This is a genomic window from Streptococcus sp. SR1 (assembly GCF_000526075.1).
Taxonomy (GTDB): Bacteria; Bacillota; Bacilli; order Lactobacillales; family Streptococcaceae; genus Streptococcus; species Streptococcus halitosis.
Window position 1 is genome coordinate 1 of record NZ_JATR01000014.1, and the last position, 56,158, is coordinate 56,158.

Consider the following 56,158-nt stretch of genomic DNA (forward strand, 5'->3'; position numbering starts at 1 on the left):
TTTTTAAACTTGGGCGCGTAGCTCAGGTGGTTAGAGCGCACGCCTGATAAGCGTGAGGTCGGTGGTTCGAGTCCACTCGTGCCCATTAATAGGAGAATTACTCAAGAGGCTGAAGAGGACGGTTTGCTAAATCGTTAGGTCGGGTAACCGGCGCGGGGGTTCGAATCCCCCATTCTCCGTACGTTAAGAGCTGCTAGGCTCTTTTTTTTGCTCTTTGTTAACTGTAGTGGGTTGAAGTCAGCTAAGATCTAGAAAGGACAAATTTCGTCCTTTCTTTTTTGATATTTAGGGCGATAAAAATTCGTTTTTTGAAGTTTTCAAAGTTCCGAAAACTAAAGGCGTTGCGCTTGATAAGTTTAATGAGATTATTGGTTGCTTCTAATTTGGCGTTGGAATAAGGTAACTAAAGAGCGTTGACAATTTTTTCTTTGTCCCTGAGGAAGGTTTTAAAGACCGTCTGAAAAAGAGGATGAATCTGCTTTAGTTTCTCCTCTATAAGTCCAAAAATTTCTCAGGCTCCTTGTTCTGAAAGTGAAAAAGCAAGAGCTGATAGAGCTTTATAGTGGTGTCTCAAGTCTTCTGAATAGCTCAAAAGCTTGTCTAGAATCTCTTTGTTGGTTAGATGAATACGAAAAGTAGGGCGATAAAATCGCTTATCGCTCAGTTTACGACTATCCTGCTGTATAAGCTTCCAGTAGCGTTTGATGGCCTTGTATTCATGGGATTTTCGATCGAATTGGTTCATGATTTGAACACGGACACGACTCATAGCACGGCTGAGATGTTGGACAATATAAAAACGATCTAGAACTATTTTAGCGTTTGGGAGTGAAACAATCTGGGAGACTGTTTCAGCCTGAGCCTAGAAATTCGAAAGCGAAGCTGTTTAGACAAGTCCATAGTAGGGACTAGACATATCCATCGTAATGATTTTCACCTGACAACGAACAGCTCGCTCGTAGCGCAGAAAGTAATTTCGGATGATAGTTTGTGTCCTGCCTTCAAGGACAGTGATGATATTGAGCTTTTCAAAATCCTGAGCAATAAAGCTCATCTTTCCCTTAGTGAAGGCATACTCATCCCAAGACATAATCTCGGGAAGACGAGAAAAATCATGTTTAAAACGGAAGTCATTGAGCTTTCGAATGACGGTTGAAGTTGAAATGGCAAGCTGGCGGGCAATGTCGGTCATAGAAGTCTTTTCAATCAACTTTTGAGCAATTTTCGGGTTGATGATACGAGGGATTTGATGATTTTTCTTGACGAGAGAAGTCTCAGAGACCATCATTTTCGAGCACTGATAGCACTTGAAACGGCGTTTTCTAAGGAGAATTCTGGTAGGCATACCAGTTGTTTCGAGGTAAGGAATTTTAGATGATTTTTGAAAGTCATATTTCTTCATTTGATTTCCGCAATCAGGACAAGATGGAGCGTCGTAGTCGAGTTTAGCGATGATTTCCTTGTGGGTATCTTTATTAACAACATCCATAATTTGGATATTAGGGTCTTTGATATCGAGTAGTTTTGTGATAAAATGTAATTGTTCCATATGAATCTTTCTAATGAGTTGTTTAGTCGCTTTTCATTATAGGTCATTGGGACTTTTTTTCTAGGCTACATAATCTCCATAGTGGATTTACCTACTACAAATATTATTGAGCTCTATTATCTAATGCTGTTTCAGTAACTTTCATATTAGAAAAAATCATAAATAGACTAGATTTAGTGGTATACTAAGGTTAGGGACTTTAAGTGGCTGGGGGATAATCGAGATGGAAAATGGAGTAAAATTTCATAGTATTTTTTATAGATTTATACTATTTATCTTTGTAGTATTTCTAACTGTGATTTCAATGATCTTAGATGCAAAAAAAGCGCAAATTCGCTTTTTTAACCTATCCTTGATTATCGGGCAAGGGGAGTTGAAGATTGTTACAGTTGCGGTTTTACTCCTTACTTTTCTTCTATCTTTCTTGTTTAAATGGAAATGTTCGATTTATAAAAAAGGGATTTATCTAAGAAAAATTGATTTATTTGTAGCTTGGGATGAGATTAGAGGTCTTAGCCATGTCTGGATCAATGAATATCATCGTGGACCTCATGGTTTCCTGTTCTATAATCGTAAGACGCTGGTTATTTATAGAGAAAATTATCAACCGATTTGCCTTTATAATATTTCATTATTGGCCTTATATGTGGCTAAATATTATCATCCAAAATTGAAAACCAATATAGTCTTAGCAACGTTGGCAAGTCTCTTCAATATGGCTTTAAATGCATGCTTCTTGTACGAGATGTTTAGTAAAAATTTGGTGAATATAAAAGCTGAAATCTTTATGTTTTGGCTGCTTTTATATGCTGTTAAAGTTTTTGCGTTGCCATTGATTATGCTTGAATATGAGAATCACTGCTATGGAGCTTCTTTGGTACATAGCACGGCATATAAAAAGAATGCCTCAAAAGCTATCCACCTGTAAATTGTTGATAGGAAGCTAGCTATTTATATATCTGTTACTTTCTACATTCAAACAGCACTATATGCTTGCTAGATGAGATTCTAGACATCATATAGTGCTGTTTGTTAAGTCCAGCTAGTGAGTGAGATTTCACCACTATTGAGCCAGATTTCTGTCTGGTCATCAAGCTGGATAAAGAGTTGTCCTTTGTCGGAGATGTCCTTGGCGACTCCTTTTTTTTCAGTCTGATCTTGGATAAAACTGACCTCTCTTCCTAGAACAAGAGAGTGTTCTTTATAAAGATAGAGTAGTTCTTCGGGTGCTGTTTGGTAGAAACAACGCCAAATTTCTGAGATTAGTTCGTTTCGTGTGATAGGAGCTGGTGGTGTAAAGAGACTTCCAGCTTTTTCTTTTATCTCTTTGGGAAAATCGCTGATGGCAAAGTTGATTCCAACACCGATAATGACATCTGTCACTAAACCTGTTTCAACGGACGTCATAGCTTCAGTAAGGATGCCTGCTATTTTTTTATTTTTAAAGTAGATGTCATTTACCCATTTGATATCTGCTTCTATCATAGTTAGATTTTTAATGGCTTTGCAGACTGCAGCTGCCACAAGAAGAGTATAGGATGGGAGTTTATCATATGGGAGGTTTGGTTGAATATGCAGGGACATATAGATCCCACCCTGAGATGGAGAATAGTAGGGACGTTGAAAGCGTCCACGACCTGCTGTTTGACAGGTTGAAAGATAGAGTGTATTTCCTTGGTTTCCAGCTTCAATCCCTTCTTTTGCATCTGTTTGGGTTGATTTGGTCTCAGGTTTGTAGCTAATGGTTAAGTTGGTGTTCTCCTGAATCAAATCAGGCAATATCAGATCGCCTTGAATAAGCTTATAGCCTCTATTTTTGATACTGTCAATTTCTAGGCCTTCTTGTTGAAGACGTTGGATCGCTTTCCATATGGATGTACGGCTTAAATTCAGTTCTTCTCCGATTTTTTCTCCGCTAACATAATCGTTTTCTCTAGCTAATATTTGGTAGACTAGTTGGTGTGATTTCATTGATTTTCCTTTCTAGCTGAGAGGGAATGAGAGTATTCTTTTCGAGTTTGACTAGGTGTTTTATGAAAAAACTGTTTGTAGGCTTTTGAGAAATGTAGTGGGTCTGAAAAACCTACAGAATATGCAATGACTTTGATCGTTTCATTTGTGTGTTCTAGTAACTGTTGCGCACGCTTCATTCGAACGAAAAGTAAATACTCTTTTGGAGAGAGTTGGTGAAATTCTTTAAACACACTAGTTAAGTAACTTCTATGAACCGATAGCTCTTTAGCTAAATCTTGAATGGTGAGCGATCGTGGATAGTGACTATCAATTAATTGTTTGCAGTCAAGATAGAGCTGGTGAGTTGATGAAATATTCTCTTTTTTCTGATTGGGAGCAATCGTTCCTAGATGAAACATTAGTTCATGGAGTTGTCCCATGATGTGGAGTTGAGCCAATTCATTTGATTTTGTAATCTGAGCGAAACGGACAATATTTTCAACGAGTTTTGCAGTTGTTTGTGTATGACAGTTATTTGACTGGGTGAGGTAGGATTGGTCAGAAATTTGAGATAGAGCAAAGTAGTCAGGTGCCCTCCCTCCAGTGATCCCCAACCAGTAGTAAGCCCAAGGATCCTGGTTATCTGCTTGATAGAATGTTAATTCATCTGGTTTTAGTAAAAAGAAATCTCCTGCCTTTAAATCAACAATTTTCCCCTTATAATGGAATTGACCTTTTCCTTTAGTAATGTAATGGAGTACATAGGTATCTCGAATAGCTGGGCCAAAAGAGTAGTTAGGCGTACATTCTTCATAACCGTAAAAGCTAAGAGAAAGGTCAATTGTTCCAGTCTGGTATTCTGAAAAAACGAGCATGGGCCACCTCCTACCTAACATTTTACCATACTTTGTATACATTTCTCTATTTTGGAAAGCGCTTTTATGTGCTAAAATTTTATCAAGAAATGGATGAGGTACAATTTATGGGAATTCGGATAGAGAATAATCTATTTTACGTTGAGAGTAAAGGTTTAAGTTTGATTATTGAAAATAGGGATGGATTCTTATTATTAAAACATTTAGGAAAGACTATTCAGAACTATAGAGGTTCTAATAGTGTTTATGAACGCGACCATGCTTTTTCAGGTAATCCAATAGCTACTAATCGAACCTTTAGTTTGGATACGCAGCGTCAAATTTTTGGACAACATGGTTTGGGTGACTTTAGAAAACCAACTTTACAGGTTCAACATGATGCAACTGAAGTAACAGACTTTCGATTTGTAAAAGCAAAGATTTTAAAAGGTCAGAATGGTCCACAGGGCTTACCTTCTCCTCACAGCATGGATGCTACAGAGACGCTTGTCTTGATTTTAAAAGATCCTCAAGCTAAACTTAGTCTGACTTTGTATTATACAGCTTTTGATAATGATGCGACAATTGCTAGTTACAGCAAATTGGAGAATAATAGTAATCAGGAAGTTGTCATTCATAAGGACTTTTCTTTTATGGCTGATTTTCCCGCTGCAGCTTACGAAATAGTGACTTTACAGGGAGCTTATGCTCGTGAAAAGACTGTCCGACGTCAACAGGTAGAGCAAGGAATCTTTTCGATTAGTTCGAACCGTGGAGCTTCTGGGCATGCTCAAACACCAGCTCTTCTATTATGTGATCAAGGAGTTACAGAGGATGCTGGGAATGTGTTTGCTCTACAACTGATGTATAGTGGAAACTTCGAAGCTTTTGTCCAAAAGAATCAGTTGAATGAAGTTCGGGTGGCTATTGGAATTAATCCAGAAAACTTTTCTTGGAAGTTAGATCCTGAGGAAAATTTTGAAACACCGGTAGCTTTAGTGACCTATTCAGATAAGGGATTAACTGGTATCAGTCATGAAAGTCAGAATATTGTACTTAAGCACATTATGCCAAGTAAATTTTCTAAAAAAGAGCGTCCAATTCTAATCAATAACTGGGAAGTTACCTACTTTGACTTTCAGAGAGAAAAACTGTTAGAACTAGCTGATGAAGCTAAGAAAGTTGGAATAGAACTTTTTGTATTAGATGATGGGTGGTTTGGTAATCGCTTTGATGATAATCGTGCTTTAGGTGATTGGGTTGTGAATGAGAAAAAACTGGGTGGAAGTCTAGAAAGTCTGATTTCAGCGATCCATGAAAGAGGTTTGCAGTTTGGGCTTTGGTTAGAACCTGAGATGATTTCTGTTGATAGCGACTTGTATCGTAAACATCCTGACTGGGCTATTCAGGTTCCAGGTTATGAGCATACCTATTCTCGAAATCAATTAGTACTTAATCTTGCCAATCCTCGGGTAGTAGAATATTTGAAAAATGTTTTAGATGAACTCCTCTCTCATCATAAAATTGACTACATCAAATGGGATATGAACCGCAATATCACTAATCTGGGGAATGGTTCAGTTTATCTGGAAACCCAGATGCAGTCTCATCAGTATATGTTGGGACTTTATGAACTCGTTTCTTATCTGACAGAGAAACACAGTCATATTCTCTTTGAGTCCTGCTCTGGTGGTGGTGGACGTAATGATCTTGGTATGATGCGTTATTTCCCACAAGTCTGGGCTAGTGATAATACTGATGCTATTGCACGTTTACCAATCCAATATGGTTCATCCTATCTCTATCCAACCATTTCTATGGGAGCTCATGTGTCAGCAGTACCAAATCATCAGATGGGACGGATGACACCATTGGAAACTCGTGGTCATGTAGCCATGATGGGAAATCTGGGCTACGAGCTTGATTTAACAAGTTTATCAGATGAAGAGAAAGCTGAGATTGCTAATCAGGTGAACTTGTATAAAGAATTGCGACCAGTAGTCCAGTTGGGAAATCAGTATAGGTTAATCAATCCCGATGCTGAATCCAATGAAGCAGCTGTACAATTTAACTATGAAAATCAAACGATTGTGACCTACGTCCGAGTCCTGTCAGTTGTGGAAACAATGGAAACCACCTTGAAACTGAAAGACTTAGAAGTGGAAGGGCTTTATGAGCTGGAAGGGACAAACATTGTTTATTCGGGTGCAGAGCTCATGTATGCAGGTTTAACTGTTACCCTATCGCCAGGAGATTTTTTGAGTAGACAGTATAAATTCAAAAGACTATAATAAAAGCGTATAAATTTATCAAGGAGGCATTCCAATGAAATGGTATAAGAAAGCAGGTTTTCTTTTAGTAGCTGGGGCAAGTTTACTAGGCCTAGTGGCTTGTGGTCAGAACAATCAATCAACTGATGGCAAGGTAACGATTGAGTTTTTTAACCAGAAGACCGAGATGGCAGATACCTTGCAAAAGATAGTGGATGATTTTTAAAAGGAACACCCTAATATTGATGTGAAGCTGACTACAGTACCCGCAGCTGGAATTGTTCTAAAGACTCGTATTTTATCAGGAGATGTTCCAGATATTATTAATATCTATCCTCAAAATATGGATTTTCAGGAGTGGGCGAAGGCAGGCTATTTTGCAGATATGACAGGAAAACCCTATCTTGAGAACATCAAGAATGACTATGCTGAAAAGTATGCAATCAATAACAAGATTTATAGCGTGCCATTAACGGCCAATCTTTATGGAATCTATTACAATAAAACGAAGTTTAAAGAATTAGGACTTGAGGAACCGAAGACTTTTAAAGAGTTTCAAGAGATTGTTAAAAAGATAAAAGATAGTGGAAATTCTCCGTTTGCGGTTGCAGGCAATGAAGGCTGGACATTAAATGGTTACCACCAACTTTCTCTCATTACCCTTACGGGTAGTGGAGACGCGGCTAATAACTATCTTCGCTTTTCAAAACCAAACGCAATCTCTGCAGATGATGCTATTTTAAAAGCAGATGCAGAACGACTCGATTTATTAGCAGATAATGCTCAAGATGGTTGGCGTGGTGCCTCTTATAATGATGCGGTGGTAGCATTTTCGAGTGAAAAAGCCTTGATGATGCCACAAGGATCATGGGCATTAGCCGCAATTAATCAACAGGATCCAAAATTTGAGGTGGGGATGTTTGCCTTTCCTGGAGAAGAAGTAGGAAAAGAAGTCACTGTTGGTGCAGGGGACATGGCATTATCAACTTCAGCTACTTCCAAACACCCTAAGGAAACCGAAGAATTTATCAGCTATATGACTAGTCCAAAAGCTATGCAGTCATACTATGATGTAGATGGATCACCTGTTGCGGTAAAAGGCATACAGGAAAAAGAAGATTCAGCGCTTGCAGCTATTTCTAAACTGGCATTTACGGACAAACATTATGTTTGGTTGGGCCAACGCTGGAACTCTGAAGAAGACTTTTTTAATCTAAGTGCAGGTTACCTGATGGATAAAAATCTGAAAAATATGGCAAACAATCTCAATGCTTTCTTTAATCCAATGAAGGCAGATTTGGACTAGAATAGGAGTTAAGATGATATGGCTATTCGAAAATTTTTAAATAAATACTGGGGTTGGACATTTTTGCTCATCCCGCTTGCTTTACAAGCTATCTTCTTTTACTTTCCAATGGTACAAGGTGCTTTCTATAGTTTGACTAACTGGACTGGATTGACCTATAATTATAAATTTGTTGGTTTAAATAACTACAAATTGCTGATGATTGATGGGAAATTCTTCACAGCTATAGCCTTTACTTTGATTTTAACTCTGGCATTGATTATTGGAGAGATTACGATTGGGATGGTTGTGGCACGAGCCTTAAATTCTAAGATGAAGGGGCAGACCTTCTTTAGAGCTTGGTTCTTTTTCCCGGCTGTTTTGTCTGGTTTGACAGTTTCCTTGATTTTTAAACAATTCTTCAACTATGGGCTTCCAACGATTGGAAAAATTTTAGGAATTAGCTTTTTACAAGAGAGTCTATTGGGAACACCAGTCGGAGCGGTAGTGGCAACTATTTTTGTTCTTCTATGGCAAGGAGTAGCAATGCCAATCATTCTCTTTCTTGCTGGTCTTCAGAGTATTCCAAATGATATTTTAGAGGCAGCATCAATTGATGGTGCAACCAGTAAACAAACTTTTTGGAAGATTGAATTGCCCTATTTACTGCCAACGATTTCTATGGTTTTTATTCTGGCTCTTAAGTCCGGGTTGACAGCCTTTGACCAGATTTTTGCGTTGACGAGTGGTGGTCCAAATAATGCTACAACGTCTCTTGGACTTTTAGTCTACAACTATGCTTTCAAGAGTAATCAATATGGATATGCGAATGCAATTGCCTTGATTTTATTCTTAATTATTGGAATTGTTTCTCTGATCCAAATTAAACTATCAAAGAAATTTGAAATCTAATAGAGGAGTCCTACACATGAAAAAAGAAGAAAAATTGAATCAGTTTTGGAAATATGTCCTCTTGATAGTCGGTGGTATTCTTATACTTGTTCCTTTGTTGGTAACGGTTTTTAGTTCCTTCAAGACAACCAAGGATATCATGAATCATTTCTTTAGTTTGCCCAATCCTTTTACCTTAAGTAATTATGAACGATTAATTTCGGATGGGATTGGAGGCTATTTCTGGAATTCAGCAGTTATTACGGTGTTATCATTGATTGTAGTAGCTTTCTTTATACCAGCTGCAGCTTACTCCATTGCTCGAAATATGTCCAAGAAAAAAGCCTTTGCAATTATGTATTCGCTCTTGATCTTAGGGATATTTGTTCCATTTCAGGTGATTATGATTCCCATCACAGTTATGATGAGTAAACTCGGCCTAGCAAATATGTGGGGGCTAGTAATACTCTACCTAACTTATGCTATTCCACAGACCCTCTTCTTGTATGTTGGTTATATAAAAATCAGTGTACCAGATAGTTTGGATGAAGCTGCGGAAATCGATGGGGCTGATCGTTTTACAACTTATCGTCGAATCATTTTTCCAATGCTGAAGCCCATGCATGCGACAACTTTGATTATCAATGCTCTCTGGTTCTGGAATGACTTTATGTTACCATTGTTGATTTTGAATAAGGATTCCAAGATGTGGACTTTGCCTCTCTTCCAGTACAACTACCAAGGTCAGTACTTTAATGACTATGGACCAAGCTTTGCATCCTATATTGTAGGAATTGTAACGATAACCATTGTCTACCTCATCTTCCAAAAACATATCATTTCAGGAATGAGTAACGGGGCAGTGAAGTAACAAGATACAAAGCCCGTTAAAAGCTCACAGTGAAAATAGGGAATCTGAATAAGAAGCCTTGGCTTCTTGGAAGATTCATCTTTTTCACACAGAGCTTAGGGCGTGTTCAATTAAGATACAAAGGAACAGTTCAGCTTATTGGCAATTCTATGTAGAAAACAAGAAAGTAGTATTTAGTTGCTTGCAGTCTATATTAGTATGAGCTCGAAGTGAACAAAAAATCTAAAAATATCTTTCATTTACGAAGCCAGGTCATATGAGACTTGGCTTTCATCAGAAAAAGGAGACCATCTATGACCATTCAAAATAAAACTATGTTGATTACTTACTCAGATAGTCTTGGAAATAACCTTAAAGACCTGTATGAGAATTTGGAAGAACATTTGGGCGATGCTATTGGTGGAGTTCATCTTCTACCATTTTTCCCGTCAACAGGTGATCGTGGATTTGCGCCAGTTGACTACGATGAAGTGGATCCAACGTTTGGTGATTGGGAGGATGTTAAGCGTTTAGGTGAGAAATATTATCTTATGTTCGACTTTATGATTAACCATATTTCTCGTCAATCTAAGTATTATAAGGACTATCAAGAAAAACATGAAGCTAGTGAATTTAAAGATCTCTTTTTAAACTGGGATAAGTTTTGGCCGGGAAATCGTCCGACACAAGCTGATGTAGACTTAATTTACAAGCGTAAGGATCGTGCACCAAAGCAAGAGATTCTTTTTGCAGATGGTTCAGTAGAACATTTGTGGAATACCTTTGGTGAGGAGCAGATTGATCTTGATGTGACCAAAGAAGTAACGATGTCATTTATCCGTAAGACGATTCAACATCTAGCAAGTAACGGGTGTGATTTGATTCGTCTAGATGCCTTTGCTTATGCAGTGAAGAAATTGGATACCAATGATTTCTTTGTGGAACCAGATATTTGGAATTTATTGGACAAAGTTCGAGATATCGCAGCTGAGTACGGAGCAGAGCTCTTACCTGAGATTCATGAACACTATTCGATTCAGTTTAAAATAGCGGACCATGATTACTATGTTTACGATTTTGCCCTTCCAATGGTGACCCTTTATACTCTTTACAGTTCTAGAACAGAGCGTTTGGCCAAGTGGTTAAAGATGAGCCCGATGAAGCAATTTACGACACTAGACACCCATGATGGGATTGGAGTGGTGGATGTCAAAGATATTCTGACAGATGAGGAAATTGACTATGCTTCAAATGAGCTCTATAAGGTTGGAGCGAATGTCAAACGTAAGTACTCTAGTGCAGAGTATAACAATCTAGATATCTACCAAATCAATTCAACCTATTATTCTGCGCTTGGAGATGATGATGTCAAGTACTTCCTCGCTCGTTTGATTCAAGCTTTTGCTCCAGGCATTCCTCAGGTTTACTATGTGGGTCTATTAGCAGGAAAAAATGACTTGAAATTATTAGAAGAAACCAAAGAAGGTCGAAATATTAATCGTCATTACTATAGCAATGAGGAAATAGCAGAAGAAGTTCAACGTCCTGTGGTGAAGTCTCTTCTCAATCTATTTTCTTTCCGTAATCAATCAGAGGCCTTTGACCTAGAAGGGACTATTGACGTTGAAACACCAACAGCTCACAGCATTGTAATCAAACGTCAAAATAAAGACAAGTCCGTAACAGCAGTAGCAGAAATTGATTTGCAAAGTCAGACCTATCAAGTATTAGAAAACGGCAGAAAAATTCAGTTCTAGTGCTATATTAATGAAACAGTTTTTTTGTGACGAAAACGTGTTCATTGTTCCCAAATGACGGAAAAAATGGTAGAATATAAAGATAGTTTAGCATTTATCTTCTGGAGAAATCCAGAACAGAAAGGATCCGTTTTGAAATCAATTGGATTACTGGATAAGATAAGAGGGCTTTCGAAAAAAGATTTCTTTTTGTATTTGATGATCATAAGTATCTTTTTACCTTTTTATTTGTTCTTAGCGCTCTTTGCTTTATATTTGATAGGTTTACTTGTTACTGGGGAGATGAAGGGAATTATCAAAGGATTAGCCAAACATCCTGTACTTCTCTTTTTTATTGCCTACAGTAGTGTCATTTCCATTGTTGCCAAGAACTGGCTTGGTCTAGCAGCATCTTTCCTGATGCTCCTATTTCTTATTTTCTTTAGTTTTTACCAGAAGCGTCTGACGCATGCTTTCTTTCGACTGATACTCCAGACGGTTTTGTTTGGTAGTGTTGTCTCTGCCGCTTTTGCTACTTTGGAGCATTTCCAAATTGTAAAGAAATTTAACTATGCCTTTCTTTCACCAAATATGCAAGTATGGCACCAAAACCGTGCAGAGGTGACCTTCTTTAATCCTAACTACTATGGGATTATCTGTTGCTTCTGTATCATGATTGCTTTTTATCTTTTTACAACGACGAAGCTAAGATGGTTAAAAATCTTTTGTGTGATTGCAGGATTTGTTAATCTCTTTGGATTGAACTTTACGCAAAATCGAACTGCCTTTCCTGCTATTATCGCTGGAGCCATCATTTATCTCTTTACGACCATTAAAAACTGGAAAGCCTTTTGGCTTAGTATTGGGGTCTTTGCGATTGGCTTGAGTTTCCTTTTTTCTAGTGATTTGGGAGTTCGGATGGGGACCTTAGATTCCTCTATGGAAGAACGCATTTCTATCTGGGATGCTGGGATGGCCTTGTTTAAGCAAAATCCTTTTTGGGGGGAGGGGCCATTGACCTATATGCACTCTTATCCTCGGATAAATGCTCCTTATCATGAACATGCTCACAGCCTTTATATTGATACGATTCTGAGTTACGGAATTGTGGGAACCATTTTATTAGCTTTGTCTTCTGTTGCTCCTGTTCGTTTGATGATGGATATGAGTCAGGAGTCGGGGAAACGTCCAATTATCGGTCTTTATCTATCTTTCCTTACAGTGGTTGCTGTGCATGGAATCTTTGACTTGGCCCTTTTCTGGATTCAGTCAGGTTTCATTTTCTTGTTAGTTATGTGCAGTATTCCATTGGAGCGTCGAACTTTGGTATCAGACATGACGTATTAAGTTTATAAGATTGAAATCTTCTACCTTGAGTAGGAGATTTTTTACTGAGAAAAATTAGTTCTAAATCGAAATAGTTGACAATTGGAATAATAAGTATTATAATATTTTTTATTCGTATCGATATAGAAATAAATTGGAGGTTTCATGAAATATTGTCATTTGGTAGCCCATCATATTCGTTTGTTGAATGGGCGGATTTTTCAAAAGTTACTGAGACAAGACCCTGACTCTCTTTATCGGAGTGAGCAGGGAAAGATTTTAGCGGTTTTATGGAATAGTAAGACGGGCTGTGCAACTGCGACAGATATTGCGCTTGCGACTGGGCTTGCTAATAATACGCTGACGACTATGATTAAAAAGCTAGAGGAACAAAATCTTATAACTGTCAGTCCGTGTGGAGAAGATAAGCGTAAGAAGTATTTAGTTTTAACAGAGTTGGGCAAGTCCCAGAAAGAAGTTGGGCAACGTGTCAGTCAGAGATTGGATACTATCTGTTACAAAGGATTTTCAGAGGAAGAAATTCGCCAATTTGAAGGTTTTCAAGAAAGAATTTTGGCTAATCTGAAAGAGAAGGAAAATGAGGTTTAGAGTGGGGTAAATTAGTTATTAAAAGTTTGGTAACTTGACCAACCGAGGAAAGTTTTAAATAGAGGACAAAGAATGATTGAATATAAAAATGTAGCGCTACGCTACACAGAAAAAGATGTTTTGAGAGATGTCAATTTACGGATTGAGAATGGAGAGTTCATGGTTTTAGTTGGACCTTCTGGATCCGGTAAGACGACCATGATTAAGATGATTAACCGCCTTTTGGAACCGACTGATGGCGATATTTACATGGATGGCAAGCGCATCAAAGACTATGATGGGCGTGAACTTCGTCTTTCTACTGGTTATGTTTTACAGGCCATTGCTCTGTTTCCCAATCTAACGGTTTCGGAAAATATCGCTCTCATTCCGGAGATGAAGGGCTGGACTAAGGAAGAAATTGCTCAGAAAACAGAAGAGCTTTTAGCTAAGGTTGGTTTACCGGTAGCTGAGTATGGGCATCGTTTACCTAATGAATTATCTGGTGGAGAACAGCAACGGGTCGGCATTGTCCGTGCCATGATTGGTCAGCCTAAGATTCTCCTCATGGATGAGCCCTTTTCAGCCTTGGATGCTATTTCGAGAAAACAGTTGCAGGTTCTGACGAAAGAATTGCATAAAGAGTTTGGTATGACAACGATTTTTGTGACCCATGATACGGATGAAGCTTTGAAATTAGGTGATCGTATTGCTGTTTTGCAGGATGGAGAGATTCGTCAGGTAGCAAATCCCGAGACGATTTTAAAAGCGCCTGCAACAGACTTTGTAGCAGACTTGTTTGGAGGTAGTGTTCATGACTAATTTGATATCAACTTTTCAGGATCGTTTTGGTGATTGGGTAACAGCTCTATCTCAACATTTGCAGTTGTCACTTTTGACCTTGTTACTAGCTATTTTGCTTGCAGTCCCCTTAGCGGTATTTCTTCGTTATCATGAAAAGTTGGCGGATTGGGTTTTGCAGATTGCAGGGATTTTCCAGACCATCCCGTCTCTGGCCTTGTTGGGGCTCTTCATTCCCTTGATGGGAATTGGGACCTTGCCTGCTTTGACAGCTCTAGTAATCTATGCGATTTTCCCGATTTTGCAAAATACCATCACTGGGCTGAAGGGAATTGATCCGAGTCTGCAAGAGGCTGGGATTGCCTTTGGGATGACTAGATGGGAGCGTCTCAAGAAGTTTGAAATTCCACTTGCTATGCCTGTTATCATGTCTGGTATTCGGACGGCAGCGGTTTTGATTATCGGTACGGCAACCTTGGCTGCCTTGATTGGAGCAGGCGGACTGGGTTCCTTTATCCTTTTGGGAATTGACCGTAATAATACCAGTCTGATTTTGATTGGGGCCTTTTCTTCAGCAGTGCTGGCCATTGCCTTTAACTTCCTACTAAAAGTGATGGAAAAAGCAAAATTGCGGACGATTTTCTCTGGTTTTGCCTTGGTGACAATCTTGCTCGGTCTGTCTTATAGTCCAGCTCTATTAGCCCAAAAAGAGAAAGAGAACTTGGTGATTGCTGGGAAATTGGGGCCTGAACCAGAAATTTTGGCCAATATGTATAAACTCTTGATTGAAGAAAATACCAGTATGACGGCAACGGTTAAACCGAATTTTGGGAAAACAAGCTTCCTCTATGAAGCTCTGAAAAAAGGGGATATTGACATCTATCCTGAATTTACGGGTACGGTGACTGAAAGTTTGCTTCAACCAGCACCGAAAGTGAGTCATGAGCCGGATCAGGTTTATCAGGTGGCGCGTGATGGCATTGCCAAACAGGATCATCTTGCCTATCTCAAACCTATGTCTTATCAAAATACCTACGCTGTAGCTGTTCCGAAAAAGATTGCTCAAGAATATGGCTTGAAGACCATTTCGGACTTGAAAAAAGTAGAAGGGCAGTTGAAGGCAGGCTTTACACTCGAATTTAATGATCGTGAGGATGGCAATAAGGGCTTGCAATCAATGTATGGTCTCAATCTCAATGTGGCGACCATGGAGCCAGCCCTTCGCTATCAGGCTATTCAGTCAGGGGATATTCAAATCACGGACGCCTATTCGACCGATGCAGAGTTGGCGCGTTATGATTTACAGGTCTTGGAAGATGACAAGCAACTCTTCCCACCTTATCAAGGGGCTCCTCTGATGAAAGAAGCTCTTCTCAAGAAACATCCAGAGTTGGAAAGAGTTCTTAATAAATTGGCTGGTAAGATTACAGAGAGTCAGATGAGCCAACTTAACTACCAAGTCGGTGTTGAAGGCAAGCCAGCAGAACAAGTAGCCAAGGAATTTCTGCAAGAACAAGGTTTGTTGAAGAAATGATGGGGAAGAGACTTTAAACATACTGAACTCAACTCCCTTAAACAACTAGATAAAAGAATGCTCAGACAATTTCGTCTGGGCTTTTTGAGTGTCAGAATTAATGATTTTCATTTTTAAATGGAAAATAAGAGGAAATTTTTAGGATTTTCTAAAATTTTACTGTAAATACACTTGACTATTCAGAAATTAGGTGTATAATGTGTTGTGAACTACTTAACAAATAAGGATTTCCAGCTCATGTCGACTAAGGATGGAAATCTTGTGTATAGACAGTTCAGTAGATATATAATAGAGCGTTGCGTCCGAAAGTCTATCCAGACACGGCTCTTTAAAAACAAAAGGAGAAGATTATGAAAACAGAACCGATTCATCGTACCAGTATGTGGAAATTTAAGTTAAGTGCTGCCACCATGACTTTGATTCCCGCTGCCGTGGGTATTAACTATGTTGCCAAAGCCTTGGCGGAGGGGTTAAAGTTGCCCGTTTGGCTGGGGTCTTTGGGAACCTTTCTTACCAGCATGTTGGCTGGGCCGGTTGCCGGTGCCATTAGTGGTTTCATCAACAACGTGATCTATGGGCTGACCTTATCGCCAATTTCAACCGTGTATGCGATTACCAGCATCGGAATTGGGATTGCTGTCGGAGTTTTGCACGCCAATGGGTGGTTCTCGTCAGCGCGACGAGTATTTGTTTCTGCTATTATTATTGCCATCTTTTCAGCTGTCATTTCAACGCCGCTCAATGTCATCTTTTGGGGTGGTCAGACCGGTATCGCTTGGGGTGACTCATTGTTTGCGGTAATGGTCGCCAATCATGCACCAGTGTGGCTGGCCTCATTTACCGATGAGTTTGTCTTGGATATTTTGGATAAAGTCTGCGTGGCCTACCTGGCATTCTTCATCTATCGTCAGCTACCGAAGCGGATGGTGCACTTCTTTAGCGATGATAAATGATGACTGATAAAACATTGATTTCTGGAGCGCCACGGGTCAAGCTCAAGTGGTACCAGGTGATCGATCCGATTACTAAGCTCTTGTTCATCTTGGACATGACGTTGTTGAGCTTTGCCAGTATGAATTTATTGCTTCAGGCCGGATTAATTCTTGTCGCAACACTGCTATTGTTATTTTCCAAATTGAGTTCTACCACCTTTAAGGCGCTGGGATTCAGCCTGTTTCTGATTTGCACCATGCTGATCATCCAAGGGTTATTTTACAGTTGGAATCAAACTGTGCTGTTTTCTGTGCTTGGGGTGTCGTTCTACAAAGAAGGCCTGATTTACGCCACCACTCTGGGTTGTCGAGTATTGGTGATTATTTTGACCAGTGGCTTTTTTATGGTGACCACGAGTATTTCAGAAAACGCGGCCTATTTGGAACTGTCCGGATTGTCTTATAAAACCGTCTACGTTCTGATGTCGGTGTGTTATATTTTGCCGGAAATGATGCGCAATATGCGGAAAATCCAGCAGGCACAAAAAGTTCGCGGAACCAATCCGCAAAAAACGTTGATTCAGAAATTAAAGTCAGTCCTGCCGGTTCTAATTCCATTGGTGATTAAGACCTTGGATCAATCGATGACGCGGTCGATTTCTCTCCAACTGAGAGGTTTTGATAATCTCAACCGGACTGTCAGAACCTCCCAGCGCGTGTATCGCCTGTCGCGGACGCTGCACATTGGTCTGACTGGATTGGCAATTTTATTGATTGGGTGGAAGATATGGACGAAGATAAACGGATTGTAATTGAAAATTTGACCACCCGTTATCCGGGTACTGAGCAACCACAACTGCGTCAGATTAACGCGGAGGTTCATACCGGCCAGGTGGTTGGGATTATCGGGAATAGCCACTCCGGCAAATCGACTTTGTGCCGTGTGCTGGCAGGGGTCATTCCCAAAATTGTGTCTGCTGAGATTGAGGGCGATTGGCACATGTTTGGCCAGCGAGTGTCCGACAATTGGCCCGTTTATAATGCCATGAATGGAGTTGTACTGCAAAATCCAGCTGGCCAACTAAGCGGGTTGGCAGACACGGTTGCCGATGAAATCGCCTTTGACTTGATTAATCAGGGAATGGCTGAAGGACTGATTCAAAAACGGGTTGAAGAAGTTGCCACGCAAATGGGGCTGATTGAACAGCTGAATTTGCGTCCCGAGAGCCTTTCCGGTGGTCAGATCCAGCGGTTGGCAATTGCCACGGCGATTGTGGCTAATCCGGCTGTTTTGATTATGGATGATCCGACCAGTGAGATGGATCCCCTTGGCCGCCGGCAATTTTTCCAATGGCTGGCCCAAGTCAAAGAGACGACTGTCTTCATTGTCACCAGTGAAATTGACGATTTGTGCGAAGTCGCCGACGTTGTGTGGGTGCTGCACGAGGGTCAAATGGTAGCCCAGGGCAGGCCGGGTGAGGTGTTTAATCATTTGGCAGCTGACTGGCAGATTCCAGCCCCGACAATCCAGCAACTTGCTCAAAAAATGGATTGGCACTTGGCTGATGGCCGGTATCCGGTGAATTACGCTGATCTGAAGGAGGTTCATTATGTCCACAATTGAACTGAGCCACCTGACGTTCACTTATCCGGAACGGTCCTTTAGCTTGGATGTTGAAGACAAACACTTCGCCGATCCGATGGTGGCGATTGTCGGCCAAAATGGTGCCGGCAAATCAACGCTCTTCAAATTGTTGACGGGCTTGCTGACACCACAAACCGGTGTGATTAAGATCGATGGAGAAAATTTTAATGATCTTAAACCAGTCGAAAAGTTACTGAAGGTTGGGATTACTTTTCAGAATCCTGACGATCAGCTTTTCAACCCGACCGTTCAACGAGAGGTGGAGTGGAATGTCGCGCAGGTCATGGATGACCACGACACGATTACGAGGCGGGCTTTAGCGGCTCTAAAAAGAGTTGGCTTGGATGATAAAACAGCTGAAAGTCCATATGACCTGTCATTGTCGGAACGCAAGCTGTTGAGCGTTGCCACAGTTTTGGCAGTGGATCCGGCGATTTATTTATTTGATGAGCCGATGATGTCGCTTGATTGGGAAAGCCGGCGCAAGTTGACCGCAATTTTCCATCAGTTGGCTGATTCGGGCCACCAAGTTGTGACCATCACCCATGACATGGATTGGGTCGCCGCCGAGTTTGAGTCGGTGTATGTTATGGAACACGGGAAGTTTGGCTTCGCCGGCAGTCCACGGGAATTGTTCAGCAATCACGAACTTGTCCAGCGAGTGGGATTACTACCACCGCGGATTATGGACATAGCGGAGTCGCTGGGTGATTCACAGACATATTTATCGGTTAATGATTATTGCCAGCAAAATCGAGATGTATAGAAAAAGTCACCTCTGCGGGTTTTCCAGGTTGAAGGATTAACTTCAGCTTCTGGCAAGAACTCACATGGGTGACTTTTGTGTTTAATAACGTTTCATGATTATCGGGTGCTTCCTCAGATCACTCGGTTTGATTTTACTTTGTTTCATGGGCATAATCATATACCATTTCTTTTGGATTTTTTGTTTGACTAATACAAAATAGGTCTTCATAGGTCTTCGCATTTTTAGCGCCCATTAGGATCATCAGTATAATTTTCTGAATTAGGAGACTGTCCCATCACTATTCGAACTTCGTCTCCCAACTTACGCTGTTCCCATTCATCCGTGAATCCTTTAAATCGCAATTCTGGAACTTTCTTTTTAACTGAATCATCTATTTTCGCCATAGTCCCCACCATTTTATTGGTTTTTCTTGTTCTTCTATCCTTTTTTGATCTTTGATTTGTTCCTGCAAATTTTCCAACTTCTCTTTAAGAGCGTTCACTTCATCTTTATATTGATTGTCTAAGTGTTTGAATTCTGTTTCCTGTGAGGGCATTTTGAGGGCTTTTAAGTTATCATTTTCCGCCTTGTATTCTTCTAGCAACTTTTTATCTTGCATGGCTAATCGTTGTTACTGGTCTAACAAATTAGTTAGTTTTTTTATTTGTTGGTCTTTGCTACTTATTTGTTGGTCTTTGGTATTTGATTTGTTACTACTTTCTACTTTACCTAAAATTATTTTTTCTGCTTTAGAATTTATTAGATTAGACCCATTGGAACTTTTAAGCTGTAATTCTTTTGGTAACCTTTGGTAGTGATATTGAATATTTTGTTTTGTAACACTCAACTCATCCGCCAGCTCTTTGATCGTTTTTAAGTCTTCACTCATGGTTTAAGTCCTGCCTTTTAACCGTTGGTAGATATTGTTCAATGGCTTTTTTGAGGTAGCGTGCGATATTATGCTTAGAATATTCTTCACGTCTGCTGGCAACATAAGATAAGTGGTCTTTAACACTATTTAGCCCTCTTAATTCTTTCAGTTCGTCATAGAGGGGGTAAACATGGACTTGCAATCCTGCCATGATTTTTGTATCTTGCATTTCAAACGGACTTAGCAACATATTTTCTAGCAATAGCGTGGTATACTTGCTTTTCATTGCTTCAATAGCTAGCTTATCTTCGGTTTCTGCTTTGCGTGCTTTATCTTCTTGATAGGCGGTATCTTCTAACTTATAGCTGTTATCGTCTGCTCGACGTTTCTTTCGTAACCAGATATCCAATGTTAAACCGTCCGCATCAATCGCTCGATAGAGATAATGCCAACGCCCCTTAATTTTGATATAGGTCTCATCCATTTTCCACGGATAGAAGGACTGTTTATTTTTCTTTTTCCAGAGATGATAGAGGATTTTACTGTATTCTTGAACCCACCGATAAATCGTAGTGTGACAAACATTTATTCCACGGTCATAAAGCAATTCCTGAACTTCACGATAGCTCAGATTGTAACGTAGGTAATAACCAACAGCGACAATAATGACGTCTTGTTGGAATTGTTTGCCTTTAAAATGATTCATCTTTCAAGCCTTACTAACCTTTTTTCTGCTCTTTGAGAAGCTGAAGGTCGTGCTAGTAACTACCTATTTGGTTTGATTAATTCCATCATTTATCTGGTGCTTGCCCTTCAAAAAGGCTTCTATGGTGAGGTTTTAACAACTCTCTATTTTACAATTATGCAGCCAATTGGTCTCTTGGTTTGGATTTATCAAGCCCAGTTTAAGAAAGAACAACAAGAGTTTGTCGCACGTAAACTAGACGGCAAGGGTTAGACCAAGGATCTTTCTATTAGTGTTCTTTGGTGGTTGGCCTTTGGGTTTATTTATCAGTCTATCGGAGCTAATCGTCCCTATCGTGATTCTATCACTGATGCGACCAATGGTGTAGGGCAAATCCTCATGACAGCTGTTTACCGTGAACAGTGGATATTCTGGGCTGCTACTAATGTCTTTTCAATCTATCTCTGGTGGGGAGAAAGCCTGCAAATCCAAGGGAAATACCTGATTTACTTGATCAACAGTCTAGTTGGTTGGTACCAGTGGAGCAAGGCAGCAAAAAGCGCTTAAAAAATAAAAAAGGATCAGAAGATCCTTTTTTGTGTTAGAGCAAAATGAGTAACACGGTAATAACGATAGCGCTCGTTATACGAATGATGTGGTGCGATATATGTTGACTTTCTGTCTGTTGGCCGTTCCAGTAGGCTCCATAGCAGACAATACTCGAACCCACAATCCATAGAAGAATGGTTGCAAGTGGGACGAAGTAAAAGATGGCTAGAGCCAGAGAAGTGAGGCAACTGCCGACCAAGATGCACGTGTTTCCCAGACTGTAGTTCTTTTGTTTCATGGCTGAAAAAGCAGCAGCAAGGTGAAGTAATGAGAATGCGAGAGCTAGTACGATTGTTAGTATTCCTAGAATCATCGAAGTTAACATAGTTGGTTCCTTTCTGAGTTACAGGCTTAGTTATCAAGTGGAGTTGGAGAGGTCATCTCCATTACATCAAGGTAAAATTTCACCACTTGGTCTTCAGTATAAGATTTTCCTTTTTTTAGCCACCAAGTTAGAGTCTCGATAAAGTTCGTCACAACAAAATGCTGGAGGTAGGAGGCCGGAATGTTTGGATAGGCCTCTTGCAAGTCATCCGCCACCATGGGATAAACGTGGTGTTCGAGTTCCTTGTGTAGTTGGCGGAGGAAGTAGTCGTTTTTGGAAAAAAGGAGACTGGTAACATGGTCCTGGTTTTTCTGAAAATGTAAAAAGATATGTGCGAGGTAGTCCTCGGTCGTAAAGTGTCCTTCCCTTTCAAAGAGATGATGAAAGAGGTAGCGACAGAGCTCATCTAAAAGGAGTTCCTTACTTTCATAGTGACAGTAAAAAGTAGAACGTCCAACATCTGCTAGGTCAATGATATCCTGGACAGTAGTGGCATCATAGCCCTTGTCGTTCAAAAGTTGTAAAAAAGCTTGATAGATGGCTTTTTTAGTCTTGCTGACTCGACGGTCTCTTTTTGGCATATAGACACTTGAGACAAACTGTTCAGAACTGAACAGGACTGACAGTTTGCTTCTATCCTTTCTTTGGATTTTATTAGATAATACAAATGAAAGAAGTATGTATATACCCATTATACCAAAGGAGGGAGAGAAATGAGTTCTAAAACATCTATCTGGCTATCTTTTTTCTTAAATTTAAGCTATGCGATTGTCGAGTTTATCGCAGGGGGAATCTTTGGTTCGAGTGCAGTTCTTGCTGATTCTGTTCATGACTTGGGAGATGCTATGGCTATTGGCCTATCAGCCCTTTTAGAAACGATCTCCAATCGTGAAGAAGATAGGCAGTACACCTTGGGTTACAAACGTTTTAGCCTTTTAGGAGCCATGCTAACGGCTGTGATTCTTATGATAGGGTCTGTCCTAGTGATCTTGGAAAATATCACAAAGATCGCTCACCCGCAACCCGTTAATGAGGAAGGGATCCTCTGGCTGGGAATCATTGCAGTAACTATCAATGTGCTAGCAAGTCTGGTAGTTCGTAAAGGAAAGACAAAGAATGAGTCAATTCTTAGCTTGCATTTTTTGGAAGATACTCTTGGTTGGCTGGCTGTCATTCTAATGGCGATTATCCTCCGATTTACGGACTGGTATATCCTCGATCCGCTTTTATCGCTGGTTATTTCCATCTTTATTCTGTCGAAAGCTATTCCTCGCTTTTGGAGCGCACTGAAAATTTTCCTAGATGCTGTGCCAGAAGGAGTCGAGACAAGTGATTTGGAGAAGGATTTAGAGGCTCTACCCAACGTCAACAGTGTCAATCAACTTAGCATTTGGTCCATGGACGGTCTAGAGAACAATGCTATTGTTCACATCTGTATCGAGGACTGGGAGCAGATGATGGAGACCAAAGAAGTGGTGCGTCAATGCTTAGAAGAAAGAGACGTGCAGAATATCACTATTGAAGTGGATAGCAGTCAAAGCAATCATGCGCAACATAGGCGGAGGGTGAGAGAGTTAGAGCAGAAGCATGGGCATCATCATTAGAAAAGACGACCTCAATAAGAGGTCGTTTTGATATTCTATTCATTCCGTGTACTTTCTCTCAAAGTCAGTCTGGTTCCCAGCATGGTTAGGCTAGGTATTTTGCGACCGTGGAGAACTTCCTTATTAAGAATATCCATACCTGCTCGGCCCATTTCCTCGGTATAGACGGTAATGCTAGATAGAGGAGGATAGACCTGCTTGGTCAGGCTAGTGTCGTTGAAAGAAATGAGGCTGACGCGGTCTGGTAGGCTGATTCCAGCTTCTTGGAGAGCACGAAGGGCACCGATGGCTAAACTATCGCTGGCGGCGAAAAAGGCTGGTGGGAGTTGTTTTCCTAGCTTGTGAATGGCCTCCTTCATCAAGTCATAGCCAGACTGGGCAGTAAAGCTCCTCTGAAAGACCAGTTCTTCATGGTAGATTCCATTTGCTTGGGTAATGTTTTTGAAATTTTCTAGTCGCTTATCCTGGATAATTTCTTCCTGGTCGGTTGTTTCTTCAAGACCTGTTAGAATGCCAATCCGATCCAGTCCCTGGCTGAGGAAATGGTCTACAACTTGTTTCACAGCAGTGTAAAAGTCAGTGATAATACAGGTATGACCTAGTGAGAGGGTATCACTGTCTAGAAAGACCAAGGGTTTTTGGTATTCTTCAAAGGCAGAAATCTGAGCACGGCTAAATTTTCCGATGCAGAGAATGCCAATCACTTCCTCGCTGAGGGTAAAAGGATGGTCATTAAAATAGCGCAGGATATCATAGTCCAACTCTTGGGCTCTTTTTTCTATGCCTAGGCGAATCTGGTAGTAGTAGAGATCGTCCAACTCCCCTTGTTCACTGACCCATTGGATAATGGCAATCTTTTGCTTGGGTTTGTGGGACTCGCCTGTCTTGAGGTGCTTGGTGTAGCCCAGCTCTTCAGCAACTGTTAAAATACGGTGTCTGGTTTCTTCTGTGACAGATAGGCTCTGGTCGCGATTGAGGACACGGGATACGGTCGCGATAGAGACAGAGGCTAGCTGTGCGATGTCTTTTAAGGTAGCCATAAATCCTCCTCCTTTTAGGTTAGTATATCATATTTTTCTGCTTTTTACTGATAGTTTAGTAAAAGTTTAGTAAAAAGGATTGACCTTGGCAAATGCCTTGGATACAATAGAAGAAAACGATTACACGTTAAGATGACTTAACGGACAGTCAAAGGAGAATTCATATGACACAAGATTTTACTACTGAAGCCCTTCGCAAAGACTTTCTTACCGTTTTTGGTCAAGAAGCAGACCAAACTTTCTTTTCACCGGGTCGTATCAATTTGATTGGTGAACACACGGACTACAACGGTGGGCACGTTTTTCCAGCGGCTATTTCCTTGGGAACATACGGTGCAGCTCGCAAACGTGACGACAAAGTCTTGCGTTTCTACTCAGCGAACTTTGAGGACAAGGGTATCATCGAAGTGCCTCTTGCTGACCTCAAGTTTGAAAAAGAGCACAGCTGGACCAACTATCCAAAAGGGGTTCTTCATTTCTTGCAAGAAGCTGGACATGTGATTGACAAGGGGTTTGATTTTTATGTTTATGGAAATATCCCAAATGGTGCAGGCTTGTCATCATCAGCATCCTTGGAACTTTTGACGGGGGTTGTGGCAGAGCATCTCTTTGGTTTAAAACTAGACCGTTTGGATTTGGTTAAAATCGGAAAACAAACAGAGAACAACTTTATCGGAGTCAACTCTGGTATCATGGACCAGTTTGCTATCGGTATGGGGGCTGACCAACGTGCTATTTACCTAGATACCAACACCTTGGAGTATGACTTGGTGCCACTTGATTTGAAGGACAATGTTGTTGTTATTATGAATACCAATAAACGCCGTGAACTGGCGGACTCTAAATACAATGAACGCCGTGCTGAGTGTGAAAAAGCAGTGGAAGAATTGCAAGTTGCCTTGGATATTCAGACCTTGGGTGAATTGGATGAGTGGGCCTTTGACCAATACAGCTACCTGATTAAAGACGAAAATCGTTTGAAACGTGCACGCCATGCTGTGCTTGAAAACCAACGTACCCTTAAAGCTCAAGCAGCTCTTCAAGCAGGTGATTTGGAAACATTTGGTCGCTTGATGAATGCTTCTCACGTCTCTCTAGAACATGACTATGAAGTAACTGGCTTGGAATTGGATACTCTTGTTCACACAGCTTGGGATCAAGAAGGTGTTCTCGGTGCTCGTATGACAGGGGCAGGTTTTGGTGGCTGTGCCATTGCCTTGGTTCAAAAAGACGCTGTTGAGACCTTTAAGGAAGCTGTTGGCAAGCACTACGAGGAAGTCGTTGGATACGCTCCAAGCTTCTATATCGCTGAAGTTGCAGGTGGCACTCGCGTTTTAGACTAGGAGAGAAGTAAATGGACGCTGTAATATTTGATTTAGATGGCTTATTAGCTGATACTGAGATCATTTCTCTAAAAGTTTATCAAGAATTGCTTAAAGATTTTGGAATTCCTTTCACAGAAGAAATATATTCTAGAGAATACAGTGGACATAGGGAAGAGGAGAATGTTCAACGATTTTTAGATACCTATGATTTACCTTGGAACTTTGACCAGACCTTGGAAAAAGTTTATGAACTGGAAGCTCGAATATTAGCCAAAGGTGTAAATTTAAAAAAAGGTGCTAAAAATTTGCTTGCTTTTTTGCAAAGAGAAGGTATTCCAATCGCTTTAGCAACTTCAAGTGTTGAATCTAGAGCTAGAATGATTTTGGATAGTAATGGTATACTGTCCTTATTTGACCATCTAGTTTTTTCAAAAGATGTAAAGCGAAGCAAACCTTACCCTGATATATTTTTAAAGGCCTGTAGTGATTTGAATGTTTTACCAGAGAATTGCTTAGTATTAGAGGATAGTGAAGCAGGGATTGAAGCAGCGTATAGAGCTGGGATACCAGTTATTTGTATTCCAGACTTGGAAATGCCAGCACAGTCTTTCTTAAATAAAACAGAACAAGTTTTTCAGGATTTAGATGCTGTCAGAGACTATTTAGAAAGTAAGAAGGAGAATCAATGAGTCAGGGAATTCTAGATGCATTTATCACGGAAGTCATTGCTGGAAGTTCATTTGAGGAAATGGATCGAATCTACCTAACCAATCGTGTTTTGGCACGAGTGGGTGAAGGTGTTTTGGAAGTTGAGACGGATCTGGATGAGTTGATTGACCTCAAGGACCAGTTAGTCGAGGAAGCGGTTCGATTAGAGAGGATTGAGGATAGTCAGACTGCGCGTGAAATCCTCGGTGCTGAACTGATGGACTTGGTGACCCCTTGTCCAAGTCAGGTTAATCGTGACTTTTGGACAACCTACGCCCAATCTCCCGAACAGGCGATAGCGAATTTTTACCAGCTCAGCCAGAAAAACGACTACATCAAGCTCAAGGCCATTGCTAAGAATATCGCTTATCGTGTTCCATCTGACTATGGAGAACTTGAGATTACCATCAACCTCTCTAAGCCTGAAAAGGATCCAAAGGAGATTGCGGCGGCCAAGTTGGTGCAAGCTAGCAATTATCCCCAATGTCAGCTCTGTCTAGAGAATGAAGGCTACCATGGTCGGGTTAACCACCCAGCTCGCAGCAATCACCGCATTATCCGTTTCGAAATGGCGGGTCAGGAGTGGGGCTTCCAGTATTCGCCCTATGCTTATTTTAATGAGCACTGTATTTTCTTAGACGGCCAGCACCGTCCCATGGCCATTAGTCGTCAGAGTTTTGAGCGCCTGCTGGCGATTGTAGAGCAATTTCCAGGCTATTTTGCAGGTTCGAATGCCGACCTGCCAATCGTGGGAGGCTCTATTCTGACTCATGATCACTATCAAGGAGGCCGTCACGTATTTCCTATGGAATTGGCTCCCTTGCAAAAGACTTTCCGATTTACTGGATTTGAGCAGGTCAAGGCTGGGATTGTCAAGTGGCCTATGTCAGTGCTACGCTTGACCTCGGATTCAAAAGAAGATTTGATCAACTTGGCTGATAAGATTTTGCAGGAATGGCGGCAATATTCAGACCCTGAAGTACAGATTTTGGCAGAGACAGACGGGACACCACACCATACCATTACACCCATTGCCCGTAAACGCGATGGACAGTTTGAGTTGGACTTGGTCTTGCGAGACAATCAGACATCGCCAGAGCATCCTGATGGCATCTATCATCCCCACAAGGATGTTCAACATATCAAGAAGGAAAATATCGGCTTGATTGAGGTCATGGGCTTGGCTATCCTGCCACCACGTCTGAAAGCAGAAGTGGAGCAAGTTGCCAGCTATCTTGTAGGCGATGATGAAGCAGTTGCCTCTTATCATCAGGAATGGGCAGACCAGCTCAAAGCCCAACATCCGGACCTAGCAGATAATGAAAAAGCCCTTGAGATCGTCAAGGACTCTGTGGGTGCTATTTTTGCGCGTGTTTTGGAGGACGCAGGGGTTTACAAGCAGACAGAACAAGGACAAGCAGCCTTTATGCGCTTTGTAGAACAGGTCGGAATTTTGCCAGACTAGGAGCTTTCTCCTTGCACAGTCCTATAAAAAGTAGTATCATAGTGTCGTTTGAAATATCAGGAGGAAACGATGAAAGATTTGCATTTTGACGCTATATCTGCCTTTGAAAATTACGAAATAGAAAAAATGAGAGATGGTCATGTTGTGGTGACGACAAAAGTAGTGGACTCGTCGCTCAACTACTATGGCAATGCCCATGGTGGCTATCTCTTTACCCTTTGTGACCAGATTAGTGGTCTGGTGGTTATCTCGTTGGGACTTGATGGAGTGACGCTCCAATCCTCTATCAACTACCTCAAGGCAGGAAAACTCGACGATGTGCTGACCATTAAAGGAGAATGTGTCCATCATGGACGCACAACCTGTGTCGTGGATGTCGATATCACCAATCAAGAAGGCAGAAATGTCTGCAAAGCCACCTTTACCATGTTTGTCACAGGACAAAGGTCAGAAGAAAGACAGGTAAGGATATAAGAAACAAAAAAGAGGCTCACACCTCTTTTTCTTATTTCTTCTTCCTGTTTAATACTGCATTGAGGACAATGGCCAGTATGCTGGCTACGACGATTCCGTTTGAGAAGAACATTTGGAAAGCTGTCGGCATGCTGACGAAGAGATTACTGTTGTTTAGACCTACACCAGCAGCGATGGAAACAGCTGCGATAAGGAAGTTATGTTCATTGTTAGCAAAGTCAACGCGGGCGAGAATTTGCATCCCTTGAAGGGAAACAAAACCAAACATCACCAGCATGGCCCCTCCAAGGACAGGACTTGGAATGATTTGGGCGAGGGCTCCAAACTTAGGAAGGAGTCCAAGGAGGACTAAGAAACCAGCTGCGTAGTAGATTGGCAGGCGAGTCTTGATACCTGATAATTTAACCAAACCAACGTTTTGTGAAAATCCTGTATAAGGGAAGGTGTTAAAAATTCCTCCGAGAAGTACGGCCAGACCTTCTGCGCGGTAACCGTTGCGAAGGCGCGTGCTGTCGATTGGGTCATTGGTAATATCAGACAAGGCCAAGTAAACACCAGTGGACTCAACCATAGAGACCGTTGCGATGATACACATCATGACAATAGAGGAGATTTCAAAGGTTGGCACCCCAAAGTAGAGGGGAGTAGGAACATGGACAAGCGGTGCTGCCGCAACAGGGGAGAAGTCAACCAAGCCCATGGTAGCAGCAATGGCGGTTCCGACAACTAGACCAATCAAAATAGAGATAGACTTGATAAATCCTTTGGCAAAGATGTTGATCAAAAGGATAATCAGAACAGTGATAGCAGCAAGTAGGAGACTTTGACCAGTTGGCTCTGGAACGTTATTTCCCATATTTCCAATAGCGACAGGAATCAAGGTTAAACCAATCGTGGTAATGACAGAGCCCGTTACGATAGATGGGAAAAGATTGGCAACTTTTGAGAAAATGCCTGAAATCAGAACTACATAAATCCCAGAAACGATAAGGGCACCAAACATAGCACCGCTACCGTGACTTTGACCAATCATAATCAAAGGAGCGACGGATTGGAAGGCAACTCCGAGAACGACTGGTAGTCCAATACCAAAGTATTTGTTGAGTTGGAGTTGGAGGAAGGTCGCCACCCCACACATGAAGATATCGGTAGAAATCAGGTAGGTCAATTGCTCAGCTGAATAGCCCAGAGCTGTCGCAATCATGATGGGAACCAGGATGGATCCTGAGTACATGGCTAGTAAGTGCTGTAAGCCAAGAACGGCTGCTTGTGAGTGTTTTTCTTGTTTTTGCATTAGAGATCTGCCTCCTTAAATACGACCTGACCATTTTCAAAACGATCCAAACGGGCCAGTGATAGGACGGGATATCCTGCTTTTTCAAGCAAATCACGACCATCTTGGAAAGATTTTTCAATCACAATACCAATCGCTTCAACTTTTGCTCCAGCTTGTTCGATGATTTGGATCAAGCCTTTGGCCGCTTGGCCATTAGCAAGGAAATCGTCAATAATCAAGACCTTGTCTTCTGGTGAGAGGAATTTTCCAGCGATGGAAACGGTGCTGGTCACCTGCTTGGTAAAGGAGTAGACTTGGGCAGTTAAGATGCCTTCGTTCATGGTGATGTTTTTAGCTTTCTTGGCGAAAATCATGGGAACATTCAAGGCTTCGGCAGTAAAAACGGCTGGGGCAATGCCTGACGCTTCAATGGTCACGACCTTGGTAATGCCAGCAGAAGCAAATTTTTCCGCAAATACCTTACCAATCTCTCGCATCAAGCTAAAGTCAACTTGGTGGGTTAAAAAGGAATCCACCTTGAGGATATTGTCCCCCAAGATATGCCCATCCTCGAGGATGCGCTCTTCTAATAATTTCATAAGACCTCCTAAAGTCTAAAAGCAAGTTTACTTGTTGGTTAAATATTTCTATAGTGAACCAGTTTGCTAGTACTATATATTTGATAAAACTAGTACGAGCGAAGCGAGTTTTATCAAATATTCCCCGCCGTAGTGGTATCATAGACAATAATCTTGTTATTGTCTATGACGGGATTTTTGAGACTTTTGGCTCAAAAATTAGGGATGAAATTCCGAAGGAAGTTGCTCCCGTCCGCACTAATTAAGGGAAATATTAAAAATATTTAGTTTACACTTAAAGGCGTGATTTAACAAAAATATTCAAAAAGGACCTACTTAATCCCCTAAGTAAGTCCCCAAAATAGGCATGGCCAAAACCATACCTTCAGCTGACATACTCATTGTTAGGTGTTCCGGCACCTTGTAGAAACGTCGTGCCAATTCACGACATAAACAAGTAAAATGATATTCAATTTTAAATAGGCTGACGCCAATGTTTTTATTTTACACTAATTAACTTTATAAATAAAATATTTTGTTAATGTTTAGATATAAAAAACGAACAAATTGAAGAAAAAAGAGCAAAAGCTCAATTGTAAGCTAACATTTATACCCAATGAAAATCAAAGAGCAAACTAGGAAGCTAGCCGCAGGTTGCTCAAAACACTGTTTTGAGGTTGCAGATGGAAGCTGACGTGGTTTGAAGAGATTTTCGAAGAGTAGCTGACGTGGTTTGAAGAGATTTTCGAAGAGTATTAGAAGATTTTTTCATCATAAAAGGCACATTATCAGGATTTTTCAAGACCTGATAATATGCCTTTTTCTGATTTGAAAGATTTTTTCCAGTCTCTATTTTTCTATTCACTAAATCTTAAAAAATAACCATCAGGATCCAAAATCGCAAATTCATGAGGGTAAATAAAGCTATCTCCCACTCGAAATTCTCTTTTGGTCAGCGGACGATGGATAGGATAGTCAGCTTCCAGCAGTTTTTGGTGGAGCTGAGGGACATCTTCAATGCCGAAGGAAATATTGACACCGCGCCCGAAAGGATAGGTTAGTTGGGCTAATTCTTCTGTGATGCCTTCTTCTAGCATAAGTTGGCAGTCTTCAAGCGAGAGGAAGAGAAATTTCTCCTCTGGACGCTCGTATTCGACAGAAAATCCCAGCAAGTCGCAGTAGAAGTGGCGTGACTTTTCGAGGTCAGATACTACAAATTCAGGAATGACAGCTTGATAGTCCATTAGCTTTCTCCTTAGAGTTCAATTTCCAATACAATCGGCGTATGATCTTGACGCGCACCTGAGTCAATCATGTCAGACTTGGTCACCTTGTCAGCGACGCGGTTGCTGGTGAGCCAGTAGTCGATTCTCCAGCCTGTATTGTTGATTTTAGAAGTCTTGCTGCGTTGCGCCCACCAAGTATAACGTTCTGGGACATCGCCGTGAAGATGACGGAAGGTGTCGGTAAATCCAGTTGCCAAAAGGTTGGTAAAGCCAGCACGCTCCTCATCTGTAAAACCAGGTGAACGGCGGTTGCTGGCAGGATTTGCAAGGTCGATTTCCTTGTGAGCTACGTTGTAGTCTCCAGTCGCAAGGACTGGTTTTTCTTTGTCTAGTTGAGCCAAATACTCAGCGTATTTGATATCCCAGACTTGGCGTTCTTCCAAGCGTTTGAGACCGTCGCCAGCGTTTGGTGTGTATACTTGGGTCACGAAAAATGTATCAAATTCCAAGGTGATGATGCGGCCTTCCAAGTCCATGGTAGAAGGGGCACCGATTTCTGGGAAGCTAATCGTTGGTGTGAGTTCTTTCTTATAGAGGAACATAGTTCCAGCGTAGCCTTTGCGGGCAGGTTCTTGAGAGGAACGCCAAGTGTTTTCATAACCTGGGAAGAGTTCTTCAAGTACTTCTAGGTGTTTTTTTGTAGGCCCTTTTGCAGAAAGCTTGGTTTCCTGGATAGCGATAATATCAGCATTTTCGGCTACCAAGGTTTGTAGGACTTCTTGGGACAATTTTGCACGTGCTGAGTCGCTCGTTAGGGCTGCGTTTAGGGAATCAATATTCCATGAGATGAGTTTCATAAAGTTACCTTTTTCATTCAGATTACAGACTATATTATACCAAAAAAAGGCGCATTTCCCCAACGTATGGTTTGAAAAATCACCCTCTTTCGTTTATAATTAAGAATGATTTTATGAAAGGGAGTGAAAATAGATGAAATTCTATTCTTATGACTATGTCCTCAGCCAAATCGGTCAGCAAAATAGCATCATGATTGGTTTAGGGATTGTTTTATTAGCTGTGACAGGATTTTTGGCTTTTAAGGCTTATCATGATAAAAAGGGGACCAAGTTTCGTGAGTTGGTCATGATTTCAGCTTTGACCTTATTAGCTCTCCTTTTGGTCAGCATCACGACTTATCAAAACAATCAAGTTTCTAACAATAAATTTCAAGCTTCACTTCATTTCATCGAGCTTGTTTCCAAAGATTTGGGAGTTGACAAGTCGGAAGTTTATGTCAATACTTCTGCAGACACGGATGGAGCACTCCTCAAGGTGGGAGATCGCTATTATCGTGCCCTAAACGGAAGTGAGCCAGACAAGTATCTCTTAGAGAAAGTCGAATTGTATAAAACAGATGCAATTGAACTGGTGGAGGTGAACAAATGACACTCAATTATATCGAAATTTTAATCAAACTAGCCTTGGGACTCTTTTCTCTGGTTTTCGTGATTAATGTGACAGGAAAGGGCAACCTAGCGCCTAACTCAGCAATAGACCAAATTCAGAACTATGTACTTGGGGGGATTATCGGCGGGGTGATTTACAATAGCGCCATCAGTATCCTTCAGTATGCAGTTATCCTGATTATGTGGACCATTCTGGTCTTGACTCTCAAATGGCTCAACAATAATGTTTACTTTGTGAAACGTTTGATTGATGGGAAGCCAACCCTGCTCATCAAAAATGGGAAGATTGATCCAGAAGCCTGCCGTTCGGTTGGTTTATCAGCAGCGGATGTAGCTCTTAAGCTTCGTAGCCAGGGAATTTTCCAAATGAAACAAGTCAAACGCGCTGTGCAGGAGCAAAATGGCCAACTCATCGTAGTCCAAATGGGAGATGAAAATCCCAAGTATCCTGTTGTCACAGATGGCGTCGTCCAAGTAGAAATTTTGGAGTCCATTGGTCGGAGCGAAGAATGGCTGCTTGATAACCTCAGCAAACAAGGATATGACAATGTGGCCAATATCTTTATCGCTGAGTACGACAAGGGTGTCGTAACAGTCGTAACCTATGAATAAGAAAAACCTGAGGTCCTTGCCTCAGGTTTCCATTTGCAATCAGAAAGGGAGTTTATGTCCATTATTCAAAAACTCTGGTGGTTTTTCAAATTAGAAAAGCGCCGTTATCTAGTCGGAATTGTGGCCCTGGTCTTGGTTTCCGTCCTTAATCTTATTCCCCCCATGGTTATGGGGCGGGTGATTGACGCCATCACTGGGGGACAATTAAGCCAGCAGAACCTGCTTTTGAACCTCCTTTATCTGCTTCTTGCAGCTTTGGGTATGTACTATCTACGCTATGTTTGGCGCATGTATATCCTTGGCACCTCCTACCGTCTGGGGCAGATTATGCGATCTCGCTTGTTTGAGCATTTCACAAAAATGTCGCCAGCCTTTTATCAGACCTATCGGACGGGGGATCTGATGGCACATGCCACCAATGATATCAACGCCTTAACCCGTTTAGCAGGTGGTGGTGTTATGTCTGCGGTGGATGCTTCCATCACGGCACTGGTGACTTTGCTGACCATGCTTTTTAGCATCTCATGGCAGATGACCTTGGTTGCCATTCTGCCCCTGCCTTTCATGGCTTATGCGACCAGTCGTCTAGGGAGAAAGACCCACAAGGCTTTTGGCGAATCACAGGCTGCTTTCTCTGAACTCAATAACAAGGTGCAGGAGTCTGTATCAGGTATTAAAGTGACCAAGTCTTTCGGTTATCAGGCGGATGAGCTTGAGTCCTTTCAAGCAGTCAATGAATTGACCTTCCAAAAGAATCTCCAAACCATGAAATACGATAGTCTCTTTGACCCCATGGTTCTCTTGTTTGTTGGCTCGTCCTATGTCTTAACTCTTTTGGTCGGCTCTTTGATGGTTCAGAAAGGGCAAATCACCGTTGGGAATCTGGTTACCTTTATCAGCTACTTAGATATGTTGGTTTGGCCTCTTATGGCCATTGGCTTTCTCTTTAATATTACTCAGCGAGGGAAGGTTTCTTACCAACGGATTGAGGATCTTTTGTCTCAGGAATCACCTGTAAAAGACCCTGAGTTTCCTTTAGATGGTATTGAAAATGGGCGCTTGGAGTATGCCATTGACAGCTTTGCCTTTGAAAATGAGGAGACACTGACGGATATTCACTTTAGTTTAGAAAAAGGGCAAACTCTGGGCTTGGTTGGACAGACAGGCTCTGGGAAAACGTCCTTGATTAAGCTCCTCTTGCGTGAATACGATGTGGATAAGGGAGCTATTTATCTAAACGGTCACGATATTCGGGATTATCGTCTGACAGACCTTCGCAGTCTTATGGGATATGTCCCTCAGGACCAGTTCCTCTTTGCGACCTCTATCTTAGACAATATCCGCTTCGGCAATCCTAATTTGCCCCTTTCAGCGGTCGAGGAAGCGACTAAACTAGCTCAAGTTTACCAAGATATTGTAGACATGCCTCAGGGATTTGATACAGTTATCGGTGAAAAAGGGGTCAGTCTATCTGGTGGGCAAAAGCAGCGTCTGGCAATGAGTCGGGCTATGATTCTAGACCCTGATATCTTGATTCTAGATGATTCCTTATCAGCCGTGGATGCTAAGACGGAGTATGCGATTATTGACAATCTCAAGGAGACGCGGAAGGATAAGACAACCATTATCACAGCCCATCGCCTCAGTGCAGTTGTCCATGCAGATTTGATTTTAGTCCTGCAAAATGGCCGAATTATCGAACGGGGCACGCACGATGACTTGCTAGCTTTAGATGGCTGGTATGCCCAAACCTACCAGTCTCAGCAGTTGGAAATGAAAGGAGAAGAAGATGCAGAATAAGCAAGAACAATGGGCTATATTGAAGCGCTTGATGTCCTATCTCAAGCCCTATGGCCTCCTGACCTTTTTGGCACTCAGTTTTCTCCTTGCGACGACGGTCATTAAAAGTGTCATTCCCCTTGTAGCTTCCCACTTTATCGACCAGTACCTCAGCAATCTCAATCAGTTTGCTATTACAGTTTTATTAGCCTACTATGGCCTCTATATCCTACAAACTCTGGTTCAGTATGTTGGAAATCTTCTCTTTGCGCGGGTGTCCTACAGTATTGTAAGGGATATTCGTCGCGATGCCTTTGCCAATATGGAGAAGCTGGGCATGTCTTATTTTGACAAGACGCCAGCAGGCTCTATCGTTTCTCGTTTGACCAATGATACCGAGACCATCAGTGATATGTTTTCAGGGATTTTATCCAGCTTTATTTCAGCAGTTTTCATCTTTCTGACAACTCTCTATACCATGTTGGTGCTGGATTTTCGTTTGACAGCTTTAGTCTTGCTCTTTCTACCCTTGATTTTTCTGTTGGTCAATCTCTACCGGAAAAAGTCAGTGAAAATCATCGAGAAAACCAGAAGTCTCTTGTCAGATATCAATAGTAAGCTGGCAGAGAATATCGAGGGGATCAGGATTATCCAGGCCTTTAATCAAGAGAAGCGCCTGCAGGCAGAATTTGATGAAATCAACCAAGAACACTTGGTCTATGCCAACCGATCTGTAGCCTTGGATGCCCTCTTTTTGAGACCTGCTATGAGTTTGCTGAAACTCCTAGGCTACGCCGTTTTGATGGCTTACTTTGGTTACCGTGGTCTTTCTATCGGGATAACGGCCGGAACTATGTATGCCTTTATCCAGTACATCAACCGTCTCTTTGATCCCCTTATTGAGGTAACGCAAAACTTTTCAACCCTGCAAACGTCTATGGTATCTGCAGGCCGTGTCTTTGCCTTGATTGACGAGACGACCTATGAGCCTCTTCAAGAGAATGGGCAAGCTAAAGTCAAAGAAGGCAATATCCGTTTTGAACATGTGTGTTTCTCATATGATGGTAAACACAAGATTCTGGATGATATTTCCTTTTCAGTTAACAAGGGCGAAACCATTGCCTTTGTAGGTCATACAGGTTCGGGGAAATCTTCCATTATCAATGTCCTCATGCGTTTTTATGAATTTCAGTCAGGCCGAGTTCTCTTGGATGGTGTGGATATTAGGGACTACAGTCAGGAAGAGCTGAGAAAGAACATCGGTCTAGTCTTGCAGGATCCCTTCCTCTATCACGGGACTATCAAGTCCAATATCGCCATGTACCAAGATCTTAGTGATGAAGAGGTACAGGCTGCGGCTGCCTTTGTGGATGCAGATTCCTTTATTCAGGAGCTTCCGCAGGGTTATGATGCACCTGTGTCTGAGCGTGGTTCGAGCTTTTCTACTGGACAGCGTCAGCTTCTTGCCTTTGCTAGAACTGTTGCCAGTCAGCCTAAAATCTTGATTTTGGATGAAGCGACAGCCAATATTGACTCGGAGACAGAAAGTCTGGTTCAAGATTCTCTGGCTAAAATGAGACAGGGGCGGACGACTATTGCCATCGCTCATCGCCTTTCAACTATCCAAGATGCCAACTGTATCTATGTTTTGGACAAGGGGCGCATCATCGAGAGTGGAACCCATGAGGAACTCTTGGCCTTGGAAGGAACCTATCATAAGATGTATAGTTTGCAGGCAGGGGCTCTTTCCTAAAGAAGAATTCCTCTAAATCACAGATTTCTTGCACCGCCTTTTCCATTTTGTGGTATAATGAAAAATGTTGACAAATAGTATAATAAAAACAAAGGAGAAACAGCATGCTGAAATGGGAAGACTTGCCCGTGGAAATGCAATCAAGCGAGGTTGAGTCTTACTACCAGCTTGTCTCTAAAAGGAAGGGTTCGCTGATTTTCAAGCGTTGCCTGGACTGGGTTCTGGCCTTGGTTTTACTACTTTTGACTTCTCCCATCTTTCTTATCTTGAGCATTTGGATCAAGTTGGATAGCAAGGGACCTGTCATTTACAAGCAAGAGCGCGTGACCCAGTACAACCGTCTGTTCAAGATTTGGAAGTTCCGTACTATGGTGACGGATGCGGATAAAGAAGGAAGTCTGGTGACTTCTGCTAACGATAGCCGTATTACCAAAGTGGGAAATTTCATTCGCCGTGTGCGCTTGGACGAACTACCTCAGCTGGTCAATGTCCTTAAAGGCGAGATGTCCTTTGTAGGTACAAGACCTGAGGTGCCACGTTACACCGAGCAGTATAGCCCTGAAATGATGGCGACCTTGCTCTTACCAGCCGGAATCACCTCTCCAGCTAGTATCAACTACAAGGATGAGGACACGATCATCAGTCAGATGACAGAGAAAGGTCTGTCGGTTGACCAGGCCTATGTCGAACATGTCCTCCCTGAAAAGATGCGCTATAATCTCGCCTATCTCCGAGAATTTAGTTTCCTTGGAGACATCAAAATCATGTTTCAAACCGTGTTTGAGGTACTAAAATAAAGTAGTCATGAGAAAATGAGTACAGATAAAAGGAGCAAATCAATGCCAAATTACAATATTCCATTTTCACCACCCGATATTACGGAAGCTGAAATTGCTGAAGTAGCGGATACCCTACGTTCTGGTTGGATCACAACAGGTCCTAAGACAAAAGAACTGGAGCGTCGCTTGTCCCAATACACACAGACACCTAAGACTGTCTGCCTCAACTCTGCGACAGCCGCTCTTGAGTTGATTTTACGTGTTTTGGAAGTGGGACCTGGTGATGAAGTCATCGTTCCAGCTATGACTTATACAGCTTCATGTAGTGTCATCACACACGTAGGAGCAACACCTGTCATGGTGGATATCCAAGCAGATACGTTTGAGATGGACTATGACCTTCTTGAGCAAGCTATCACTGAGAAAACTAAGGTGATCATCCCAGTAGACCTTGCAGGGATTGTTTGCAACTATGACCGTTTATTCCAAATTGTGGAGAAGAAACGCGATCTCTTTACTGCTTCAAGTAAGTGGCAAAAGGTCTTTAACCGTATTGTGCTTGTCTCTGATAGTGCCCATGCTTTGGGATCAACTTATAAAGGACACCCTGCTGGCTCTATCGCTGACTTTACTTCCTTCTCATTCCATGCCGTTAAAAACTTTACAACGGCTGAGGGAGGAAGTGCGACTTGGAAGGCCAATCCAGCGATTGACGATGAAGAAATGTACAAGGAATTCCAAATCCTTTCCCTTCATGGTCAGACTAAGGATGCTCTTGCTAAGATGCAATTGGGTTCATGGGAGTACGATATCGTAACACCAGCCTATAAGTGCAACATGACGGATATCATGGCTTCAATTGGTTTGGTACAATTGGATCGTTACCCTGGTTTGCTACAACGTCGTAAGGACATCGTGGATCGCTATAATCGTGGCTTTGCGGGTACTCGTATTCACCCACTGGCACACAAGACTGATACTGTCGAATCTTGTCGTCACCTCTACATCACCCATGTAGAAGGTGCTAGTCTAGAAGATCGTAATCGTATCATCCAAGAATTGGCCAAGGCGGGAATTGCAAGTAACGTTCACTACAAACCGCTTCCGCTCTTGACAGCCTATAAGAATCTTGGCTTTGATATGGCAGATTATCCAAAATCCTATGCCTTCTTTGAAAATGAAATCACACTTCCTCTTCACACTAAATTAAGCGATGAAGAAGTTGATTACATCGTTCAGACTTTGGTGAGAATTTCTGAAGAAATCCTCGGTTCTGGAAAATAATCATAAAAAAATCTTGACAAAGATAGAACAATAACATATAATATTCTCAATAAATCAGAAAAGTAGTTATTTTTGATCTTCAGGGAGCCTGTGGTGGTTGTGAACAGGTGGTTGAAAGTAGTGAAAATGGGCTGATTTTAAAAATGAATTTGAAACAATGAAAATTCGGTGCGCACACCTTACAGTGCAACTTGTTGTTAGACAAGGCAGAGATGTAAAGGGGAATAGTCCCTTTATAATTGAGGTGGCACCGCGTTACCAACGCCCTCACATGGAAGTAGATTCCGTGTGTGGGCTTTTTCTTTCGGTCATTTTGTTTATCTTTTATTAGGGCCTTAAGTCGCTTTGATGAACTTATACTTAATGAAAATCAAAGAGCAAACTAGGAAACTAGCCGCAGGCTGTACTTGAGTACGGCAAGGCGACGTTGACGTGGTTTGAATTGGATTTTCGAAGAGTATTGAGTTCTATCTGTAGCTCCTTGCCTACTACTAAAAGCAAACAAAAAGCCGAATTAATATGGAAAGAGGAAAAATTTTATGACAACTAAAGGATATTTTGGACAATTTGGTGGTAGTTTTGTACCGGAGCCGATTCAGGCTTTGTTGGATGAGTTGGAAGTGACATTTGACAAGTACAAGGATGATCCAGAATTTTTGGCAGAATTTCGCCATTACTTGAAGGATTATTCTGGTCGTGAAACACCACTCTATTTTGCGGAAAGTTTGACAGATCACTTAGGTGGTGCTAAGATTTATCTTAAACGTGAAGACCTGAACCACCTTGGTTCTCACAAGCTCAACAACGTTTTAGGACAAATTCTTCTTGCTAAACGTATGGGCAAAAAACGTGTTATTGCGGAAACAGGAGCTGGTCAACACGGTGTTGCGACAGCAGCGGCTGCAGCCAAGTTTGGTATGGCCTGTGATGTCTACATGGGTGCAGAAGATGTGGAGCGTCAAGGTCTCAATGTCTTCCGTATGGAGATGATGGGAGCGACCGTTCATGCAGTTGAAACAGGAACACGTACTCTGAAGGATGCGGTTGATGCAGCCTTTGGAGCATGGATGAATGACCTTGAAGCTTTCTACGTTTTAGGTTCTGCTGTGGGACCTCACCCTTATCCAACTATTGTTCATGAATTCCAAAAGGTCATCAGTGAAGAATCTCGCCGTCAAATTTTGGAAAAAGAAGGCCGTTTACCAGACTACGTCATTGCCTGTGTAGGTGGTGGTTCTAATGCTATCGGTGCTTTTTCACAGTATGTGGCTGATGAAGAAGTCAAATTGGTTGGGGTCGAAGCTGCCGGTCACGGACTTGACACAGACAAGCACGCAGCCACTATGACAAAAGGTAGTGTCGGAATTGTCGACGGTATGAAGACTTATGCAGTCTTTAAGGAAGATGGAGAGCTAGCGCCAGTTTACTCTATCTCAGCTGGTTTGGACTATCCAGGGGTTGGCCCAGAACACGCCTACTTTAAAGATTCAGGCCGCGTAGAATACGTAGCAGCGACAGATGAAGAAGCTGTTCAAGCCTTGCTCCTTCTAAGCAAGACTGAAGGGATTATCCCAGCGATTGAAAGTTCGCACGCAATCGCAGAAGCGGTTAAACGTGCACCGAAACTAAGTAAAGATGAGATCATCATCATCAATGTCTCTGGTCGTGGAGACAAGGACGTAGCTGCGATTGCAGACTACCTAGAAGCTAAAAAATAAAAGATGGAAAAATTACAGTCTTTTCTCTCACAGAGAGCTTGTGGTTGCTGGAAACAAGCAGAGAAAGCTGTAAGGTTGGGTCCATTTGAAACGAGAGAAGAAAACATAATTCTCAAGGGAGTGCCCTTTATCGCACAGCCTGTTACAGGAAGGTTCTGAGACAGGAATGAGAGATAGGGGAAATCCTATAATTGAGGTGGCACCGCGAATTTCGTCCTCACGCAAGTTATTTTGCGTGGGGATTTTTATATATTTATCGTAGATATGGTCATCAGTTTTAAATTATGCTTCATCATTAGATAGATTTCTATAAAATATTTGCTAACGAAGTGAGCATTGACCCGCTATTTCCCGCTATAGTGGTATTCTAGAGAAGCAAAGATGCTTCTCTAGAACGGAATTTTTGAGAGTAAAATAGTTCGGGGAACTATTTTAGCCTGAGCCTAGAAATTAATGAGCGAGGAGCTCGAAAATTAGGGATGAAATTTCGGAGAAAGTTGCTCCCGTCCGCACTATTTAAGGGAAATAGAAAAAAGACCAAAAATTAAAAATAAGAAATTGAAAGGGAAATTGCAATGGAACGAATCATTCATGGAGATGTCTTATCACCAATCTTGGCTTATATGCGCCTAAAGGGGCAACACAAGGTGATCTTAGAGAGTATTCCGAGAGACAAGGAAACCGCTCGTTTTTCTATCCTAGCCTATAATCCGGTTTTTGAGATTAAGTTTGAAAATGGAGTCCTTTATCAAAATGGTCAAGTGATTGATCGGGATCCCTTGGATTTCCTTTATGAAGTGACTCATAAGAGCCAGCACCATTCAGACCTCCCTTTTGGTGGGGGAGCTATTGGCTTTGTCGGTTACGATATGATTTCTCTTTATGAAGAAATTGGCCAAATCCCTGAGGATACCATTGGAACGCCAGACATGCATTTCTTTGTCTATGAGAGCTACATGGTTTTTGACCACAAGAAAGAAAAAATTCATGTCATAGAGGATGCTCTTTATAGCAATCGCAGTCAAGAAGACTTGGAAAAAGCCTTGAACCAAGTGCTTGAGGAATTACGCATTCCTGCTCCAAATGAATTTGAAGATTTGGATCTATCTCCGCTGGACTTCAAACCGCATATCGCTCCTCAGAAGTTTGAGGAAATGGTCGAAACAGCTCGCGACTTGATTCGTAATGGTGACATGTTCCAATGCGTACTCAGTCAGCGCTTCTCAGCAGAAGTTACTGGAAATCCATTTGACTTCTACAGAAATCTCCGCGTGACCAATCCTTCTAATTACCTCTATTTTTATGATTTTGGGGATTATCAAATCATCGGTGCCAGTCCAGAAAGTTTGGTTTCAGTTAAAAATGGCATCGTGACAACCAATCCGATTGCCGGTACACGGCCAAGAGGGGCTACGGATGAAGAGGACAAGGCCTTGGCGACAGACCTGCTTTCTGATGAGAAGGAAACAGCAGAACATCGAATGTTAGTAGACTTGGGGCGTAACGATATCGGTAGAATTGCTGAAACGGCAAGTGTCCAAGTCACCAAGTATATGGAAGTGGAGCTCTTCCGCTATGTCATGCATTTGACCAGCGTGGTCAAGGGACGTTTGCTTCCAGAACTCACTGCCATGGATGCCTTGAAAGCTACACTTCCAGCTGGAACAGTTTCAGGAGCACCAAAGATTCGGGCCATGAGACGGATCTATGAACTGGAGACGGAAAAACGAGGCGTATACGCAGGAGCAATCGGCTACTTGTCTGCGACGGGCGATATGGATTTCGCCATTGCCATCCGAACTATGATTCTCAAGAATCAAACAGCCTATGTGCAGGCTGGGGCAGGGATTGTCTATGACTCTATTGCCCAAAACGAATACCAAGAAACCATTAACAAGGCTAAATCTATGACTAGAATTGGAGAACTAAGACCATGATTTTATTGATTGATAACTATGATTCTTTTACCTATAACTTGGCGCAGTACATTGGGAATTTTGCAGAAGTGCAGGTCTTGAGAAATGATGATCCCAAGCTGTATGAAGAAGCTGAAAAAGCAGATGGTCTGGTCTTTTCTCCCGGTCCTGGTTGGCCGGTTGATGCTGGAAAGATGGAAGACATGATTCGTGATTTTGCTGGGAAGAAGCCGATTCTAGGGATTTGTTTGGGACACCAAGCCATCGCAGAAGTCTTTGGTGGGAAGCTAGGCTTGGCTCCAAAAGTCATGCATGGGAAACAGAGCCATATCAGCTTTGAAGCGCCATCTGTTCTCTATCAAGGCATTGAGGATGGTCGTCCAGTCATGCGTTATCACAGTATTTTGATTGAAGAAATGCCAGAAGACTTTGAAGTGACAGCTCGTTCGACTGATGACCAAGCTATTATGGGAATTCAACACAAAAGCCTGCCGATTTATGGCTTCCAGTACCATCCAGAAAGTATCGGAACGCCAGATGGCTTGTCTTCTATTCGGAATTTTATCGAGAAGGTTGTAAAGTGAGGAAACTAGGATGAAAGAGATTATTGAAAAACTAGCAAAATTTGAACATTTATCAGGTGTGGAAATGACGGACGTCATTGAGCGTATCGTAACTGGGCGTGTAACCGAAGCGCAGATTGCTTCTCTCCTTTTAGCTCTTAAGATGAAGGGGGAAACACCGGAAGAGCGCACAGCCATTGCACAAGTCATGAGAGGGCATGCCCAACATATTCCAACTGAGATACATGATGCAATGGACAACTGTGGTACAGGTGGGGACAAGTCTTTCAGCTTTAACATTTCAACAACTGCGGCCTTTGTCTTGGCTGGTGGTGGCATTCACATGGCTAAGCACGGTAACCGTTCGATTTCTTCTAAATCAGGTTCGGCAGATGTCCTTCAAGCATTGGGCATCAATCTTGACCTCAAACCAGCTGAACTAGGTAAGGTCTTTGATAAAACTGGCATCGTCTTTCTCTTTGCTAAAAATATGCACCCAGCTATGAAATACATCATGCCAGCGCGTTTGGAACTAGGAATTCCAACGATCATGAACTTGACTGGTCCCCTGATTCACCCAATGGCTTTGGAAACACAGCTGCTTGGCATTAGTCGTCCAGAACTGCTAGAAAGTACAGCTCAGGTTTTGAAAAATATGGGTCGCAAACGTGCCATCGTGGTTGCTGGACCAGAAGGGCTGGATGAAGCTGGCTTGAACGGAACAACCAATATTGCTCTTCTTGAAAATGGCGAAATTACCTTATCCAGCTTCACTCCAGAGGATTTGGGGATGGAACGCTACGCTATCGAAGATATTCGTGGAGGCAATGCTCAGGAAAATGCAGAAATTTTGCTCAGCGTTCTTCAAAACGAACCAAGTCCATTCTTGGAAACGACAGTATTGAATGCTGGTCTTGGTTTCTATGCTAATGGTAAGGTAGCTAGTATCAAGGAAGGAGTAGCCTTGGCCCGTCGAGTAATTGCTAGTGGTAAGGCCCTAGAAAAACTCAGACTGTTACAGGAGTATCAAAAATGAGTCAGGAATTTTTAGCACGAATCTTAGAGCAGAAGGCGCGTGAAGTCGAGCAGATGGAGCTGGAGGAGATCCAGCCCTTGCGCCAGACCTATCGCTTGGCAGAATTTTTGAAGAATCACCAGGACCGTTTACAGGTAATCGCTGAGGTCAAGAAAGCTAGTCCTAGTCTGGGAGCTATCAATCTCGATGTGGATATTGTGCAACAGGCCCAGACTTATGAAGCGAACGGCGCAGTGATGATTTCGGTTTTGACAGATGAAGTTTTCTTTAAAGGGCATTTGGATTATCTACGAGAGATTTCTAGTCAGGTACAGATTCCGACACTCAACAAGGACTTTATCATCGATGAAAAGCAAATCATCCGCGCTCGCAATGCCGGTGCGACAGTTATCTTGCTTATTGTCGCTGCCTTGTCAGAAGAACGTCTCAAGGAACTTTACGACTACGCGACGGAGCTTGGTCTGGAAGTCTTGGTGGAAACCCACAATCTAGCTGAACTAGAAGTAGCCCACAGACTTGGTGCTGAGATTATTGGTGTCAATAACCGTAACTTGACCACCTTTAAAGTCGACTTAGAGACCAGTGTAGATTTGGCTAAATACTTTAAAGATGATTGCTTGTATATTTCTGAATCGGCTATTTTCACAGGGCAGGATGCGGAACGAGTAGCACCATACTTTAACGGAATTTTAGTGGGGACAGCTCTCATGCAGGCTGAAGATGTGGCCCAGAGAATCAAGGAGTTGCAGATTGACAAAGGTTAAAATTTGCGGATTATCGACCAAAGAAACAGTAGAGACAGCTGTATCAGCAGGGGCGGACTACATCGGTTTTGTCTTGGCACCTAGTAAAAGGCAGGTGACCTTGGAAGAGGCTGCTGAGCTGGCAAAGCTCATTCCTTCCGATGTAAAAAAAGTTGGCGTATTTGTTTCACCAAGTCGAGCTCAACTGCTAGAAGCAATTGAAAAAGTTGGCTTGGACTTGGTTCAAGTTCATGGTCAGGTGGCAGATGAGTTGTTTGAAGATTTGCCTTGTAGCAGTATTCAGGCCGTGCAGGTGGATGGAGAGGGGCATGTCCCCAATTCTCAGGCGGATTATCTCCTCTTTGATGCCCCTGTGGCAGGGAGTGGCCAGACCTTTGACTGGGGTCAACTAGATACGACGGGACTAGCTCAGCCCTTCTTTATAGCAGGTGGGCTTAAGGAAGACAATGTAGCAAAAGCAATTCAACACTTTACTCCCTATGCAGTAGATGTATCGAGCGGAGTGGAGACAGATGGACAAAAAGATCATGAAAAGATTAGAAGATTTATAGAGAGGGTAAAGCATGGCATATCAAGAACCAAATAAAGATGGATTTTACGGAAAATTCGGCGGACGTTTTGTCCCAGAAACATTGATGACAGCAGTTTTGGAGTTGGAGAAGGCTTACCGTGAAAGTCAGGCATACCCCAGTTTCCAAGAGGAATTAAACCAGCTCTTGCGCCAGTATGTAGGACGTGAAACGCCTCTTTACTACGCAAAAAACTTGACCCAGCATATTGGCGGAGCCAAGATTTACCTCAAACGGGAAGACCTCAACCATACAGGAGCTCACAAGATTAATAATGCCTTGGGGCAAGTTCTTCTGGCTAAACGTATGGGCAAAAAGAAAATTATCGCTGAAACAGGTGCTGGTCAGCATGGTGTAGCAACTGCAACAGCTGCAGCTCTCTTCAACATGGAATGTACCATCTACATGGGTGAGGAAGATGTCAAACGCCAAGCCCTTAATGTCTTTCGTATGGAGCTTTTGGGAGCTAAGGTTGAGGCCGTGACAGATGGTTCGCGCGTGCTCAAAGATGCGGTCAATGCAGCCCTTCGTTCATGGGTGGCCAATATCGATGATACCCACTATATCCTTGGTTCTGCCTTGGGGCCTCATCCTTTCCCGGAAATCGTTCGTGACTTCCAAAGTGTCATCGGTCGAGAGGCTAAACAACAGTACCGTGACTTGACAGGTCAAGATTTGCCAGATGCCCTAGTAGCCTGTGTTGGTGGTGGTTCTAATGCTATCGGTCTCTTCCATCCATTTGTAGAAGATGAGTCAGTAGCCATGTATGGGGCTGAAGCAGCAGGACTTGGTGTGGATACAGAGCACCACGCAGCTACCTTGACCAAGGGTCGTCCAGGTGTTCTTCACGGTTCCCTCATGGATGTGCTCCAAGATGCCCATGGTCAAATTCTTGAAGCCTTCTCTATTTCAGCAGGTTTGGACTATCCTGGTATCGGTCCAGAACATTCTCACTACCACGATATTAAACGTGCCAGCTATGTCCCTGTGACAGACGAGGAGGCCTTGGAAGGATTCCAACTCTTGTCTCGTGTGGAAGGAATTATCCCAGCTTTGGAATCAAGCCATGCGATTGCCTTTGCAGTGAAATTGGCCAAAGAACTTGGACCAGACAAGTCGATGATTGTCTGCCTATCCGGTCGTGGGGACAAGGATGTAGTTCAAGTCAAAGATCGCTTAGAAGCAGATGCAGCAAAGAAGGGAGAAGCTCATGCCTAAGACACTAACAGAAAAATTAAATGCTATCAAAGCAGCAGGAAAAGGAATTTTTGTTCCTTATATCATGGCTGGGGACCACGAAAAAGGTTTGGATGGACTAGGAGAAACAATCCACTTTTTAGAAGATTTGGGTGTCTCTGCTATTGAAGTGGGCATTCCCTTTTCAGACCCAGTTGCAGATGGACCTGTGATCGAAGAAGCAGGCTTGCGCAGTTTAGCCCACGGGACCTCTACCCAGGCTTTGGTTGAAACCTTGAAAACCATTCAGACTGAGGTGCCACTTGTCATCATGACCTACTTTAACCCCCTCTTTCAGTACGGTGTGGAGAAATTTGTCAAAGATCTGACAGATACAGCGGTCAAGGGCTTGATTATCCCAGACGTGCCTCATGAACATGCCAACTTTGTGGAGCCTTTTTTGGCAAACACAGATATCGCTTTAATTCCCCTAGTTAGTTTGACGACAGGACTTGAGCGTCAGAAAGAGTTGATCAAGGGAGCGGAAGGCTTTGTCTATGCCGTTGCCATCAATGGGGTAACAGGGAAATCAGGAAATTACCGTGCAGACTTGGACAAGCACTTGGCTCAACTGCATCAAGTAGCTGATATCCCAGTATTGACAGGATTTGGCGTATCTAGTCAGGATGATGTGGAACGCTTCAATGCGGTGTCCGATGGCGTTATCGTTGGTTCGAAAATTGTAAAAGCTCTCCACCAAGGAGAGCCGATTGAGGATTTTATCAAACAAGCAGTAGCTTACCAAAAATAATCAAACAAGCAGCAAGTAAGAGGAAAGGCACAAAAGGAAGTCTTTCCTTTTTCTTTTGCAGGAGAAAAACTAGGATCCCCGTCGCAGAAGCAAACTGAATCAAGATCAGTAGTTCAGTCATACTAAAGACGAGTGCACAAGATGCTAGAAAGAGAAAATCCCCTGCGCCCATGCGAATATCGATAAAATGAGCCAACATTCCAAGGATAAGGAAGAAGACCATGACTAGATTCCAACCAGAGCAGGCCATGAGGATTAGGTGGAAAGTCATCCAGACCAGTAAGGGATATTCCTGATGGCGAAAGTCGTAGATGCCCAAGGTCAAACCAGCAGTGATTAGAATGACTTGTCCCAAGGAAAGTAATCCCCAATAGTAAAGCAGAAAAATGAGCCCTAAGACTAATTCAAAGAGGGCATACCAGACTGGATAAGTAGCCTTGCAGTAACGACAGCGAAAGCGATTGAAGACCTGCGAGAGAATTGGAATCAAATCTAAGGGACGCAAGCGAGTCTGACAGGAATCGCAGTGACTAGCAGGTTGGATAATGGATTGCTCAGGAAAACGGTCGATGAGCAAACCAAGAAAGGAAGCGAGAATGCTCCCGACAAGAAAAAAATAAATATCAATCATACTTATCTATTCGTAAAAAATAGTAGAAGTAGTATAATAAAGAAACATAGACAAGATAGTGAGGTCAAGATGATGATTCGTTTTGAAGAAAAGATGAGCACAGAAAACGCTCAGCTCGTATGCCAATGGTCCAACTCCCTTGGAAAATCCTTTCAAGAACAATGGATGGGACCAATGATTCCTTTCCCCTTGACAATTCAAGTCTTTCAAGACTTGGAAGGAATCTTTTCAATCTTTGAAGGACAAGAGTTTGTGGGGCTTATCCAGAAAATCAGGCAAGAAGACAGCAATCTTCATATTGGAAGATTTTTTATCAATCCTCAGAAACAGGGGCAAGGCTTAGGTAGCCAGGCTTTAAGGAAATTTGTTAGTTTAGCATTTGAAAATAGAGATATAGACAGTATCTCTCTAAATGTCTTCGAGGCAAATCAAGTAGCCAAGCACCTCTATCAAAAAGAAGGATTTGAAATCGTTCAAATGGTTGAAACACCTATACGAAAATACATCATGAAAAAGGGGAGATAGAAGCAAAAAAGTGGCTAGGAAAAGTCTTTGAAATCTGAAAAACGCACAGTATCCAGTTTGAACAACCTTGATATTATGCGTTTTATTGTGGGAAGATTTACTTCGTTTTCTCCTGAAATTGAGTTCCTGTCCAGTCTTCCTCTTGTATTAAATTTTTAATCAAACTCAACATATTTCTGTTTAAATAACTTAATTTTATCATTACAGTAATTGGTTAAATCTTGAGCTTTTTCAAGTGTATACCCTTTTTCAGAAACTGTTTTGACAGTTTTATCATCAAAATAGTAGCCAGTCAAACCAATGATTTCTTCTGATAATGTAAGATAGTAGCCTGTTTCAATTCCCTCGTCTAGATTTTTGGAAAATGACTTCATCAAGCGTCCGAAGAGAGACTTTTTCGTCTTTTCATCACTGGAATAATTCCCTAAGTTTGTTGAAATTAAGCCAGGATGGTAAGAATTGATGGTGATATTTGAACCTCTTAAAAAGAAATCCCTTGCTAGATAGCGTGTCATCCAAATAGTGTAAAGTTTGGAATTATTGTAGGCCAAACCAGGATTGTAGTTCGTCTCAAATCCAAAGTCTAAATCCTTAACCTTAGCAAAATGATGCATATAGGAAGAAGTATTAATGACACGGCCGTCAGACGCTTTTTCTAACAAGGGACCTAGCTTAGTTGTTAAAATATAGGGAACCAGAACAGATAACATAAAGGTCAACTCGACATTTTCAGCACTCGCTTTTCGTTCTTTTCCAGCATAAAGGCCTGCATTGTTAAACAAGACATCAATACTTTGAAATTCTCTCTTGATTTCCTCTACAAATCGATAAACATCATCTAATTTTGAAAAATCTGCAAGGTAGCTAGAAACTCTGCCTCTCAAGGAAACGGTCCTAACCTCTTGAAGCGCCAGCTCAAGTTTTTGAGGATTTCGACCATGGAGGATGACATGATGCCCTTCACTAGCCAATTTCTTTGCCAAATGTTTACCGATACCGTCAGTAGCACCTGTAATCAGAATAGTTTTGACCATCTTAGTCCTCCAAGAAAGCAATGACTTTTTTTGAAAACTCCTCTGCATATTGGAAGATCGAACCGTGACCAGCATTTGGATAGATGATCAGCTTACTATTTTCGATTTTTGCATGCATATCGTAAGAATTTTCCGTTGGAACCTGCATATCCTTGTCCCCGTTGACGATTAAGGTTGGTTGGATGATAAATTTTAGGTCGTCTTGCGAATCTTTCCCCCAACGTTTAATAGCTTTGAGTTGAGTTAGGAATCCTGATAGGTTCATATCTTTATCCGCAAATTCCTTTGTTCTCATACCCATTCGTCCTAGGACTTTCAAGGCTTCAATTCTCCCTTGATCATCATGATTATAGAAGATATAGCGTTTAGGATCGATGCGCTCGAGTCCAGCTTTAAACATATAACTAAAGGTTTTCCCTGTGACCTTATCGACCTCTTTTCCACCTCGAGGTCCTGTTCCAGCCAAAATCAAACGGTTCACTAGAGTAGGCTTGATTCGGATGATTTCTTGGGCAATCATACCTCCCATAGAAAGGCCAAGAAGATTGATTTTATCGTAACCAAGCGCTTTTACAAAGTCAATTGTCTGCTCAGCCATTCCAGGAATAGTCGGAGCAACTTTGCCCTGACTGGCTCCTACTCCAGGAAGATCGACTACAATGACATGGTGCTTTTCAGCAATCAAGTCTAAGAGTTTAGGATCCCAGTTATCGAGAGTTGCTGCCAAATGGACCAGCATCAGAAGAGGTAGTTTTGATTTGCCTTTACTAAGTTCGCGATAAGCGATTTTGTTCCCGTCGACCGTGATGTATTGATTTTTAGTTGTAAGATATGACATTGTGTTTTCCTTTTTATTTCTTAAAGCTGAGGACTGTTTTACCACGAGAGCGACCATTAGCGACTTTGTCTAAGGCGCTATTTACCTCTTCAAAGGGATAAACTGTATCGATAGATGGTTTGATTTCTAATTTACTAAAGAGGTCAGCTACCTCTTGTAATTGAGCGCCATTGCTTTCTACAAAGATAAAATGGTAGTGGACACCATATTTTTCCGCCATCTTATCAAATTTGCGACCTGCCAAGCCAAGAATCATCTGTTTCCATTTTGGTAGGTTCATGCGTTTGGCAAAGGCAGCGTTTGGCATGGCACGAAGTGAAACAAGATGACCACCTTTTTTCATGATAGACATTTGTTTTTCAGTTTCAGCTCCACCGAGAGTATCGAGGACATAATCCACCTGGCTAACAGTTTTTGTATAATCCTCTGTTTTGTAATCGATAAATCTATCTGCTCCTAGTTTCAAGACACGCTCTGCACTATCTCCAGAACCGTTGGTAATGACTTTCAAACCTTTTGCTTTGGCAATCGGAATGGCCATTCCACCAACTCCTCCAGTCCCACCAGAAATAAAGATCGTTTTCCCAGCTTGAGCGCCCATGAGGTCAAGAGCCTGCATAATGGTCAAGGCAGTAAGAGGAACAGCAGCAGCTTCCTCGTCTGATAGATAGTCTGGAACTTTGGCTAAGGCTTGGCTATCGACAGCTACGTATTCTGCAAAGGCGCCGATATGATCAAGTGGCAGACGTCCAAAGACACGATCTCCTACCTGAAAGTTGTTAACTTTCTTGCCAATGCTTTCAACGATTCCAACCACTTCGTTACCTGCAGTTTGAGGAAGTTTGTATGGAACAATCATCTTAACCTCACCACGAGAGATCATATTATCGAGAGGATTAACGCCGGCTGCGGTGACTTTAACTAAAACTTCTTTGTCTGTAATACTTGGTTTAGCGATTTCTGTGATGTTCAGTGTGATATTGTTTTTGTTATAAGTAGTGTGTTGTGCAACTTTCATGTGTTTTCTCTTTTCTTTTTTAATATAATTCAATAGACTTGTATTTGATACAAGTTCATGTTGTCTCCAGTAAAAACTGACTTGCTATCAAATCAGTTTCGGACTTGTTTGGCTTGTTTATATAGATTGTCAATGACATCTTCTAAAGTTTGATTTGCTAATTCCTTCTCTAATTGAGATTCGGCACTAGCGAAAAGCGGTGAAACTGCTCCTTGGATATGTTTTCCAACAGGGCAATCAGGATTGCTATTTTGATGAACAGGGAATAAACTAATGTGATTGATTTCTTGAGTAGCATAGTAGATCTCTAGTAAAGTCATTTTCTTTGGAGACTTACTGAGTTGATAACCTGTTTTTCCTTGCTGGGAATGAATCAAATCTGCATTTTTCAATAAGGCAATCACCTTTCGAATGTAACTAGCGTTGGTCCCGACGCTCTCAGCCAGTGCTTGTGAACTTAAGGTATCCTTGCTTTCACTAATCATGGTTAGGATGTGCAAGGCTACTGAAAATTTCGTATCCATATAAACTCCTTTAGATAACTTGTATCTGATACAAGAACAAGTATAGCACAAATAAAAAGAAAAGCAAGACTTTTGTTTTAAATTAAAAAAAATTTTTTGAAGAGTGTCATCAGATTAGAGATGTTTGGTAAGAAAGTTCATAATCAAATGGGAGGATAAACTTGTTTTAAAGAAACAGAATCTCCCCTCTCTGCTTGATTAAACATATCTTAGTTTGTGCCTAGTAAACTTTGTTTCATAATCTAATTATATGTTATTTCATTCCGTTTTTTTGTTCTTTTCAAAGCGTTATGAGGACTTGAAACTTATTTTATAATTTTTAATTAGTAAAATGTTGAATTATAGTGAGTATTGTGTCACAATAGATAGTATATAAATCATTAATAGAATAGAAATAATACTTTCTTACCTTTACAAGTAGTATTGGTTACACATTTTTTCGTCTCAATTGTACTTATCTCTCAAGTTTAGTTAATTTTTATTAGCTTTGTTTTCGAATCAATAAAACAAATTTTAGAAGTGCATAAGACAAGATGGTGACATTACTACAGTCATTTCTAGTCACCATATGTTGCTGGCACAGGCTGTTTGTAGTGTTGGCTATTTACTAGTCAGTTTAATCGGAGTGTTTAATTTTTATTGTTGAAAGGTTTTTATATGGCGAAAATTCTATCTTTAGGTCTGACAGGTAAGAAATTACTTGCTCAGGGGTTCTTGTTTGTTCTGCTAGGTCTCATCTTGATGGTCACGGGGACTTGGTTGCCAGTAAAGGTTATTCGACTGGTTCTGTTTTTAGCTTGGATAGCAACGGTCTTAGATTTAGTATTACGTATTTTCAAAAAAAGTCAGTCAACGGACACCTTGGGAGTTGCACTGGTTAAATTGTTAGTGCTGGGATATTTGCTTGGCTCCAATCTTGCGACGGATGTGCCGATTTATATTTTGGCTCTTGTGATTGGAGTTTATCAGATTTTTCATGCTAGTATTAACCTTGTCACCTATGTTCTCTACCGCAAAAACAAAATTCGACCTCGTTTTCGTCTCTTACTAGATGGACTCGTACTAGTTTTTCTTGGTGGGACTAGTCTTTTGTCCTCTACGGGAAATTCTGTCTTTCAACTCTTTGTTTTAGGGGCTTATTTTTTCCTTTATGGTGTGTCCAATATCCGTGACGGTTTCTTGTTTGAGGAGGAAATTGGGAAAAACCATCTCAAACGTCGTGTAAGAATTAGCTTACCTATTGTCCTAGCCGCTCTCATCCCTGCAAGTACTTTAGCAAAAATCAATAAATTCATGCAGGAAAATGCTGATGAGAGAGAGGATATCCATCTTGGAATGGTGAAGTCTGGTAAGACAGCGGAGCTTGAAATTTTTATTCATACAGCTGAGACCTCTCTGTTTTCGGCAATTGGTCATGTGGATATCTGCTATCAAGGCCGTGTTATTTCTTATGGCAACTATGATCCGTCTTCTGAGACCTTATTTGGCATGGTAGGAGATGGTGTCTTATATTTCTGTGATCGTGACAAGTACATTGACCTATGTAAACGCGAGAGTCAAAAAACGCTTTTTGGTTATGGGATAGATTTGACGCCTGAAATGGAAAAAGCAGTTCAGAAAAAGTTGGCTGAATTGAAACAACTGACGATTCCATGGGAGCCAAGTGCAGATAAAATCATGACAGGTGATGGTAAGGAAGACTACATCTACGCTTATAAAATCAGACATGAGACAGATGGGGAACTTTATAAATTTATCAAATCTAAGTTTAAATCCTACTTTGTCTTATCTACAAACTGTGTGCTCTTGGCTGATACCATAGTCGGTCAGGCTGGCACCGATATCCTCTCACCCAAAGGATTTATCGCTCCAGGAACTTACCAAGCCTACCTTGACCGAGAGTTTGAAAAACCAAATAGTATAGTCGTATCTAAACATGTTTATTAAGGAGAATTTATGAACTTAGTTAAAAAATATACCCCGTTAATCCTTTTTATAGGGCTGGTTGCTCTTGTAATTCTGAATGCATCGAGCTTTATATCAGGAGCAATCTCTCTTTTTGATGTAACATCAACCTTGATTTATGGTGCTGTTATTGCTTTTGTGCTTAATGTTCCTATGAAAAAAATTGAACAGTACTTAGTTAAATTGAAGGTAAAGGCAGAGTTGCGTCGTCCGATTGCCATGGTACTTGTTTTCCTAGCTCTTATCTTAATCGTGATTGCTCTTTTGGTTTTGGTGCTGCCAACCCTAGCTCAGACTATTAGTCAGCTGGGAACAGTCCTTTCAACAGTCCTTACTCAACTTGGGAAATTGCTAGGCAGCTCGGAATTTGTAACCAAAGACATGTTGTCAACTATCGTATCAGGCATACAGGGACAATCTAGTTCTATTAGCCAAGCTTTGATAGGTTTTTTATCAGGTCTGACTAGTAATATCGGCAATATTTTTTCAAGTTTGATGAATGCCTTTTTGATTATAGTCTTCACCTTTTTATTTTTATCCAGTAAGGAACATTTGGCAGCGATGACGAGTCGACTTCTAAAAGTTTTTCTTCCAGAGAAGGTGGTGATAAAGTTGACTTACATTGGACAAGTAGCACTAGAGACTTATGACCAATTTTTGATGAGTCAGCTGATTGAAGCAGTTATCATAGGAGTTATGATAGCGGTTGGTTACAGCATGTTTGGGATACCCTATGGAGTAATGACAGGTATCTTTGCAGGAGTGCTATCGTTCATTCCTTATGTAGGGCCTATGATTGCTTGTGTTGTGGGAGCGATTTTTATCTTCACAGTGAGTCCTACTCAAGCCTTACTTTCTCTTCTTCTATATCAAGTTATACAGCTGATTGAAGGAAACCTTATTTATCCTAGAGTTGTAGGTCAGTCTATTGGTTTGCCAGCTATTTTCACGCTTGCGGCTGCTAGTATTGGAGGCAATCTCTTTGGCTTACTTGGGATGATATTCTTTACACCGATATTTGCTGTTATCTATCGATTGGTTAAGGAATTTGTCGTTGCAAAGGAAAATCAGCTAGATTAAGAAAAACTAAATTTAATAAGATATACTGAGAAGAGAGTGAGAGATTCTCTTCTCTTTTATTTTTAAATACTTTTCTACAAAAAGCTATTAGACGTTAAAAAAAGCCTTGGTTTCAAGGCTTATTTCTGTTGATTTAGATGTGCCCCCTGCAGGGCTCGAACCTGCGCCCCATAGCTTAAGAGTCTACTGCTCTACCAACTGAGCTAAGGAGGCAACAGAAAAAGCTGAGAATGTAACTTCCCAGCTATTTTAATATGCCCAAAATGGCAGCTAGATTATTTACGAAAGGCATCAAGGATATAGGTGAAACCAACAATTAAAAATGCAAAGGCAACGACATAAACGACAAAGACACTTGTAGCTACTGGATTGAACAAAATCACTAGACCTAGTAAAAATGCAAGCAACGCTATCCACATGATATGGTTGCCAATAATAGGGAAAATCAATCCCAGACGATTGCCTTTAAAGAAAACTATAATGGCTTCTACAATTAACCAAATTCCTAAAATAGTTGGAATGACAACTGGCAGCGTCACAAAGCCATAGGCAACGAGGTAAAGAGCTAAGAGAAGATTAACAATCCCTTGGAAAAGATGAGCTGGTGAGCGAAGCTCTTTTGGTACAGAGAAATAGCCTAAAATAGCTGCTATAGAAGAAACCAGTAAACCAAATGCAATCCACCAGCTGTAAGCAACAAGATTAGCTACTGGGTTTGTAAATAGGAAAAGTCCTAAAAGGACAAAAACAACTCCTGCAAGGAATAGCAGTAAACGATTAGAAAATTTCATTTCAATACCCCCTATATAGTATAGTATAGTTTGATAATAAAAATATTATACACCTTTTTAGAGGAAATGTCAATAAACAAAATGGAAAATTTGGAAGTTTCAGTCTGATTTATGAAAAGAAAATCAGTTTTTATTATTTTGAAAATAAAAAGAGAAGATAAAATTTGTCTTCTCTACATGAAAATATTGTATGGAATCAAAGCAAAAGTAACTGGCTTTACACTATTTGTAAAGATGTAATTTGATTCAAAAAGAAAAGATAGATTTAAAATGTGGGACAAATGATGGGGTAAATCAGTTATAGACAAGCAAAAAAAGCCTTGATTTACAAGGCTTTTTCCTGTTGTATTTAGATGCCCCCTACAGGGATCGAACCTG

At 41.5% G+C, this 56,158-nt stretch carries 55 protein-coding genes, 4 tRNA genes, 3 pseudogenes, 1 riboswitch and 2 other annotated features (1 of these 65 cut by a window edge); of the genes and pseudogenes, 39 read left to right on the forward strand and 23 right to left on the reverse strand.

The features are described from left to right. The first annotated feature begins 11 nt into the window (after positions 1-11). Both HMPREF1518_RS03755 and HMPREF1518_RS03760 read left to right on the forward strand, forming a co-directional pair. A tRNA-Ile gene (locus tag HMPREF1518_RS03755) sits at positions 12-85 on the forward strand. Between the two features lie 6 nt (positions 86-91). Next, positions 92-179: transfer RNA gene (locus tag HMPREF1518_RS03760), tRNA-Ser, on the forward strand. Between the two features lie 62 nt (positions 180-241). Here HMPREF1518_RS03760 and HMPREF1518_RS11090 read toward each other — a convergent pair. Both HMPREF1518_RS11090 and HMPREF1518_RS10605 read right to left on the reverse strand, forming a co-directional pair. After that, positions 242-361 (reverse strand): hypothetical protein, encoded by a 120-nt coding sequence (locus HMPREF1518_RS11090; RefSeq protein WP_418896152.1) that lies wholly within the window; start codon positions 359-361, stop codon positions 242-244. Positions 362-511: 150 nt separating this feature from the next. Next, positions 512-1,549: pseudogene (locus HMPREF1518_RS10605) on the reverse strand (transposase). 223 nt (positions 1,550-1,772) lie between these two features. On the opposite strand from HMPREF1518_RS10605, the gene HMPREF1518_RS03780 reads away from it, so the two are divergent. Next, positions 1,773-2,477: a hypothetical protein gene (locus HMPREF1518_RS03780; RefSeq protein ID WP_033584252.1), complete on the forward strand. Its 705-nt coding sequence runs from the start codon at positions 1,773-1,775 to the stop codon at positions 2,475-2,477. Between the two features lie 104 nt (positions 2,478-2,581). Here the strand turns inward: HMPREF1518_RS03780 and birA are convergent, their stop codons facing one another. Continuing rightward, a complete protein-coding gene (birA, locus tag HMPREF1518_RS03785) occupies positions 2,582-3,520 on the reverse strand; it encodes a bifunctional biotin--[acetyl-CoA-carboxylase] ligase/biotin operon repressor BirA (RefSeq protein ID WP_033584254.1) in 939 nt (312 codons plus the stop codon). Then, complete coding sequence (locus tag HMPREF1518_RS03790; protein ID WP_000959977.1) at positions 3,517-4,377, reverse strand: AraC family transcriptional regulator; 861 nt, start codon at positions 4,375-4,377, stop codon at positions 3,517-3,519. Before HMPREF1518_RS03790 ends, birA begins: the two co-directional genes overlap by 4 nt. 107 nt (positions 4,378-4,484) lie before the next feature. On the opposite strand from HMPREF1518_RS03790, the gene HMPREF1518_RS03795 reads away from it, so the two are divergent. The 13 genes and pseudogenes from HMPREF1518_RS03795 to HMPREF1518_RS03855 all read left to right on the forward strand — a co-directional run bounded on the left by HMPREF1518_RS03795 (position 4,485) and on the right by HMPREF1518_RS03855 (position 18,980). Continuing rightward, positions 4,485-6,647, forward strand: coding sequence for an alpha-galactosidase (locus tag HMPREF1518_RS03795; RefSeq protein WP_033584256.1), 2,163 nt, complete (start codon positions 4,485-4,487; stop codon positions 6,645-6,647). A gap of 34 nt (positions 6,648-6,681) precedes the next feature. After that, positions 6,682-7,932 (forward strand): annotated as a pseudogene (locus tag HMPREF1518_RS03800) (extracellular solute-binding protein). Between the two features lie 18 nt (positions 7,933-7,950). Further along, a complete protein-coding gene (locus tag HMPREF1518_RS03805; RefSeq protein WP_033584257.1) occupies positions 7,951-8,823 on the forward strand; it encodes a carbohydrate ABC transporter permease in 873 nt (290 codons plus the stop codon). 16 nt (positions 8,824-8,839) lie between these two features. After that, a complete protein-coding gene (locus tag HMPREF1518_RS03810; protein ID WP_000711271.1) occupies positions 8,840-9,673 on the forward strand; it encodes a carbohydrate ABC transporter permease in 834 nt (277 codons plus the stop codon). Positions 9,674-9,966: 293 nt separating this feature from the next. Beyond that, positions 9,967-11,409 carry a sucrose phosphorylase gene (gtfA, locus tag HMPREF1518_RS03815; protein ID WP_033584258.1) on the forward strand — a complete coding sequence of 481 codons (1,443 nt, stop codon included), beginning with the start codon at positions 9,967-9,969 and terminating at the stop codon, positions 11,407-11,409. Positions 11,410-11,541: 132 nt separating this feature from the next. Further along, positions 11,542-12,735 (forward strand): O-antigen ligase family protein, encoded by a 1,194-nt coding sequence (locus tag HMPREF1518_RS03820; protein ID WP_033584568.1) that lies wholly within the window; start codon positions 11,542-11,544, stop codon positions 12,733-12,735. Positions 12,736-12,879: 144 nt separating this feature from the next. Beyond that, a complete protein-coding gene (locus HMPREF1518_RS03825) occupies positions 12,880-13,323 on the forward strand; it encodes a MarR family winged helix-turn-helix transcriptional regulator (protein ID WP_000872569.1) in 444 nt (147 codons plus the stop codon). Positions 13,324-13,395: 72 nt separating this feature from the next. Beyond that, positions 13,396-14,124 carry an ATP-binding cassette domain-containing protein gene (locus HMPREF1518_RS03830; protein ID WP_033584261.1) on the forward strand — a complete coding sequence of 243 codons (729 nt, stop codon included), beginning with the start codon at positions 13,396-13,398 and terminating at the stop codon, positions 14,122-14,124. Further along, positions 14,117-15,637: an ABC transporter permease/substrate-binding protein gene (locus HMPREF1518_RS03835; protein WP_033584262.1), complete on the forward strand. Its 1,521-nt coding sequence runs from the start codon at positions 14,117-14,119 to the stop codon at positions 15,635-15,637. Before HMPREF1518_RS03830 ends, HMPREF1518_RS03835 begins: the two co-directional genes overlap by 8 nt. A 350-nt stretch (positions 15,638-15,987) precedes the next feature. Then, positions 15,988-16,590, forward strand: a complete 603-nt coding sequence (locus HMPREF1518_RS03840) for a membrane protein (protein ID WP_033584264.1) — start codon at positions 15,988-15,990, stop codon at positions 16,588-16,590. Further along, positions 16,590-17,381 (forward strand): energy-coupling factor transporter transmembrane component T, encoded by a 792-nt coding sequence (locus HMPREF1518_RS03845; protein WP_197018558.1) that lies wholly within the window; start codon positions 16,590-16,592, stop codon positions 17,379-17,381. The genes HMPREF1518_RS03840 and HMPREF1518_RS03845 overlap by 1 nt, the downstream gene beginning before the upstream one ends. Beyond that, positions 17,357-18,193 (forward strand): ABC transporter ATP-binding protein, encoded by an 837-nt coding sequence (locus HMPREF1518_RS03850; RefSeq protein WP_033584268.1) that lies wholly within the window; start codon positions 17,357-17,359, stop codon positions 18,191-18,193. Before HMPREF1518_RS03845 ends, HMPREF1518_RS03850 begins: the two co-directional genes overlap by 25 nt. Continuing rightward, the gene (locus HMPREF1518_RS03855; RefSeq protein WP_000103849.1) at positions 18,180-18,980 is read left to right on the forward strand and encodes an energy-coupling factor ABC transporter ATP-binding protein; all 801 of its coding nucleotides are present in this window, start codon (positions 18,180-18,182) and stop codon (positions 18,978-18,980) included. The genes HMPREF1518_RS03850 and HMPREF1518_RS03855 overlap by 14 nt, the downstream gene beginning before the upstream one ends. Positions 18,981-19,204: 224 nt before the next feature. Here the strand turns inward: HMPREF1518_RS03855 and HMPREF1518_RS10895 are convergent, their stop codons facing one another. Genes HMPREF1518_RS10895 through HMPREF1518_RS11035 form a run of 4 tightly spaced genes read right to left on the reverse strand, consistent with a single transcriptional unit; the run spans position 19,205 to position 20,539 of the window. Continuing rightward, complete coding sequence (locus HMPREF1518_RS10895; RefSeq protein ID WP_001062367.1) at positions 19,205-19,366, reverse strand: hypothetical protein; 162 nt, start codon at positions 19,364-19,366, stop codon at positions 19,205-19,207. After that, positions 19,354-19,581 carry a hypothetical protein gene (locus HMPREF1518_RS03865; RefSeq protein WP_001152920.1) on the reverse strand — a complete coding sequence of 76 codons (228 nt, stop codon included), beginning with the start codon at positions 19,579-19,581 and terminating at the stop codon, positions 19,354-19,356. The genes HMPREF1518_RS10895 and HMPREF1518_RS03865 overlap by 13 nt, the downstream gene beginning before the upstream one ends. Positions 19,582-19,593: 12 nt before the next feature. Next, positions 19,594-19,851, reverse strand: a complete 258-nt coding sequence (locus tag HMPREF1518_RS03870; protein ID WP_033584272.1) for a plasmid replication protein — start codon at positions 19,849-19,851, stop codon at positions 19,594-19,596. After that, on the reverse strand, positions 19,844-20,539 hold the full coding sequence (locus tag HMPREF1518_RS11035) for an IS6 family transposase (protein ID WP_033584274.1): 696 nt from the start codon (positions 20,537-20,539) through the stop codon (positions 19,844-19,846). The genes HMPREF1518_RS03870 and HMPREF1518_RS11035 overlap by 8 nt, the downstream gene beginning before the upstream one ends. A gap of 39 nt (positions 20,540-20,578) precedes the next feature. On the opposite strand from HMPREF1518_RS11035, the pseudogene pnuC reads away from it, so the two are divergent. Next, positions 20,579-21,085, forward strand: a pseudogene (gene pnuC, locus HMPREF1518_RS10435) (nicotinamide riboside transporter PnuC); the annotation flags it as partial. 34 nt (positions 21,086-21,119) lie between these two features. On the opposite strand, the gene HMPREF1518_RS03885 reads toward pnuC, so the two are convergent. Together HMPREF1518_RS03885 and HMPREF1518_RS03890 are read right to left on the reverse strand one after the other, a co-directional pair. Further along, a complete protein-coding gene (locus HMPREF1518_RS03885) occupies positions 21,120-21,452 on the reverse strand; it encodes a hypothetical protein (protein WP_033584276.1) in 333 nt (110 codons plus the stop codon). Between the two features lie 26 nt (positions 21,453-21,478). Next, positions 21,479-22,033, reverse strand: a complete 555-nt coding sequence (locus HMPREF1518_RS03890; RefSeq protein ID WP_033584278.1) for a TetR/AcrR family transcriptional regulator — start codon at positions 22,031-22,033, stop codon at positions 21,479-21,481. Positions 22,034-22,165: 132 nt separating this feature from the next. Here HMPREF1518_RS03890 and HMPREF1518_RS03895 point away from each other — a divergent pair, with 132 nt between their 5' ends. Next, entirely contained in the window at positions 22,166-23,056 is an 891-nt protein-coding gene (locus tag HMPREF1518_RS03895) for a cation diffusion facilitator family transporter (protein ID WP_033584281.1), read from the forward strand. Positions 23,057-23,091: 35 nt separating this feature from the next. On the opposite strand, the gene galR is transcribed toward HMPREF1518_RS03895, so the two are convergent. Continuing rightward, positions 23,092-24,096, reverse strand: coding sequence for a DNA-binding transcriptional regulator GalR (gene galR / locus HMPREF1518_RS03900; protein ID WP_033584283.1), 1,005 nt, complete (start codon positions 24,094-24,096; stop codon positions 23,092-23,094). A 164-nt stretch (positions 24,097-24,260) separates the two neighbouring features. On the opposite strand from galR, the gene HMPREF1518_RS03905 reads away from it, so the two are divergent. From HMPREF1518_RS03905 to HMPREF1518_RS03920, 4 genes are all read left to right on the forward strand, one after another. Continuing rightward, entirely contained in the window at positions 24,261-25,439 is a 1,179-nt protein-coding gene (locus HMPREF1518_RS03905) for a galactokinase (RefSeq protein WP_033584285.1), read from the forward strand. An 11-nt stretch (positions 25,440-25,450) separates the two neighbouring features. Beyond that, positions 25,451-26,110, forward strand: coding sequence for an HAD family hydrolase (locus HMPREF1518_RS03910; RefSeq protein ID WP_033584287.1), 660 nt, complete (start codon positions 25,451-25,453; stop codon positions 26,108-26,110). Next, positions 26,107-27,594 carry a UDP-glucose--hexose-1-phosphate uridylyltransferase gene (locus HMPREF1518_RS03915; RefSeq protein WP_033584289.1) on the forward strand — a complete coding sequence of 496 codons (1,488 nt, stop codon included), beginning with the start codon at positions 26,107-26,109 and terminating at the stop codon, positions 27,592-27,594. The genes HMPREF1518_RS03910 and HMPREF1518_RS03915 overlap by 4 nt, the downstream gene beginning before the upstream one ends. Positions 27,595-27,663: 69 nt before the next feature. Then, on the forward strand, positions 27,664-28,068 hold the full coding sequence (locus HMPREF1518_RS03920; RefSeq protein WP_000653836.1) for a PaaI family thioesterase: 405 nt from the start codon (positions 27,664-27,666) through the stop codon (positions 28,066-28,068). Positions 28,069-28,099: 31 nt separating this feature from the next. Here HMPREF1518_RS03920 and HMPREF1518_RS03925 read toward each other — a convergent pair whose 3' ends face one another. The 4 genes from HMPREF1518_RS03925 to HMPREF1518_RS03940 all read right to left on the reverse strand — a co-directional run bounded on the left by HMPREF1518_RS03925 (position 28,100) and on the right by HMPREF1518_RS03940 (position 32,005). Continuing rightward, positions 28,100-29,362, reverse strand: a complete 1,263-nt coding sequence (locus tag HMPREF1518_RS03925) for a nucleobase:cation symporter-2 family protein (RefSeq protein ID WP_033584292.1) — start codon at positions 29,360-29,362, stop codon at positions 28,100-28,102. After that, complete coding sequence (locus HMPREF1518_RS03930; RefSeq protein WP_000770385.1) at positions 29,362-29,943, reverse strand: xanthine phosphoribosyltransferase; 582 nt, start codon at positions 29,941-29,943, stop codon at positions 29,362-29,364. Before HMPREF1518_RS03930 ends, HMPREF1518_RS03925 begins: the two co-directional genes overlap by 1 nt. A 360-nt stretch (positions 29,944-30,303) precedes the next feature. Next, a riboswitch (purine riboswitch) is annotated at positions 30,304-30,399 on the reverse strand. A gap of 380 nt (positions 30,400-30,779) precedes the next feature. Then, positions 30,780-31,166: a bleomycin resistance protein gene (locus tag HMPREF1518_RS03935; protein ID WP_033584294.1), complete on the reverse strand. Its 387-nt coding sequence runs from the start codon at positions 31,164-31,166 to the stop codon at positions 30,780-30,782. Positions 31,167-31,177: 11 nt separating this feature from the next. After that, positions 31,178-32,005, reverse strand: coding sequence for an exodeoxyribonuclease III (locus HMPREF1518_RS03940; RefSeq protein ID WP_000767461.1), 828 nt, complete (start codon positions 32,003-32,005; stop codon positions 31,178-31,180). 133 nt (positions 32,006-32,138) lie between these two features. Here HMPREF1518_RS03940 and HMPREF1518_RS03945 point away from each other — a divergent pair, with 133 nt between their 5' ends. The 14 genes from HMPREF1518_RS03945 to trpA all read left to right on the forward strand — a co-directional run bounded on the left by HMPREF1518_RS03945 (position 32,139) and on the right by trpA (position 47,374). Beyond that, positions 32,139-32,594: a DUF3290 family protein gene (locus HMPREF1518_RS03945; protein WP_033584296.1), complete on the forward strand. Its 456-nt coding sequence runs from the start codon at positions 32,139-32,141 to the stop codon at positions 32,592-32,594. After that, positions 32,591-33,226 carry a DUF421 domain-containing protein gene (locus HMPREF1518_RS03950; protein WP_033584298.1) on the forward strand — a complete coding sequence of 212 codons (636 nt, stop codon included), beginning with the start codon at positions 32,591-32,593 and terminating at the stop codon, positions 33,224-33,226. The genes HMPREF1518_RS03945 and HMPREF1518_RS03950 overlap by 4 nt, the downstream gene beginning before the upstream one ends. Positions 33,227-33,280: 54 nt before the next feature. After that, positions 33,281-35,026: an ABC transporter ATP-binding protein gene (locus tag HMPREF1518_RS03955; RefSeq protein ID WP_033584300.1), complete on the forward strand. Its 1,746-nt coding sequence runs from the start codon at positions 33,281-33,283 to the stop codon at positions 35,024-35,026. After that, positions 35,016-36,758, forward strand: a complete 1,743-nt coding sequence (locus HMPREF1518_RS03960; RefSeq protein ID WP_033584302.1) for an ABC transporter ATP-binding protein — start codon at positions 35,016-35,018, stop codon at positions 36,756-36,758. The genes HMPREF1518_RS03955 and HMPREF1518_RS03960 overlap by 11 nt, the downstream gene beginning before the upstream one ends. 104 nt (positions 36,759-36,862) lie before the next feature. Continuing rightward, entirely contained in the window at positions 36,863-37,555 is a 693-nt protein-coding gene (locus tag HMPREF1518_RS03965) for a sugar transferase (RefSeq protein ID WP_033584304.1), read from the forward strand. Positions 37,556-37,597: 42 nt separating this feature from the next. After that, complete coding sequence (locus HMPREF1518_RS03970; RefSeq protein WP_033584306.1) at positions 37,598-38,821, forward strand: DegT/DnrJ/EryC1/StrS family aminotransferase; 1,224 nt, start codon at positions 37,598-37,600, stop codon at positions 38,819-38,821. 40 nt (positions 38,822-38,861) lie between these two features. After that, positions 38,862-39,093: a binding site (T-box leader), on the forward strand. Positions 39,094-39,360: 267 nt separating this feature from the next. Continuing rightward, positions 39,361-40,539, forward strand: a complete 1,179-nt coding sequence (gene trpB, locus HMPREF1518_RS03975) for a tryptophan synthase subunit beta (protein ID WP_033584308.1) — start codon at positions 39,361-39,363, stop codon at positions 40,537-40,539. Further along, positions 40,536-40,761 (forward strand) — a binding site (T-box leader). Its footprint overlaps the gene before it by 4 nt. Positions 40,762-41,114: 353 nt before the next feature. Further along, positions 41,115-42,476, forward strand: a complete 1,362-nt coding sequence (gene trpE, locus HMPREF1518_RS03985; RefSeq protein ID WP_033584312.1) for an anthranilate synthase component I — start codon at positions 41,115-41,117, stop codon at positions 42,474-42,476. Then, entirely contained in the window at positions 42,473-43,039 is a 567-nt protein-coding gene (locus tag HMPREF1518_RS03990; RefSeq protein ID WP_033584314.1) for an aminodeoxychorismate/anthranilate synthase component II, read from the forward strand. The genes trpE and HMPREF1518_RS03990 overlap by 4 nt, the downstream gene beginning before the upstream one ends. A 10-nt stretch (positions 43,040-43,049) precedes the next feature. Continuing rightward, the gene (gene trpD, locus HMPREF1518_RS03995; protein ID WP_000658675.1) at positions 43,050-44,054 is read left to right on the forward strand and encodes an anthranilate phosphoribosyltransferase; all 1,005 of its coding nucleotides are present in this window, start codon (positions 43,050-43,052) and stop codon (positions 44,052-44,054) included. Next, complete coding sequence (trpC, locus tag HMPREF1518_RS04000; RefSeq protein ID WP_033584317.1) at positions 44,051-44,818, forward strand: indole-3-glycerol phosphate synthase TrpC; 768 nt, start codon at positions 44,051-44,053, stop codon at positions 44,816-44,818. Before trpD ends, trpC begins: the two co-directional genes overlap by 4 nt. After that, positions 44,805-45,404, forward strand: coding sequence for a phosphoribosylanthranilate isomerase (locus tag HMPREF1518_RS04005; protein WP_033584319.1), 600 nt, complete (start codon positions 44,805-44,807; stop codon positions 45,402-45,404). The genes trpC and HMPREF1518_RS04005 overlap by 14 nt, the downstream gene beginning before the upstream one ends. Continuing rightward, on the forward strand, positions 45,382-46,605 hold the full coding sequence (trpB, locus tag HMPREF1518_RS04010; RefSeq protein ID WP_033584321.1) for a tryptophan synthase subunit beta: 1,224 nt from the start codon (positions 45,382-45,384) through the stop codon (positions 46,603-46,605). Before HMPREF1518_RS04005 ends, trpB (HMPREF1518_RS04010) begins: the two co-directional genes overlap by 23 nt. Further along, positions 46,598-47,374, forward strand: a complete 777-nt coding sequence (gene trpA / locus HMPREF1518_RS04015; RefSeq protein WP_033584323.1) for a tryptophan synthase subunit alpha — start codon at positions 46,598-46,600, stop codon at positions 47,372-47,374. Before trpB (HMPREF1518_RS04010) ends, trpA begins: the two co-directional genes overlap by 8 nt. On the opposite strand, the gene HMPREF1518_RS04020 is transcribed toward trpA, so the two are convergent. Continuing rightward, positions 47,346-48,005, reverse strand: a complete 660-nt coding sequence (locus HMPREF1518_RS04020) for a prepilin peptidase (protein WP_033584325.1) — start codon at positions 48,003-48,005, stop codon at positions 47,346-47,348. The two genes, trpA and HMPREF1518_RS04020, sit on opposite strands and share 29 nt — an antisense overlap. A 69-nt stretch (positions 48,006-48,074) precedes the next feature. Between HMPREF1518_RS04020 and HMPREF1518_RS04025 the strand changes: the two genes are divergently transcribed. Beyond that, a complete protein-coding gene (locus tag HMPREF1518_RS04025; RefSeq protein WP_033584327.1) occupies positions 48,075-48,530 on the forward strand; it encodes a GNAT family N-acetyltransferase in 456 nt (151 codons plus the stop codon). A 155-nt stretch (positions 48,531-48,685) separates the two neighbouring features. On the opposite strand, the gene HMPREF1518_RS04035 is transcribed toward HMPREF1518_RS04025, so the two are convergent. The 4 genes from HMPREF1518_RS04035 to HMPREF1518_RS04050 form a co-directional block, all read right to left on the reverse strand. Further along, a complete protein-coding gene (locus HMPREF1518_RS04035; RefSeq protein ID WP_033584329.1) occupies positions 48,686-49,564 on the reverse strand; it encodes an SDR family NAD(P)-dependent oxidoreductase in 879 nt (292 codons plus the stop codon). 1 nt (position 49,565) lies between these two features. Beyond that, entirely contained in the window at positions 49,566-50,402 is an 837-nt protein-coding gene (locus HMPREF1518_RS04040; protein ID WP_033584331.1) for an alpha/beta fold hydrolase, read from the reverse strand. A gap of 13 nt (positions 50,403-50,415) precedes the next feature. Next, the gene (locus HMPREF1518_RS04045) at positions 50,416-51,420 is read right to left on the reverse strand and encodes an NADP-dependent oxidoreductase (RefSeq protein WP_033584333.1); all 1,005 of its coding nucleotides are present in this window, start codon (positions 51,418-51,420) and stop codon (positions 50,416-50,418) included. 92 nt (positions 51,421-51,512) lie between these two features. Then, complete coding sequence (locus tag HMPREF1518_RS04050; protein ID WP_033584335.1) at positions 51,513-51,944, reverse strand: Rrf2 family transcriptional regulator; 432 nt, start codon at positions 51,942-51,944, stop codon at positions 51,513-51,515. A 657-nt stretch (positions 51,945-52,601) separates the two neighbouring features. Between HMPREF1518_RS04050 and HMPREF1518_RS04055 the strand changes: the two genes are divergently transcribed. Together HMPREF1518_RS04055 and HMPREF1518_RS04060 are read left to right on the forward strand one after the other, a co-directional pair. Continuing rightward, on the forward strand, positions 52,602-53,891 hold the full coding sequence (locus HMPREF1518_RS04055; RefSeq protein ID WP_033584337.1) for a membrane protein: 1,290 nt from the start codon (positions 52,602-52,604) through the stop codon (positions 53,889-53,891). 9 nt (positions 53,892-53,900) lie between these two features. Then, positions 53,901-54,989 carry an AI-2E family transporter gene (locus HMPREF1518_RS04060; RefSeq protein WP_033584339.1) on the forward strand — a complete coding sequence of 363 codons (1,089 nt, stop codon included), beginning with the start codon at positions 53,901-53,903 and terminating at the stop codon, positions 54,987-54,989. 140 nt (positions 54,990-55,129) lie between these two features. Here HMPREF1518_RS04060 and HMPREF1518_RS04065 read toward each other — a convergent pair. The 3 genes from HMPREF1518_RS04065 to HMPREF1518_RS04075 all read right to left on the reverse strand — a co-directional run. Further along, positions 55,130-55,202: transfer RNA gene (locus HMPREF1518_RS04065), tRNA-Lys, on the reverse strand. A 62-nt stretch (positions 55,203-55,264) separates the two neighbouring features. Next, positions 55,265-55,780, reverse strand: coding sequence for a DUF308 domain-containing protein (locus HMPREF1518_RS04070; RefSeq protein ID WP_000672740.1), 516 nt, complete (start codon positions 55,778-55,780; stop codon positions 55,265-55,267). Between the two features lie 354 nt (positions 55,781-56,134). After that, positions 56,135-56,158: transfer RNA gene (locus HMPREF1518_RS04075), tRNA-Lys, on the reverse strand; it runs 49 nt beyond the window's last position.

Excerpts from the sequence above, each read along its gene's own strand:
- HMPREF1518_RS03930 (WP_000770385.1), bottom strand. The coding sequence starts at position 29,943 with ATGAAATTATTAGAAGAGCGCATCCTCGAGGATGGGCATATCTTGGGG.
- HMPREF1518_RS04025 (WP_033584327.1), top strand. The coding sequence starts at position 48,075 with ATGATGATTCGTTTTGAAGAAAAGATGAGCACAGAAAACGCTCAGCTC.
- HMPREF1518_RS03780 (WP_033584252.1), top strand. The coding sequence starts at position 1,773 with ATGGAAAATGGAGTAAAATTTCATAGTATTTTTTATAGATTTATACTA.
- HMPREF1518_RS03850 (WP_033584268.1), top strand. The coding sequence starts at position 17,357 with ATGGACGAAGATAAACGGATTGTAATTGAAAATTTGACCACCCGTTAT.
- HMPREF1518_RS03935 (WP_033584294.1), bottom strand. The coding sequence starts at position 31,166 with ATGGACTATCAAGCTGTCATTCCTGAATTTGTAGTATCTGACCTCGAA.
- HMPREF1518_RS03870 (WP_033584272.1), bottom strand. The coding sequence starts at position 19,851 with ATGAGTGAAGACTTAAAAACGATCAAAGAGCTGGCGGATGAGTTGAGT.
- HMPREF1518_RS03805 (WP_033584257.1), top strand. The coding sequence starts at position 7,951 with ATGGCTATTCGAAAATTTTTAAATAAATACTGGGGTTGGACATTTTTG.
- HMPREF1518_RS03945 (WP_033584296.1), top strand. The coding sequence starts at position 32,139 with ATGAAATTCTATTCTTATGACTATGTCCTCAGCCAAATCGGTCAGCAA.
- HMPREF1518_RS04055 (WP_033584337.1), top strand. The coding sequence starts at position 52,602 with ATGGCGAAAATTCTATCTTTAGGTCTGACAGGTAAGAAATTACTTGCT.
- HMPREF1518_RS04070 (WP_000672740.1), bottom strand. The coding sequence starts at position 55,780 with ATGAAATTTTCTAATCGTTTACTGCTATTCCTTGCAGGAGTTGTTTTT.
- HMPREF1518_RS03855 (WP_000103849.1), top strand. The coding sequence starts at position 18,180 with ATGTCCACAATTGAACTGAGCCACCTGACGTTCACTTATCCGGAACGG.
- HMPREF1518_RS03885 (WP_033584276.1), bottom strand. The coding sequence starts at position 21,452 with ATGTTAACTTCGATGATTCTAGGAATACTAACAATCGTACTAGCTCTC.
- HMPREF1518_RS03925 (WP_033584292.1), bottom strand. The coding sequence starts at position 29,362 with ATGCAAAAACAAGAAAAACACTCACAAGCAGCCGTTCTTGGCTTACAG.
- HMPREF1518_RS03970 (WP_033584306.1), top strand. The coding sequence starts at position 37,598 with ATGCCAAATTACAATATTCCATTTTCACCACCCGATATTACGGAAGCT.
- HMPREF1518_RS03905 (WP_033584285.1), top strand. The coding sequence starts at position 24,261 with ATGACACAAGATTTTACTACTGAAGCCCTTCGCAAAGACTTTCTTACC.
- HMPREF1518_RS03950 (WP_033584298.1), top strand. The coding sequence starts at position 32,591 with ATGACACTCAATTATATCGAAATTTTAATCAAACTAGCCTTGGGACTC.
- HMPREF1518_RS03895 (WP_033584281.1), top strand. The coding sequence starts at position 22,166 with ATGAGTTCTAAAACATCTATCTGGCTATCTTTTTTCTTAAATTTAAGC.
- HMPREF1518_RS03960 (WP_033584302.1), top strand. The coding sequence starts at position 35,016 with ATGCAGAATAAGCAAGAACAATGGGCTATATTGAAGCGCTTGATGTCC.
- HMPREF1518_RS03955 (WP_033584300.1), top strand. The coding sequence starts at position 33,281 with ATGTCCATTATTCAAAAACTCTGGTGGTTTTTCAAATTAGAAAAGCGC.
- HMPREF1518_RS03835 (WP_033584262.1), top strand. The coding sequence starts at position 14,117 with ATGACTAATTTGATATCAACTTTTCAGGATCGTTTTGGTGATTGGGTA.
- galR (WP_033584283.1), bottom strand. The coding sequence starts at position 24,096 with ATGGCTACCTTAAAAGACATCGCACAGCTAGCCTCTGTCTCTATCGCG.
- trpD (WP_000658675.1), top strand. The coding sequence starts at position 43,050 with ATGAAAGAGATTATTGAAAAACTAGCAAAATTTGAACATTTATCAGGT.
- HMPREF1518_RS03790 (WP_000959977.1), bottom strand. The coding sequence starts at position 4,377 with ATGCTCGTTTTTTCAGAATACCAGACTGGAACAATTGACCTTTCTCTT.
- HMPREF1518_RS04020 (WP_033584325.1), bottom strand. The coding sequence starts at position 48,005 with ATGATTGATATTTATTTTTTTCTTGTCGGGAGCATTCTCGCTTCCTTT.
- trpB (WP_033584308.1), top strand. The coding sequence starts at position 39,361 with ATGACAACTAAAGGATATTTTGGACAATTTGGTGGTAGTTTTGTACCG.
- HMPREF1518_RS03920 (WP_000653836.1), top strand. The coding sequence starts at position 27,664 with ATGAAAGATTTGCATTTTGACGCTATATCTGCCTTTGAAAATTACGAA.
- trpB (WP_033584321.1), top strand. The coding sequence starts at position 45,382 with ATGGCATATCAAGAACCAAATAAAGATGGATTTTACGGAAAATTCGGC.
- HMPREF1518_RS10895 (WP_001062367.1), bottom strand. The coding sequence starts at position 19,366 with ATGGCGAAAATAGATGATTCAGTTAAAAAGAAAGTTCCAGAATTGCGA.
- gtfA (WP_033584258.1), top strand. The coding sequence starts at position 9,967 with ATGACCATTCAAAATAAAACTATGTTGATTACTTACTCAGATAGTCTT.
- HMPREF1518_RS03990 (WP_033584314.1), top strand. The coding sequence starts at position 42,473 with ATGATTTTATTGATTGATAACTATGATTCTTTTACCTATAACTTGGCG.
- HMPREF1518_RS03795 (WP_033584256.1), top strand. The coding sequence starts at position 4,485 with ATGGGAATTCGGATAGAGAATAATCTATTTTACGTTGAGAGTAAAGGT.
- trpE (WP_033584312.1), top strand. The coding sequence starts at position 41,115 with ATGGAACGAATCATTCATGGAGATGTCTTATCACCAATCTTGGCTTAT.
- HMPREF1518_RS03830 (WP_033584261.1), top strand. The coding sequence starts at position 13,396 with ATGATTGAATATAAAAATGTAGCGCTACGCTACACAGAAAAAGATGTT.
- HMPREF1518_RS03940 (WP_000767461.1), bottom strand. The coding sequence starts at position 32,005 with ATGAAACTCATCTCATGGAATATTGATTCCCTAAACGCAGCCCTAACG.
- HMPREF1518_RS04060 (WP_033584339.1), top strand. The coding sequence starts at position 53,901 with ATGAACTTAGTTAAAAAATATACCCCGTTAATCCTTTTTATAGGGCTG.
- HMPREF1518_RS04040 (WP_033584331.1), bottom strand. The coding sequence starts at position 50,402 with ATGTCATATCTTACAACTAAAAATCAATACATCACGGTCGACGGGAAC.
- birA (WP_033584254.1), bottom strand. The coding sequence starts at position 3,520 with ATGAAATCACACCAACTAGTCTACCAAATATTAGCTAGAGAAAACGAT.
- HMPREF1518_RS03825 (WP_000872569.1), top strand. The coding sequence starts at position 12,880 with ATGAAATATTGTCATTTGGTAGCCCATCATATTCGTTTGTTGAATGGG.
- HMPREF1518_RS03845 (WP_197018558.1), top strand. The coding sequence starts at position 16,590 with ATGACTGATAAAACATTGATTTCTGGAGCGCCACGGGTCAAGCTCAAG.
- HMPREF1518_RS03915 (WP_033584289.1), top strand. The coding sequence starts at position 26,107 with ATGAGTCAGGGAATTCTAGATGCATTTATCACGGAAGTCATTGCTGGA.
- HMPREF1518_RS03840 (WP_033584264.1), top strand. The coding sequence starts at position 15,988 with ATGAAAACAGAACCGATTCATCGTACCAGTATGTGGAAATTTAAGTTA.
- HMPREF1518_RS03965 (WP_033584304.1), top strand. The coding sequence starts at position 36,863 with ATGCTGAAATGGGAAGACTTGCCCGTGGAAATGCAATCAAGCGAGGTT.
- HMPREF1518_RS03865 (WP_001152920.1), bottom strand. The coding sequence starts at position 19,581 with ATGCAAGATAAAAAGTTGCTAGAAGAATACAAGGCGGAAAATGATAAC.
- HMPREF1518_RS11035 (WP_033584274.1), bottom strand. The coding sequence starts at position 20,539 with ATGAATCATTTTAAAGGCAAACAATTCCAACAAGACGTCATTATTGTC.
- HMPREF1518_RS04050 (WP_033584335.1), bottom strand. The coding sequence starts at position 51,944 with ATGGATACGAAATTTTCAGTAGCCTTGCACATCCTAACCATGATTAGT.
- HMPREF1518_RS03890 (WP_033584278.1), bottom strand. The coding sequence starts at position 22,033 with ATGCCAAAAAGAGACCGTCGAGTCAGCAAGACTAAAAAAGCCATCTAT.
- trpA (WP_033584323.1), top strand. The coding sequence starts at position 46,598 with ATGCCTAAGACACTAACAGAAAAATTAAATGCTATCAAAGCAGCAGGA.
- HMPREF1518_RS03910 (WP_033584287.1), top strand. The coding sequence starts at position 25,451 with ATGGACGCTGTAATATTTGATTTAGATGGCTTATTAGCTGATACTGAG.
- trpC (WP_033584317.1), top strand. The coding sequence starts at position 44,051 with ATGAGTCAGGAATTTTTAGCACGAATCTTAGAGCAGAAGGCGCGTGAA.
- HMPREF1518_RS04045 (WP_033584333.1), bottom strand. The coding sequence starts at position 51,420 with ATGAAAGTTGCACAACACACTACTTATAACAAAAACAATATCACACTG.
- HMPREF1518_RS03810 (WP_000711271.1), top strand. The coding sequence starts at position 8,840 with ATGAAAAAAGAAGAAAAATTGAATCAGTTTTGGAAATATGTCCTCTTG.
- HMPREF1518_RS04035 (WP_033584329.1), bottom strand. The coding sequence starts at position 49,564 with ATGGTCAAAACTATTCTGATTACAGGTGCTACTGACGGTATCGGTAAA.